51 protein-coding genes (2 of these 51 cut by a window edge) are annotated in these 57,133 nt (G+C 70.6%); 26 read left to right on the top strand and 25 right to left on the bottom strand.

Annotated elements, in window-relative coordinates:
• Both EER30_RS18995 and EER30_RS18990 read left to right on the top strand, forming a co-directional pair.
• Window positions 1-379, top strand: partial view of a bifunctional 4-hydroxy-2-oxoglutarate aldolase/2-dehydro-3-deoxy-phosphogluconate aldolase gene (locus tag EER30_RS18995; protein ID WP_127501817.1) — the 3' portion only. 269 nt of this gene lie to the left of the window's left edge; the window shows 379 of its 648 coding nt (coding positions 270-648); its start codon lies off the left edge, out of view; its stop codon occupies window positions 377-379.
• Window positions 376-1,302 carry a sugar kinase gene (locus EER30_RS18990; RefSeq protein ID WP_127501816.1) on the top strand — a complete coding sequence of 309 codons (927 nt, stop codon included), beginning with the start codon at window positions 376-378 and terminating at the stop codon, window positions 1,300-1,302. Before EER30_RS18995 ends, EER30_RS18990 begins: the two co-directional genes overlap by 4 nt.
• Window positions 1,303-1,315: 13 nt before the next feature.
• Here EER30_RS18990 and EER30_RS18985 read toward each other — a convergent pair whose 3' ends face one another.
• The 3 genes from EER30_RS18985 to EER30_RS18975 all read right to left on the bottom strand — a co-directional run bounded on the left by EER30_RS18985 (window position 1,316) and on the right by EER30_RS18975 (window position 4,091).
• The gene (locus EER30_RS18985) at window positions 1,316-1,534 is read right to left on the bottom strand and encodes a hypothetical protein (RefSeq protein ID WP_127501815.1); all 219 of its coding nucleotides are present in this window, start codon (window positions 1,532-1,534) and stop codon (window positions 1,316-1,318) included.
• Window positions 1,535-1,614: 80 nt separating this feature from the next.
• The gene (locus EER30_RS18980) at window positions 1,615-3,027 is read right to left on the bottom strand and encodes a tetratricopeptide repeat protein (protein WP_164842376.1); all 1,413 of its coding nucleotides are present in this window, start codon (window positions 3,025-3,027) and stop codon (window positions 1,615-1,617) included.
• A gap of 20 nt (window positions 3,028-3,047) precedes the next feature.
• On the bottom strand, window positions 3,048-4,091 hold the full coding sequence (locus EER30_RS18975) for a class I SAM-dependent methyltransferase (RefSeq protein ID WP_127501813.1): 1,044 nt from the start codon (window positions 4,089-4,091) through the stop codon (window positions 3,048-3,050).
• 82 nt (window positions 4,092-4,173) lie between these two features.
• Here EER30_RS18975 and EER30_RS18970 point away from each other — a divergent pair, with 82 nt between their 5' ends.
• Entirely contained in the window at window positions 4,174-5,070 is an 897-nt protein-coding gene (locus EER30_RS18970) for an NADP-dependent oxidoreductase (protein WP_127501812.1), read from the top strand.
• Here the strand turns inward: EER30_RS18970 and EER30_RS47115 are convergent.
• Window positions 5,054-5,206 (bottom strand): hypothetical protein, encoded by a 153-nt coding sequence (locus EER30_RS47115; protein ID WP_164842363.1) that lies wholly within the window; start codon window positions 5,204-5,206, stop codon window positions 5,054-5,056. The two genes, EER30_RS18970 and EER30_RS47115, sit on opposite strands and share 17 nt — an antisense overlap.
• A gap of 48 nt (window positions 5,207-5,254) precedes the next feature.
• Here EER30_RS47115 and EER30_RS47955 point away from each other — a divergent pair, with 48 nt between their 5' ends.
• The 3 genes from EER30_RS47955 to EER30_RS18955 all read left to right on the top strand — a co-directional run bounded on the left by EER30_RS47955 (window position 5,255) and on the right by EER30_RS18955 (window position 8,309).
• A complete protein-coding gene (locus EER30_RS47955; protein ID WP_205650309.1) occupies window positions 5,255-5,680 on the top strand; it encodes a Rossmann-fold NAD(P)-binding domain-containing protein in 426 nt (141 codons plus the stop codon).
• Window positions 5,681-5,746: 66 nt separating this feature from the next.
• Complete coding sequence (locus EER30_RS18960; RefSeq protein ID WP_240670129.1) at window positions 5,747-7,903, top strand: N-acetylmuramoyl-L-alanine amidase; 2,157 nt, start codon at window positions 5,747-5,749, stop codon at window positions 7,901-7,903.
• 40 nt (window positions 7,904-7,943) lie between these two features.
• The gene (locus EER30_RS18955) at window positions 7,944-8,309 is read left to right on the top strand and encodes a VOC family protein (protein WP_127501811.1); all 366 of its coding nucleotides are present in this window, start codon (window positions 7,944-7,946) and stop codon (window positions 8,307-8,309) included.
• Here EER30_RS18955 and EER30_RS18950 read toward each other — a convergent pair.
• The gene (locus EER30_RS18950) at window positions 8,306-8,938 is read right to left on the bottom strand and encodes a TetR/AcrR family transcriptional regulator (RefSeq protein ID WP_127501810.1); all 633 of its coding nucleotides are present in this window, start codon (window positions 8,936-8,938) and stop codon (window positions 8,306-8,308) included. The two genes, EER30_RS18955 and EER30_RS18950, sit on opposite strands and share 4 nt — an antisense overlap.
• Before the next feature lie 55 nt (window positions 8,939-8,993).
• On the opposite strand from EER30_RS18950, the gene EER30_RS18945 reads away from it, so the two are divergent.
• The 3 genes from EER30_RS18945 to EER30_RS18935 all read left to right on the top strand — a co-directional run bounded on the left by EER30_RS18945 (window position 8,994) and on the right by EER30_RS18935 (window position 12,709).
• Window positions 8,994-10,568, top strand: a complete 1,575-nt coding sequence (locus EER30_RS18945; protein WP_127501809.1) for a CocE/NonD family hydrolase — start codon at window positions 8,994-8,996, stop codon at window positions 10,566-10,568.
• 82 nt (window positions 10,569-10,650) lie between these two features.
• Entirely contained in the window at window positions 10,651-10,842 is a 192-nt protein-coding gene (locus EER30_RS18940; protein ID WP_127501808.1) for a hypothetical protein, read from the top strand.
• 88 nt (window positions 10,843-10,930) lie between these two features.
• Window positions 10,931-12,709, top strand: coding sequence for a sigma-70 family RNA polymerase sigma factor (locus EER30_RS18935; RefSeq protein WP_127501807.1), 1,779 nt, complete (start codon window positions 10,931-10,933; stop codon window positions 12,707-12,709).
• On the opposite strand, the gene EER30_RS18930 is transcribed toward EER30_RS18935, so the two are convergent.
• On the bottom strand, window positions 12,706-14,391 hold the full coding sequence (locus EER30_RS18930) for a glycoside hydrolase family 13 protein (protein WP_127501806.1): 1,686 nt from the start codon (window positions 14,389-14,391) through the stop codon (window positions 12,706-12,708). The genes EER30_RS18935 and EER30_RS18930 overlap by 4 nt on opposite strands.
• 82 nt (window positions 14,392-14,473) lie before the next feature.
• Here EER30_RS18930 and EER30_RS18925 point away from each other — a divergent pair, with 82 nt between their 5' ends.
• The 4 genes from EER30_RS18925 (at window position 14,474) to EER30_RS18910 (ending at window position 19,360) form a co-directional block, all read left to right on the top strand.
• Window positions 14,474-15,475, top strand: coding sequence for a glycosyltransferase family 4 protein (locus tag EER30_RS18925; RefSeq protein WP_127501805.1), 1,002 nt, complete (start codon window positions 14,474-14,476; stop codon window positions 15,473-15,475).
• Between the two features lie 158 nt (window positions 15,476-15,633).
• The gene (locus EER30_RS18920; protein ID WP_127501804.1) at window positions 15,634-16,779 is read left to right on the top strand and encodes a glycosyltransferase; all 1,146 of its coding nucleotides are present in this window, start codon (window positions 15,634-15,636) and stop codon (window positions 16,777-16,779) included.
• Window positions 16,776-17,858, top strand: a complete 1,083-nt coding sequence (locus tag EER30_RS18915; protein WP_127501803.1) for a glycosyltransferase — start codon at window positions 16,776-16,778, stop codon at window positions 17,856-17,858. Before EER30_RS18920 ends, EER30_RS18915 begins: the two co-directional genes overlap by 4 nt.
• On the top strand, window positions 17,855-19,360 hold the full coding sequence (locus EER30_RS18910; RefSeq protein WP_240670128.1) for a glycoside hydrolase family 130 protein: 1,506 nt from the start codon (window positions 17,855-17,857) through the stop codon (window positions 19,358-19,360). Before EER30_RS18915 ends, EER30_RS18910 begins: the two co-directional genes overlap by 4 nt.
• Before the next feature lie 3 nt (window positions 19,361-19,363).
• Here the strand turns inward: EER30_RS18910 and EER30_RS18905 are convergent, their stop codons facing one another.
• Window positions 19,364-20,047 (bottom strand): response regulator transcription factor, encoded by a 684-nt coding sequence (locus EER30_RS18905; RefSeq protein WP_255436711.1) that lies wholly within the window; start codon window positions 20,045-20,047, stop codon window positions 19,364-19,366.
• Between the two features lie 68 nt (window positions 20,048-20,115).
• Window positions 20,116-21,219 (bottom strand): sensor histidine kinase, encoded by a 1,104-nt coding sequence (locus EER30_RS18900; RefSeq protein WP_127501802.1) that lies wholly within the window; start codon window positions 21,217-21,219, stop codon window positions 20,116-20,118.
• A 109-nt stretch (window positions 21,220-21,328) separates the two neighbouring features.
• On the opposite strand from EER30_RS18900, the gene EER30_RS18895 reads away from it, so the two are divergent.
• Complete coding sequence (locus EER30_RS18895) at window positions 21,329-21,991, top strand: YqeB family protein (protein ID WP_127501801.1); 663 nt, start codon at window positions 21,329-21,331, stop codon at window positions 21,989-21,991.
• On the opposite strand, the gene EER30_RS18890 is transcribed toward EER30_RS18895, so the two are convergent.
• Together EER30_RS18890 and EER30_RS18885 are read right to left on the bottom strand one after the other, a co-directional pair.
• Window positions 21,988-22,812, bottom strand: coding sequence for a methyltransferase domain-containing protein (locus tag EER30_RS18890; protein WP_127501800.1), 825 nt, complete (start codon window positions 22,810-22,812; stop codon window positions 21,988-21,990). The genes EER30_RS18895 and EER30_RS18890 overlap by 4 nt on opposite strands.
• Window positions 22,813-23,121: 309 nt before the next feature.
• On the bottom strand, window positions 23,122-23,805 hold the full coding sequence (locus EER30_RS18885; RefSeq protein ID WP_127501799.1) for an Abi family protein: 684 nt from the start codon (window positions 23,803-23,805) through the stop codon (window positions 23,122-23,124).
• A 341-nt stretch (window positions 23,806-24,146) separates the two neighbouring features.
• Here EER30_RS18885 and EER30_RS18880 point away from each other — a divergent pair, with 341 nt between their 5' ends.
• A complete protein-coding gene (locus EER30_RS18880; protein WP_127501798.1) occupies window positions 24,147-25,169 on the top strand; it encodes a Gfo/Idh/MocA family protein in 1,023 nt (340 codons plus the stop codon).
• A gap of 36 nt (window positions 25,170-25,205) precedes the next feature.
• Here EER30_RS18880 and EER30_RS18875 read toward each other — a convergent pair whose 3' ends face one another.
• Window positions 25,206-25,754: a TetR/AcrR family transcriptional regulator gene (locus tag EER30_RS18875; RefSeq protein WP_349290877.1), complete on the bottom strand. Its 549-nt coding sequence runs from the start codon at window positions 25,752-25,754 to the stop codon at window positions 25,206-25,208.
• A gap of 63 nt (window positions 25,755-25,817) precedes the next feature.
• Here EER30_RS18875 and EER30_RS18870 point away from each other — a divergent pair, with 63 nt between their 5' ends.
• Window positions 25,818-27,251, top strand: a complete 1,434-nt coding sequence (locus tag EER30_RS18870; RefSeq protein ID WP_127501796.1) for an MFS transporter — start codon at window positions 25,818-25,820, stop codon at window positions 27,249-27,251.
• 362 nt (window positions 27,252-27,613) lie between these two features.
• Here EER30_RS18870 and EER30_RS18865 read toward each other — a convergent pair whose 3' ends face one another.
• From EER30_RS18865 to EER30_RS18835, 7 genes are all read right to left on the bottom strand, one after another.
• Complete coding sequence (locus tag EER30_RS18865) at window positions 27,614-28,486, bottom strand: alpha/beta fold hydrolase (protein ID WP_127501795.1); 873 nt, start codon at window positions 28,484-28,486, stop codon at window positions 27,614-27,616.
• Between the two features lie 105 nt (window positions 28,487-28,591).
• On the bottom strand, window positions 28,592-32,143 hold the full coding sequence (locus EER30_RS18860) for a galactose-binding domain-containing protein (protein WP_127501794.1): 3,552 nt from the start codon (window positions 32,141-32,143) through the stop codon (window positions 28,592-28,594).
• Window positions 32,144-32,246: 103 nt separating this feature from the next.
• Window positions 32,247-33,839, bottom strand: coding sequence for a glycoside hydrolase family 13 protein (locus EER30_RS18855; RefSeq protein WP_127501793.1), 1,593 nt, complete (start codon window positions 33,837-33,839; stop codon window positions 32,247-32,249).
• A gap of 90 nt (window positions 33,840-33,929) precedes the next feature.
• Window positions 33,930-34,802 (bottom strand): carbohydrate ABC transporter permease, encoded by an 873-nt coding sequence (locus tag EER30_RS18850; protein WP_127501792.1) that lies wholly within the window; start codon window positions 34,800-34,802, stop codon window positions 33,930-33,932.
• A gap of 4 nt (window positions 34,803-34,806) precedes the next feature.
• Window positions 34,807-35,748 (bottom strand): carbohydrate ABC transporter permease, encoded by a 942-nt coding sequence (locus tag EER30_RS18845; RefSeq protein ID WP_432417556.1) that lies wholly within the window; start codon window positions 35,746-35,748, stop codon window positions 34,807-34,809.
• A gap of 62 nt (window positions 35,749-35,810) precedes the next feature.
• Window positions 35,811-37,193 carry an ABC transporter substrate-binding protein gene (locus tag EER30_RS18840; protein ID WP_127501791.1) on the bottom strand — a complete coding sequence of 461 codons (1,383 nt, stop codon included), beginning with the start codon at window positions 37,191-37,193 and terminating at the stop codon, window positions 35,811-35,813.
• Between the two features lie 238 nt (window positions 37,194-37,431).
• The gene (locus tag EER30_RS18835) at window positions 37,432-38,418 is read right to left on the bottom strand and encodes a LacI family DNA-binding transcriptional regulator (RefSeq protein WP_127501790.1); all 987 of its coding nucleotides are present in this window, start codon (window positions 38,416-38,418) and stop codon (window positions 37,432-37,434) included.
• A 241-nt stretch (window positions 38,419-38,659) separates the two neighbouring features.
• Between EER30_RS18835 and EER30_RS18830 the strand changes: the two genes are divergently transcribed.
• From EER30_RS18830 to EER30_RS18810, 5 genes are all read left to right on the top strand, one after another.
• Window positions 38,660-39,055 carry a YchJ family protein gene (locus EER30_RS18830; protein ID WP_127501789.1) on the top strand — a complete coding sequence of 132 codons (396 nt, stop codon included), beginning with the start codon at window positions 38,660-38,662 and terminating at the stop codon, window positions 39,053-39,055.
• A gap of 44 nt (window positions 39,056-39,099) precedes the next feature.
• Entirely contained in the window at window positions 39,100-39,954 is an 855-nt protein-coding gene (locus EER30_RS18825) for a tryptophan 2,3-dioxygenase (RefSeq protein ID WP_127501788.1), read from the top strand.
• Window positions 39,951-41,144 carry a kynureninase gene (gene kynU / locus EER30_RS18820; RefSeq protein WP_127501787.1) on the top strand — a complete coding sequence of 398 codons (1,194 nt, stop codon included), beginning with the start codon at window positions 39,951-39,953 and terminating at the stop codon, window positions 41,142-41,144. Before EER30_RS18825 ends, kynU begins: the two co-directional genes overlap by 4 nt.
• Window positions 41,141-42,175 (top strand): amidohydrolase family protein, encoded by a 1,035-nt coding sequence (locus tag EER30_RS18815; RefSeq protein WP_127501786.1) that lies wholly within the window; start codon window positions 41,141-41,143, stop codon window positions 42,173-42,175. Before kynU ends, EER30_RS18815 begins: the two co-directional genes overlap by 4 nt.
• A gap of 202 nt (window positions 42,176-42,377) precedes the next feature.
• Window positions 42,378-43,205, top strand: a complete 828-nt coding sequence (locus EER30_RS18810) for an SDR family oxidoreductase (protein WP_127501785.1) — start codon at window positions 42,378-42,380, stop codon at window positions 43,203-43,205.
• A gap of 17 nt (window positions 43,206-43,222) precedes the next feature.
• Here EER30_RS18810 and EER30_RS18805 read toward each other — a convergent pair whose 3' ends face one another.
• Window positions 43,223-45,346 (bottom strand): SulP family inorganic anion transporter, encoded by a 2,124-nt coding sequence (locus EER30_RS18805; protein WP_127501784.1) that lies wholly within the window; start codon window positions 45,344-45,346, stop codon window positions 43,223-43,225.
• Between the two features lie 273 nt (window positions 45,347-45,619).
• Complete coding sequence (locus EER30_RS18800; RefSeq protein ID WP_127501783.1) at window positions 45,620-46,690, bottom strand: NAD-dependent epimerase/dehydratase family protein; 1,071 nt, start codon at window positions 46,688-46,690, stop codon at window positions 45,620-45,622.
• A gap of 316 nt (window positions 46,691-47,006) precedes the next feature.
• Here EER30_RS18800 and EER30_RS18795 point away from each other — a divergent pair, with 316 nt between their 5' ends.
• The 3 genes from EER30_RS18795 to EER30_RS18785 are packed head-to-tail and all read left to right on the top strand — an operon-like array spanning window position 47,007 to window position 53,201.
• A complete protein-coding gene (locus tag EER30_RS18795; RefSeq protein WP_127501782.1) occupies window positions 47,007-49,583 on the top strand; it encodes a carboxylate--amine ligase/circularly permuted type 2 ATP-grasp protein in 2,577 nt (858 codons plus the stop codon).
• Between the two features lie 57 nt (window positions 49,584-49,640).
• Window positions 49,641-51,410, top strand: a complete 1,770-nt coding sequence (locus EER30_RS18790; RefSeq protein WP_127501781.1) for an N-acetylglutaminylglutamine amidotransferase — start codon at window positions 49,641-49,643, stop codon at window positions 51,408-51,410.
• Between the two features lie 18 nt (window positions 51,411-51,428).
• Window positions 51,429-53,201: a S9 family peptidase gene (locus EER30_RS18785; RefSeq protein WP_205650288.1), complete on the top strand. Its 1,773-nt coding sequence runs from the start codon at window positions 51,429-51,431 to the stop codon at window positions 53,199-53,201.
• Here the strand turns inward: EER30_RS18785 and EER30_RS18780 are convergent.
• The 5 genes from EER30_RS18780 to EER30_RS18760 form a co-directional block, all read right to left on the bottom strand.
• Window positions 53,147-53,869, bottom strand: coding sequence for a hypothetical protein (locus EER30_RS18780; protein ID WP_127501780.1), 723 nt, complete (start codon window positions 53,867-53,869; stop codon window positions 53,147-53,149). The two genes, EER30_RS18785 and EER30_RS18780, sit on opposite strands and share 55 nt — an antisense overlap.
• Before the next feature lie 62 nt (window positions 53,870-53,931).
• Entirely contained in the window at window positions 53,932-54,537 is a 606-nt protein-coding gene (locus EER30_RS18775; RefSeq protein WP_127501779.1) for a M48 family metalloprotease, read from the bottom strand.
• Entirely contained in the window at window positions 54,527-55,030 is a 504-nt protein-coding gene (locus tag EER30_RS18770) for a hypothetical protein (protein ID WP_127501778.1), read from the bottom strand. Before EER30_RS18770 ends, EER30_RS18775 begins: the two co-directional genes overlap by 11 nt.
• Window positions 55,031-55,074: 44 nt before the next feature.
• Entirely contained in the window at window positions 55,075-55,563 is a 489-nt protein-coding gene (locus EER30_RS18765; RefSeq protein WP_127501777.1) for an SRPBCC family protein, read from the bottom strand.
• On the bottom strand, window positions 55,560-55,964 hold the full coding sequence (locus EER30_RS18760) for an ArsR/SmtB family transcription factor (RefSeq protein WP_127501776.1): 405 nt from the start codon (window positions 55,962-55,964) through the stop codon (window positions 55,560-55,562). The genes EER30_RS18765 and EER30_RS18760 overlap by 4 nt, the downstream gene beginning before the upstream one ends.
• A 49-nt stretch (window positions 55,965-56,013) precedes the next feature.
• Between EER30_RS18760 and EER30_RS18755 the strand changes: the two genes are divergently transcribed.
• Both EER30_RS18755 and EER30_RS18750 read left to right on the top strand, forming a co-directional pair.
• Window positions 56,014-56,793 (top strand): isocitrate lyase/PEP mutase family protein, encoded by a 780-nt coding sequence (locus EER30_RS18755; protein WP_127501775.1) that lies wholly within the window; start codon window positions 56,014-56,016, stop codon window positions 56,791-56,793.
• On the top strand, window positions 56,790-57,133 hold the start of the coding sequence (locus tag EER30_RS18750) for a tetratricopeptide repeat protein (RefSeq protein WP_127501774.1). It continues 880 nt past the right edge of the window; the window shows 344 of its 1,224 coding nt (coding positions 1-344); it begins with the start codon at window positions 56,790-56,792; its stop codon lies beyond the right edge, outside the window. The genes EER30_RS18755 and EER30_RS18750 overlap by 4 nt, the downstream gene beginning before the upstream one ends.

Below are 57,133 nucleotides of genomic sequence, written 5' to 3'. Positions count from 1 at the left end.
CGGGGCCGAGTTCCTCGTCTCCCCGGTGCTCGACCTCGACCTGGTCGCCGCCTCCGACGTGCCGTTCATCCCCGGCACGAGCACGCCGACCGAGATGTACGCCGCCCATCAGGCCGGCGCTGCGCTGGTCAAGCTGTTCCCGGCGTCCAGCCTCGGCCCCGACTTCCTGCGCAACGTGCGCGCCCCACTCCCCCAGATCAACGTCATGACCACCGGCGGCATCAAGATCGAAGACATCGCCGACTGGCTGTTCGCCGGGGCCAAGGCGGTCGGGCTGGGCGGCCCGCTGGTCGGCGACGCCGTCGTCGGGGGCAGCCTCACATCCCTCGCGGCCCGCGCCCGGCACGCGGTCAGCGCGGTCTCGTTCGCCCGCTCATGACCGGGCTACTCACCTTCGGTGAGACGTTGGGGCTGATCGCCGGGGACGGCATCGGCCCGCTGGCCCACACGAAAAACTTCACGTTGAGCATCGGCGGGGCCGAGAGCAACGTGGCGATGGGCGTGGCCCGTCTCGGCGGTGCGGCCTCGTGGCGCGGACGGGTCGGGCCCGACGCGACCGGCGCCCTGATCGCGGCCCGCGTGGCGGCGGCCGGGGTGCATACGGTGGCGATCCCCGACGAATCGTTCACCGGCCTGATGGTGCGCCATCGGCGGTCCGGCGAGTTCACCCAGGTCGACTATCACCGGGCCGGAAGCGCGGGTTCTCGCCTGTCCCCGGCCGACATCCCGGCGGCCTCCATCGCCGAGGCGGCGATCCTGCACGTCACGGGCATCACGCCGGCCTTGAGCGAGTCGGCCCGGTCGGCGGTCTTCCAGTCGATCGAGACGGCCCGCGCGGCCGGGGTCCCGGTCTCGATCGACGTGAACTACCGCTCCAAGCTGTGGAGCCGGTACGACGCCGCGCCCGTTCTCCGCGACCTGGTGTCCCGGGCCGACGTGGTGTTCGCGTCCCCCGAGGAGGCCGAGCTCTTCGTCGACCCGGGCGACGTGGCCGCGTCCCTGGCCAAGCTCGGGCCCACCGAGGTGATCGTGAAGGACGGCGGACGGGGCTGCACCGCCCTGATCGCCGGGGTGCGCCACAGCGTGCCGGCCCTCGCGGTCACGGTGGTCGACCCGGTGGGCGCCGGGGACGCTTTCGTGGCGGGTTACCTGGCCGACCGGCTGGCCGGAGCCTCCGCGGCCGCCCGCCTGGGCACGGCGATCGCGGCCGGGGCTTTCGCGGTGACCGTGCCCGGTGACTGCGAGGGCGCCCCGACCCGAGCCGAACTGGCCGCCCTGACCGGCGACGACGTACGCCGCTGAGCCGCCGTCCGGCTCAGCGCTCGCGGGCCAGGCGTTTGCGTTCGCGCTGTTCGCGGGTGTATCGCTTGCGGTTCTCGAGGTCGCGTTTCCACTGCTCGCGGGCGCCCTCGTCGCAGCCCTGCACAGCGCCCTTGGTCTGCGCCGGCCCGATCATCGACCGGAACGCCCAGTCGTCGAACGTCTCGTGGAACCACTGCCCGAACCGACCGCGCCCCTGAGCGTCCTTAGCCATGTTCAAGCCCTCCCCGCCATCCGTTGTCACACCAACCATTTGTACCCCAACTATCGGCCGTACACCAACCGCCCTGAGGGTTAGTTCAAGATCCGGCTACGGAACTCGTCCTGGGCGGTTGTGAGGACGTCGTTGAGGTAAGCCAGCTCCTCCTGGGTCGGTTCACGGCGCAACGCCACCTCGATCTGGAAGTCGCCGTCAACGAGGGCCACGTCGAGCCGGTCGAGCAGGTCGGCGGGGAGCCGGCCGACGACGAAGTCGCGGAAAGCGCCGGCCATCGTGTCGCCCATGTAGTCGGCGCAGCCGCAGGTGCGACCGTCCCGGGCCGCACTCAGGTGGCTGCGACCGACCAACGCGTCCCGGTGCACCGGGTCCAGCACCGCCAGGGCGTCCTCCAGGACCGGGCCGGCCTCGTCGAGCCGCCCCTCGTGCTGCAGCAGGAGCCCGAGCGCGACCCCGGCCGACCCGACCAGGCCGGGGTCGGCGCCACGGCGGGCCTCGGCGAGCGCCTCGGTCAGGCGTTTCTCGGCCGCCTCCACGTCGCCGGCCTCCTTGAGAAGCAGTCCCCAGTTGCGCAGCGCCTGGCTGCGCAGTCCGGGCCGGTCCAAGCCGGCCACCCGCTCGTGGGCCGAGGCATACGTACGCAGTGCCGCCTCGCGATCGCCGGCGTCGTCCTGGGCCAGCGCCAGGCCCAGCATCGCCATGACCGCGTCCTCGTCGCGGCCCCGCCGGTCGTGGGAGGCGAGCACCCGCTCGATCGCCCGGATGCGGCCGGCGTGGTCACCGGTGGCCCGGCCCAGGTTGGCCAGGCCCGACAGTCCGATGATCACGGCCTCGTGGTCGGGGCCGAGCCGCTCCTCGAGCGCGGCGACGACGGCGACCAGCAGCTCCGGTTCTCCGCCCTCGGCCAGACCCACGACAGCCGGCGAAATCTGCGCGATGACGTCGTCGGGCAGGTCGCCCAGGTCGGCGAAGAGCGGCTCGACCGCCTCGGCCGCGTGCACGATCGCCGCCCGCAGTGCCAGCGCGGAGGCAACACGCTCGTGCCCGTTGGCGCGCAGGTTGGTGACCGCCTCGTCAGCGAGTCGCCGCGCCTCTTCGAGCTGCCCGCGCCGTCGCAGCAGGTCGGCCAGGGGTTCGAGGCCGAACGCGTATCCGGCGTGCTCGCGGCCGTAGAAGTCCAGCCGCTCGGCCAGGCCCAGGCGCAGCTCCCGCTCGGCCTCGTCGAGCCGCCCGGCCATCCGCAGCGCCAGGCCCAGGTTGAGCCGATAGGTCAACTGGTCCTTGCGGGTCTCGTGGTCGCGCGGTGGCACGGAGGCGGCCTGGCGGAAGCACTCGATCGCCCGGTCGACGCGACCGGCTTCGAGGTGCTCGTTGCCCCGGTCGCACTGGGCCGAGGCCCATTGGGGGCTGCGCTTCACGGTGTTCCGGCCGAGACGGCCCCCGCGCAGCCGCGCGAAGGCCGTACGGAAGGGATTGGGTTCTGTCGTCACGAGCGGGAGGATAGCGATGTCTATCGAAGACGGTAGAAGCGCCAGAAGTCGTTCGGGATCGCCAGGACCTCGGGGGTGTCGTAGCCGGCCGAGCGGGCCCAGGCGACCAGGGTCGGCGCGCGCAAAATCGTGCCGTTCGCGAGCACCGGCTGCTCGGCTCGGGTGGCCGGAAGGCAGTGGAGCACGCTGAAGGCGTACTGGAGTCTCTCGATCTCGCCGGCCGGGGCGGTGAACTCGTCGGAGACCCGCTCGTCGCCGATGAAGACGCTGCCTCCGGGGGCGAGGCGGGGGCGCACCGCGCGCAGCACGCCGACCGGGTCGCCCATGTCGTGCAGGGCCTCGAAGATCGTCACCAGGTCGTAGGAGCCGTCCAGGTCGGCCGCGTCGCCCAGGGTGAAGCTGACCCGGTCGGCGACGCCCGCGGTGGCCGCGGCCGCACGCGCCTCCTCGATGGAGGCCGGGTCGAGGTCGATGCCGCGTACGGTGATCGCGGGGTAGGCCAGCGCCAGCGTGATCGACGAGCGGCCGGAACCGCAGCCCAGATCGAGCACGTTCGCGCCGGGGGTCGCCCGCAGCCGCGACTCGATCTCGGGGACGCCGGGCAGCCACTCCGCGGTGAGCAGGTGGTCGAACATGGGCCGGTTGAACGCCGCGATGCCGTGCCGGATGTGCCGTCCGTACTCGGCGTACGGGATGCCCTCGCCGGTGCGGAACGCGTCGACCACGCGGGGTGTGAGCAGCCCGAGGCCGACGGCGAACTCGCCCGCCGTACCCAGGAAGTACGGGCCGCCCTCGTCGAGCAGCACGTCGGCCGTGCCGCCGGCCAGCGCGAAGGTGTCGCCGTCGGCCGTGAGGAATCCGGCGGCGGCCTGCTGTTCCAGCCACTCCTGGGCATATCGTTCGTCGATGCCGGCGGTCTTGGCCAGCTCGGCGGCGCCCAGCGGACGGTCCCGCAGCGCCGCGTAGAGGCCCAGCTCGCGGCCCAGCTCGACGGTGAAGAGTTCGGCCGCGCCGATCAGCGCGCCCAGCAGTCGCTCGCTCAGATTCTGTGCGTCAGTCGTCATGGTCCTACCGTGCGCCCGGCCGCGTGCAGCGCGCGTGCAGAACCCTTGACCTCAACCGTGGTTCAGCTTGCAGAATTCGCCCATGAGAGCAGTGTTGTTCGATGAGTTCGGCCCGCCCGAGGTGCTGCACGTCGTTCCGTGGCGTGATCCCGAGCCCGGGCCGGGCGAGGTGCGGGTACGGGTGCTGGCGGCGGGCGTGCAGCCCTTCGACGTCGGCGTCCGGCAGGGGAACATGCCGTGGGCCAAGATCGAGTTCCCGTCCCAGATCGGCCAGGAGTACGCCGGGGTGATCGACACTCCCGGAGGCGGGTTCGAGGTCGGTGAGCCCGTGCTCGGCTCGACCATGCTCAACGGCGCGGCGGAACTGGTGTGCGTCGCCGCCGAGAACGTGGTGCGCAAGCCCGACAGCCTCGGCTTCGCGCAGGCGGCCGCGCTGGTCGCCGCGGCGCAGACGGCCAGCGGGGCACTGCTCGAGCTGGGCGTCGGCGAGGGCGACGTGCTGCTGGTGCACGCGGCGGCCGGCAGCGTCGGCACTGTCGCCACGCAGCTCGCCCGCATGGCCGGCGCGACGGTCATCGGCACGGCCAGCCCGGTCAACCACGATCGCGTCAGCCGCCAGGGCGCGATTCCGGTCGCCTACGGCAAAGACCTGGTTCGAGACGTACGGGCCCTCGGGCTGACCCCGACCGTCGCGCTGGACGCGGCCGGCGGCGAGGCGATCGCGCAGTCGGTCGAACTGGGCATCGACCCCGACCGCGTCGGCACGATCGTCGACGACAAGGCCGCCGCGGAACTCGGCACGCGGGTGGTGCGCGCGGGCCGCGACCCGAAGCGCCTGGCCCACGTGGTCGACCTGGCCGCCCGGGGCTTGATCGTGCTGCCGGTGCAGGCCTTCTCGATCGAGGACGTGGTCGCCGCCCATCGCGCGGTGGAGTCGCGCCACAGCGAGGGCAAAGTCGTGCTCACGCTCTATCCCTGACCTCCACGAACAGACTCAGCCCGTCGAGCACGCGGGCCAGGCCGAACTCGAACAGCTGATCCAGGTCGAAGTCGAAGCCCCGCTCCGTCAGCTCCCGGAAATGGACCAGGGGCCCTGCGTCGATCAGGCCCTCCATCGTGCCGGCCTGCGACTCGAGCCACTGCTCAGGTGGTCGAACGGCCGCGTGGTGCTGCTCGGCGACGCGGGCTACTGCGGCTCCCCGCTGGCCGGCCTGGGCACAAGCTTGAGCCTGGTCGGGGCGTACGTGCTGGCCGGTGAACTGGCCGAAGCCCCCTCCCCCGCCGAAGCGTTCGCCGGCTACCAGTCGGTCATGGCCTCTTACGTGGCCGAGGGCACGCAGCTCCCGCCGGGCGGGATGAACGCGTTCGCCCCCGACAGCCGTTTGATGATTCGCCTGCGAGCGCTCGGGATGCGCTCGATGACCCGCTGGCCGGCCAAGCAGATGATGGCCCGCCATTTCGCCAAGGCCGAAGCCGTGACCCTGCAGAACTATCCGTCACTCGCTGACAGACGCGAGCCGTTAGCGCACCAAGCGGGACACGCAAGATCTTCGGACAGTTCTCGACGTTTTTCGACGGAAGTGCCCTGATTTCCCAGACGGTGGGGTGCTTGGGCGGCAAGGTGGCACGTGGCCGATCAACCCACGGGGGGACACGTGCACCGGAATCGGACGAAAGCCTGCGTCGCCGCCGCCCTGCTGACGATGGTGGCCGGCGCGGGAAGCGGACCGGCGGCGAGTGCCGCCCAGCGGGAACCGGCCGGTCCGGCATTCCAAGCCGCGGGGCCGGCCGCTCACCAGCTCCGCGTCGCCGGGCCAGCCGCCCACCAGCTCCGCGCCGCCGGGCCAGCCGCCCACCAGCTCCGCGCCGCCGGGCCAGCCGCCCACCAGCTCCGCGCCGCAGGGCAACGGCCCGCCGCTCCCGCGCTCCAGACCGTCCGGCTCGGCGGTTCGAGTCGGGCGACACGACCGTTCAGCCTGCTCGGTGTGACCTGGGCCGAGCCCGGCGCCCGGGTGACTGGCGTCGTGCGGGTGCGCACCCGCACGATCGCCACCGGGCAGTGGTCAGCCTGGCGAGAGCTGGAGACCGACGGCCGCGCCCCGGCCGACATCCGTGGCTCGTCCGATCCGTTGTGGGTGGGCCCGTCCGACGGGGTCGAGACCCGCACGTCCGGAACCCTTCCGGCCGGCATGCGTGTCGACCTGATCAACCCCGACGCGCAGCACCCGGCCCCGCGCCGGGCCGGCGCGGCGAAAGCGCCCGCCACCACCGCGACGGAATCGCCGCGCCGGGCGGAGAAAGCGCGAGCCGTCGTGCCGTTACCGGCCCGGCCGATTCCCCGCACCGTCACCCGGACCGGCTGGCGAGCGAATGAGGCGATCGTTCGCGCGGCACCCGAATACACCGGACCCACCCAGGTCTTCTTCGTGCACCACACCGCCACCGGCAACGGCTACACCTGTTCGCAGTCGGCGAGCATCGTGCGGGGCATCCAGGCCTATCAGGTGCGCAGCCGCGGCTGGGACGACATCGGCTACAACTTCCTGGTCGACAAGTGCGGGACCGTGTTCGAGGGCCGTGTCGGCGGGATCGGCCGCACCGTGCTGGGCGCGCACACGCTCGGGTTCAACACCGACGCCAGCTCGATCGCCGTGATCGGCGACCACGGGGCGTACGGTGTCACGCCGCGGGTCAGGACCGTGATCGCCGCGATGGCCGCTTACAAGCTGGGGGCGTACGGGAACCCGCCGAACGGCCGCGTCGTGCTCACCTCGGGTGGGAGCGACCGGTTCCCGCTCGGCCAGAAGGTGCCGTTCTTCCGCATCTCGGGTCACCGCGACGCCGGACGCACCGCGTGCCCGGGCAACGCGCTCTACGCCCAGCTCCCGTCGATCCGCGCGATCGCCGGCGCCGCCCCGGCCGGGCTGCGGATCCTCAGCGTGCGCGGCGCGGGTCGCCTCGGCTCGCTCTACTTCACGAAGAACGCAGTCCAGCCGATCTGGTCGGTCACCACCCCGAGCGCCCTGATCAGCCGGTACGAGATCTGGGTCGACGGCGTGCTGCGGACGGCCACTCCCGCCGGGCGGCGCAGCGCGGCGGTGAGCCTGGCGCCGGGCATCCACAGCGTGACCGTGCGGGCGCTGCATCTCTCGGGCCGCTCGACGACCGTGAGCACCCGGGTCGTCGCCGACGCCACCCTGCCGGTCTTCACCCAGCGCCCCGAGCTGGCGCTGCGCCCCGGCACCGTACGCGCCTCGGAAGTTCCGATGCACCTCGACTGGAACGTCACCGACGGCGTCGCGCTCGGCTCGGTCGGCCTGGTACGCCCGTCCGCCGTCAACCTCGGTGTCGGCGTTCGCACCCGCAACCTGGCCGCGCCCGCGAACCGTCCGGCGGTGTTCACGGTGCGCGCGATCGACCGCTCAGGCAACGCCGCCGATGCCTCGGTGACCCGTACGCCCTGGGTTCTCTCGGATCTTGCGGCGCAGCGCCGGGGCTCGTGGCGCGTGCTGCGCAACCCGGGCTATCTCGGCGGGACCGCGCTGGTCAGCAGCGTGCGCGGGGCGAGCGCGTCGTGGCGGTTCACCGGCCGGTCGGTCGGGCTGGTGCTCAGCAAGGGACCGAAGGCGGGCCGGGTCGGGGTGTTCTTCGACGGCCGTCCGCAGGGCATGGTCGACCTGCGCGCGGCGACGGCCCAGCCGCGGCGGATCGTGTGGACGAAGTGGGTACCCCAGGGCGGGGCCCACACCGTACGGGTGGTGGCCGAAGGCGGGAAGGGCATCGCGCTGGATGCTCTGGTCCACCTGAAGTAACTGACAGAAGATGTCAGCTTCTAGGAGAAGGATCGGGTCCATGAGTGGATTCGCAACACTGGCAATGCTCAACCTGGACGCGTCCGACCCGGCCGGGCAGGCGCGGTTCTACAGCGAGGTGCTGGGCTGGGAGGTCCTGCACAGCGCGGACGAGTACGCGATGATCGGCGACGGCACGACCAGCATCGGCTTCGGCAAGGTGCCCGGCTATTCGGCGCCCGGCTGGCCCGAGGAGAGCGCCCCCAAGCGCTACCACCTCGACCTCTACGTCGACGAGCTCGACAAGGCCGAGCAGCAGGCTCTCGCCCTGGGCGCGACCAAGCCCGACGAGCAGCCCGAGCCTGCCCGCTGGCGGGTGCTGCTCGACCCCGAGGGCCACCCGTTCGACATCTGCGTCAAGAGCTAGTCAGCGCGGGCCTGCTCGATCAGGCCCGTGATCGTCCAGTCGGCGAGTCGGTCGAAGGACGGTTCCCGGCCCTGGCCACCCTCGGCCAGGGCCGCCGCGAGCTGCGGAAAATCGCCGCTGGCGACCGCCTCGCCGATCAGCGCGACCTGCTCCGAGGTGGGCGTCGTGCCGGCCAGCTCGCCGGTCACGAAGGTCGCCACGAAGGCGGTCACCAGCGCGACGACCTCGAGCTTGGTCGGGCCGTCGAGACCGGTCGGCTCGAGGGCGGCCAGGCCCCGTTCGAGGTAGGCCAGCATGTTGCGCCCGGTGAGGCGCCGGTTGGGCAGGGCCGCGGGCATCCACGGGTGCGCGATCATCAGGTCACGCTGACCGCGGGCGAGCGCGACCATGTCCGTACGCCAATCGCCGGTCAACTCGGGCGGGGTGATCGTGCCCCCGACCCGGTCGACCATCAGATCGATCAGGCGGTCCTTGTCGGGCACGTACGTATAGAGCGACATCGCGCCCGCCCCCATGTCCTGGGCGATCCGGCGCATCGTCACCGCCGCCAGTCCTTCCGTGTCGGCGATCCCGATCGCGGCGTCCACGACCTGGTCACGGCTGTACACGGGCGGGCGTCCGCGGGCCATCGAAACCTCCTGCTACTGTTTTCAGTACAACGTACGAAAATAGGGGGTGGGACCGATGAGAAGACTGCCACTGGCCCTCCGGCTGATGACCCGCCGGGGCTCTCCGGGCCGTTACGAGGTTCAGCGAGAGACCGCCGTACGGGTTCCCGCCGCCGACGGCAGCCCTCTGCTCACCGACCACTACGCCCCCGTCACCAGCGAGCCCTGCCCGACCGTGCTCGTGCGGGCGCCGTACCTCCGCAGTGGTTTCCCCTGGAACCTGCTCTACGGCGTGCGCATCGCCGAGCAGGGCTTCCACGTGCTGTTGCAGAGCAGCCGCGGCACCGGCGGGTCGGGCGGCGAGTTCCACTCCTGGCGCAACGAGACGGCCGATGGGCGGGCCACCGTCGAGTGGATCCGTAAGCAGAACTGGTTCTCCGGCGACCTGTTCACCCTCGGCGCCAGCTACATGTCGTACGCCCAGGCCGCCCTGGCCGTCGACCCGCCGCCCGAGTGGCGCGGCGCCGTCATGCAGGTCGGCCTCACCGACCCGCACGAGTTCTTCTGGGGCGGCGGCGCGTTCCGGCTCGAGCGCTCCCTGGTCGGCACGCTCGGCCTGGTGCAGGGCAACGTCACCTCGGGCGCCATGCTGCGCGGCGCGCTGCGCATGAGGTTCCGCCTGGCCAAAGCCACCCTGGGGCTGCCACTCCTCGACGCCTATCCGTCCGCGATCGGGGGCCGGCGGCCGGCGTTCGAGGAGTGGCTCGCCCACCCCGAGCCCGAGTTCTGGCACGACACCGACCTGACCACGGTCGCCGGGGCCATGGAGGTGCCGACCAGCCTGTGTACGGGGTGGTGGGACCTCGAACCGGCCCAGGTGATCGAGCAGTACCGCCGCATGCGGGCCGCCGGGCGCGACGTCGACCTGCTGATCGGCCCGTGGACCCACACGAACTCGCTCGAACGCGGCTGGACCGAGGTGTTCGCCCAGACGATGCGCCGGCTGCGGCGCGAGCCTCCGGCCTATCAGGTACGGGTACACGTGGGCGGCGTCGACGAGTGGCGCGATCTGCCGGAGTGGCCGCCGCCGGACGCCGAGTCGCGCACGCTCGCCCTGGGGCCCGAACTGCGGCCCGACCGCACGTGGACGTTCCGCTACGACCCGGCCGACCCGACCCCGTCGATCGGCGGACCGCTGCAGTCCCCGACCCAGGGCCAGGTCGACAACGCTCGCCTGGAGAGCCGGGCCGACGTGCTGCTGTTCACGGGCGAACCGCTCGCGGAACCGCTCACGGTGCTGGGCCCGGTGCGCGCCTCGCTGGCGGCCTCGACCACGGCGGCGAGCGGCGACCTGTTCGTCCGGCTGTGCGACGTCGACCCGGCCGGCCGCTCGATCAACATCTGCGACGGCCTGACCCGCATGACCGGCGACGGCCGCACGGAGGTCGACCTGGGCCACACGGCCCACGTCTTCCGGCCCGGCCACCGCGTGCGGCTGCAGGTCAGCGGCGGGGCGCACCCGCGCTACCTGCGCAACTACGGCACGGGCGAGCCGCCCGGCTACGCCACCCGCCTGGTGCCGACCGAGACCACGGTCGGCGAGGGCTCCACGGTGATCCTGACGGTGTCACCCGAACAGGTGAATCGGTAAGCGCACCGCGATATCTCGGACGGACCTCTCTCTGTGGTGAGTAACAGAGAAGGAGGCCACCGTGCCACGACACCACCGCAGAGTGCGGAACCGATCCGCGGGAGCCCGCCACCACCGCCGGGGCTCCCGCCGGCCGAGCCGGGGACGCGGTCAGTACCTCTGGCCGGCCGTTCCCGCACTGCTGCGGATCCTCACGCACCTCGCCGACGACCCGTCCGGCCTGCTCGACCTGGCTTCGGCGGCCGTGCGCCGGCTCGGCGGGTGGGTGCTGTGAGCGGCGGCCGGGTGACCCTCGCGTGTGTCTCGGACCGGTCGGGCGGCGGGCGGCCGCAGCATGGCCATATGCGTCGGAGGGCCGGGCGATGACCCAGGGTGTCGCGGAGATCCGCGCGGGCTGGCCCGAGCCGCAACTCGCCAAGGAAGACGTCGAGGAGCTGGTCGGCCGGCTGCGGGAGTGGTCGTCCGATCCCGACGCGCGGATCGCGCTGTGCAAGGAGGCCGCCGCCCTTCTGTTCCGCTGGTTCGTAGCCCGAGGGGTGCGGCCGGTGGACGCCGAGGACCTCAGCCACGACGTCGTGCTGGGGTTGCTGAAAGCCTGCTCGGCCACCGGTCTGAACCTGACCCACGGCGCCGATTCGTTCTACCGCTACCTCTACACCTCGGCCGAAAGGCGGCTGATCAGGCACCGGAGCGACAGCCGGCGCCGCCCCCTGCCGGTGGAGAGTCCGGGCGACTACGAGACCGGGCTGGGCCCACGCGACCTGCACTACACCCAGCCGGCCGAGCTGATCCGTTGGATCCGCGACACGACCCGCACCATCCCCGACGACCTGCAACTCCTGCTGCTGGTCGAATCCGGGGTCTCCCACGACCAGCTCTCCGGCATGCGGAACTGGACGAAAGCGCGAGTCGCCGACCGGTTGCACCGGGCCCGGCGCAAAGTGGCCGGGCGACTGGCCGCCCGGCACGTGGCGGAGACCCGCTGGCCCCACCCGGACCGCTCGCCGGAGGACGACATCTGCCTGCGCCTGCGGGCGGATCTCACCATCGACGGGCGCGAATGGGATCCGCGAGACCCGTACGGATTCACCGATCGGGTCTACCGCCGCATCCTCGACCACGCGGGCGGCGAAAAGCCCCGGTGCGCGCCCTGCGCCGTCGCGCTGGCCGAGGCCAAACGGGACGCTCTGATGCGACGCTGGCTCGCCACGGTGCTGGTGGTGGCTCCGGCCGGTCTGATCGAGCGGGTCCGCCTCACCGCGGCCCAGCACGGTGCCGACGGTCCACTGTCGTGGGCGCCGCCCGCGCCGGGGCCGCGTGGCCCGGCCGCGCTGGGCGCCACGATCGTGGGCATCGGGGCGGTGATCTGGGCACTGATGGGCGACCCGCCGTCGTCCGGCCTCCTCAGCCCCGAGGCGCTGGCACCGCCCCGGCCCGGCCCGTCGACCGGTTCGGCCCGGCTCGGCGCACCTCCGCCGGGAAGCCCGGCGGCGACGTCCAGCAGCGGGCTCACGACGCCGGCCCGGCAACCCGGCAGCCCGTCGAGCGCCCCGCCGGTGCCGGCATCCGCGACGCCCACCCCGACGATCCCGGTGCCACCTGTCCCGCCGACCAGCGTGCCGCCGCCGACGGACCCCACCAGCACACCCCCTACGGATCCCACCGACGGGCCGTCCACAGACCCGACCGACGGGCCGTCGGCCGATCCGACGGATGGCCCGTCGACGGATACCACCGACGGGCCGTCGACCGATCCCACCGACCGGCCGCCCACGCTCGAGGTCGGGCTGGCCGCGGCCGTCGGCGTCTGCGCTCCGGCCTACCGCTGCGACTCGACCCCAGGCGTCGCGCCGACCAGCTTCGAGGGCGACTGCTCCCAAGGGGTCGCGGTCAACTTCCGGGCCACGGTCACGGTGAGTTCGAGACCGGCGAAGGTCACGGTGCGGTGGATCGTGGATGGTTCGCCGCGCCGCAACGTGCACCTCGAATTCCCCGCGTCCGGGCCCGAGAGCCAGTTCGTGTCCCGGACGTTCGTCATCAGGGATCCCTCCAGCTCCGGGTCGCAGATCGCGAGCATCGAGGCGCGCGACCCCGTAACAGCCGGGCCGGCCAGGGCGGAGGCCACGGTCGTCTGCACCTAGACCGTTCGCTTGTAGATGACGGCCTGCCACGGCGCCAGGGTCTGGTCCTTCGGTGCCGTGGGCAGGTTGTTCAGCAGCAGCTCCGCGTCGGACCAGTCGAGGTCGGCGCGCACCTCGTCGCCCGAGAAGTTGCCGATCACGAGCAGTTCGGTGCGGCCCAGGCGGCGCGTGAAGGCGTACAGCTGCTCGTGGTTGGGCAGGACCATCGTGAAGTCACCTTCGACGACCGCGGGCTCGGTGTGCCGCAGCTCGATCAGTTTGCGGTAGTAGTGGAAGACCGAGTCGGGGTCCTCGCGGGCCGCGGCGGCGTTCACCGACGGGTAGTTCGGGTTGACCGCGAGCCACGGCGTCCCCGACGTGAAGCCCGCGTGGGCCGACGAGTCCCACTGCATGGGCGTACGGGCGTTGTCGCGTCCCCGGGCGCGCAGCACCGTCAGCACCTCCTCGGGGGTGCGGCCCTCCTTGTCGATGGCCTGCACGTATTGCCCGAGCGCCTCGATGTCGCGGAACTCGTCGATCGTACGGAAGGGGAAGTTCGTCATTCCGAGTTCTTCGCCCTGGTAGACGTAGGGCGTGCCCCGGTGCAGGTGCAGCACGGTGCCGAGCATCTTGGCCGACGCCACCCGATAGCCGGGGCTGTCGTCGCCGTAGCGGGAGACGGCGCGCGGCTGGTCGTGGTTGTTCCAGTAGAGACTGTTCCAGCCGGCCTCGGCCAGCCCGGCCTGCCACCGGTTGAAGATCGCCTTGAGGTTGGTGAGCTGCAACGGCATGAGCAGCCAGGGGTCGGCGCCGCGGTCGGCCCAGACGTGGTCGAACTGGAAGACCATGTCGACCTCGTGCCGCTGCGGGTCGGTGAACAGGATCGCCTCGTCGACCGTGACACCGGGCATCTCGCCGACGGTCAGCAGCGCCTCGCGACCGGCGAACACCTTGGCGTACATCTCCTGAAGGAACTCGTGGATGCGCGGGCCGTTGATGAAGCCGGCCGAGCCGTCACCGTACGCGGAGCCGGCGGTCAGGCGGCCGTCGGGCAGCGGCAGCACCTTGGAGATCATGTTGATGACGTCCATGCGGAAGCCGTCGATGCCCCGGTCGAGCCACCAGTTCATCATCGCGTACACGGCCTCGCGGACCTCGGGGTTCTCCCAGTTGAGGTCGGGCTGCTTCGTCGAGAAGAGGTGCAGGTAGTACTCGCCGGTCTTCTCGTCGAGCTCCCAGGCCGAACCGCCGAAGACGGAACCCCAGTTGGTCGGCTCGGCGCCGGGGGTGCCCGCCTCCAGGCCCTCGCGAGGGGGCGCCCACCAGTACCAGTCGCGTTTCGGGTTGTCGCGGCTCGACCGGCTCTCGGCGAACCAGGCGTGCTCGTCGGAGGAGTGGTTCACGACCAGGTCCATGATCAGCTTCATGCCGCGGGCGTGGATGCCGGCGAGCAGCTCGTCGAAGATCTCCAGCGTGCCGAAGACCGGTTCGATGTCCTGGTAGTCGCTGATGTCGTAGCCGTTGTCGTCCTGCGGCGACGGATAGATCGGCGACAGCCAGATCACGTCGACGCCGAGTTCGGCCAGGTGGTCGAGGTGGTCGATGATGCCGCGCAGGTCGCCCATGCCGTCGCCGTCGGCGTCGGCGAAGCTGCGCGGGTAGATCTGGTAAACGACCGCGTTCTTCCACCACAAATCCGTCATGGGTCTTCTCTAACACGTAAACGCACCGTTGACCGGCTAGGCATACTAAGCACGTGCTAACTACCGGAAAGCGGCTTTTGTCATGAAGGTCGCCATGCTGGGCCCGATCGCATGGCGCACTCCGCCGTTGCATTACGGGCCGTGGGAACTGGTCACGAGCCTGATCACCGAGGGGCTGGTGGAGCGGGGCATCGACGTCACGCTGTTCGCCACGCTCGACTCGATCACCAAGGCCACCCTCGACGGGGTCGCGCCGAGCGGGTACGAGGAGAACGACGCGCTCGACGGCCGGGTCTGGGAGGCGCTGCACATCGGGCACGCGCTGGCCCGCTCGGGCGAGTTCGACCTCGTGCACAACCAGCTCGACTGGCTGCCGCTGGCGTTCTCGCAGTCGTGCGCCGCGCCGATGGTGACGACGATCCACGGCTTCTCCGGGCCCAGCATCCTGCCCGCCTACCGCCGCGGCCGGTCGGCGTACGTCTCGATCTCGGACAGCGACCGCTCCCCCGACCTCGACTACCTCGGCACGGTGCACCACGGCATCGACCTGGACGGGCTGCCGGCCGACGCAACCGGCGGGGACGACCTGATCCTGTTCGGGCGCATCCACCCCGACAAGGGCACCGACCTGGCCATCGAGATCGCGCGGCGGGCCGGCCGGCGCCTGATCATGTGCGGGATCGTGCAGGACCAGGCCTACTTCGAGGAGCTCATCGAACCGCGGATCGACGGGGACCGGGTGGTCTACCGGGGCTCGGTCGGGCCGGACGAGCGCGGCGCGATCCTCGGGTCGGGGCTCACGCTGCTGCACCCCATCCGGTTCGCCGAGCCGTTCGGTTTGTCGGTGGTCGAGTCGATGGCGTGCGGGACGCCGGTGGTGGCGTACCGGAAAGGGTCCATGCCGGAAGTGGTCGACGAGGGCGTCACCGGATTTCTCGTCGAGGACGTGGACGAAGCGGTCGATGCCGTCGACCGGGTCGGAGACCTCGACCGGGCGGCCTGCGCACGCCGCGCCCGGGAACGGTTCTCCCGCGACCGCATGGTTGAGGACTACCTGGAGATTTACCGGAAAATCGTCGGGTGAATCGTTCTTCTTGTTAACGTCGCAATGTGAATTGCGCGTTAATCCGGGCAATTTCCCGGTTCTCCGCAATGGCGTTTGCGCGCGCCCGGCACAGCCCTGTCCGGGTGCGTTGAGCAGTGCCGCGGGGAAGGCAGACGCTGAGCGAGAAAGGCCATGTCATGCCCGCCACGTACGGTTTTCTGAGCACCTACCCACCGACGCAATGCGGTTTGGCAACGTTCAATGCGGCACTAGCGACGCATCTGAACACGGAAGGCGGCTCGGGGGTCGTCCGGTTGCTCTCCCACGACAACATCAGCGGGGGCATCGAGCTGGATCCCGCCGCCCCGCGGACGGTGCACACCTGGCACACCGACACCCCGGGCGGCTGGCCGGCGGCGGCCAACGCGCTCAACCGCTTCGACGTGGCGATCCTGCAGCACGAATACGGCATCTACCCCGGTGACGCCGGCAACGAGGTGCTCCCGCTGCTGCGCGCCCTGCGCGTGCCCTCGATCGTCGTGCTGCACACCGTGCTCAGCTCGCCCGACCCGCTGCAGCGCCAGGTGCTCGAGCGCATCGCCGCGACCGCCGACGCCGTCGTGACCATGACCGACACCGCCCGGCAGCGTCTGCTGGCCGGCTACGCGATCGACCCGCGCAAGATCTCGGTGATCCCGCACGGCGCGGCCAGCCGCGGCACCGGCGCCCGCGAGGAGCACGAGCGGCCCAACCTGCTGACCTGGGGACTGCTCGGCCCCGGCAAGGGCATCGAGTGGGCGCTGCGCGCGCTCGCACTGCTCGACGACGTACGCCCGGCCCCGGTCTACACGGTCGCGGGCCGTACGCATCCGAAGGTGCTGGAGCAGTTCGGCGACACCTACCGCGACTCGCTCGAGGCCCTGGCCCGCTCGCTCGGAGTGGCCGACTCCGTGGTCTGGAACGACGCCTACCTCGAGGAGGACGAGCTGTCCCGGCTGATCCGCTCGGCCGACGCGGTGGTGCTCCCGTACGACTCCACCGAGCAGGTCACCTCGGGCGTGCTCATCGAGGCGGTCGGCGCCGGCATCCCGGTCGTGGCGACCGAGTTCCCGCACGCGGTGGAACTGCTCGCCGACGGCCCCGGCCTGCTCGTCCCCCACCAGGACCCCGAGGGGATGGCGTCGGCGATCCGGCACGTGCTGGCCGATCCCACGCGCCTGTCGAACCGGCTCACCGCCCTGACCGGTGGCCCGACCCTACGCTGGCCCGCGGTGGCCGCCCGCTACCAGGCCCTCGCCTGGCGGCTGGTGAGCGCGCCCCTCGGCACTCCGGTCCCCGCATGAGCATCGGTCTGCGGCTCGTACCGCCGCCGATCCAGCTCGCCGACGCCCCTCCCCCCGACTGGAGTCACGTCGCGCGCCTGTCCGACGACACCGGCCTGCTCGAGCACGCCCGCAACGCGATCGTGCGGCGCGAGCACGGCTACTGCGTCGACGACGTGTCCCGCGGGTTGCTGCTGATCTGCCGCGAGCCGCGCCCGACCGCTCAGCTCGTCGGGCTGGCCGAGCGGTACCTGGCCTTCCTCACCTACGCGCAGGAACCCGACGGCAGCTTCCGCAACCGGTTCTCGTACGAGCGGCGGTGGGAGGACGAGCCGTCGCTGGGTGACTGGTGGGGGCGCGCGCTCTGGGGGCTGGGCACCGCCGCCGCCCGCTCGACCGTGCCGTGGATCCGCCGCGAGGCGCTGAACGCGTTCCTCATCGGGGCGCGAACCCGCTCGCCGTGGCCCCGCGCGATGGCGTTCGCCGGGCTGGGCGCGGCCGAGGTGCTGCGGGTCGACCCACGGGCCCGCGACGCCGCCGACCTGCTCGCCGACGCGGCCACGGTGATCGGCCTCCCGCCGGCCACGCCCGAATGGCTCTGGCCCGAGGCCGAACTCACCTACGCCAACCCGGCACTGCCCGAGGTGCTGATCTCGGCCGGGGACCTGCTCGGCGACGAGGCGATGCTGCGCGCCGGACTCAAGATGCTGGCCTGGCTCTGCCGCGAACAGGACCACGACGGGCACCTGTCGGTCGTGCCGGTCGGCGGCTGGCGCTCCGGCGTGCCCAAGCACCGCTTCGACCAGCAGCCGATCGAGGCGGCCGCGACCGCCGACGCCTGCGCCACCGCGGGGGCGATCACCGGGGACGAACGCTGGGACCAGCAGCTCTTTCGGGCAATCGCCTGGTTCTTAGGCGACAATGACGGCCAGCAGACGATGTATGACCCCCTAACCGGCGGATGTTATGACGGATTGACGGCGGAAGGTCCTAATGTAAACCAAGGAGCCGAATCCACCCTCGCGCTCGTCTCCACGCTGCAGCACGCCCGCACGCTGGCGACCAGGAGCGCGACCCGACCGTCAGGCGGCTTAGCGTGACCGCAACGCTCAACAAGAAAGCCAAACCCGCCCCGAGCGAGGTCGTCCGGCACGACGTCGTCATGCAGCCGGACGGCCGGCGCGTGGTGATCAAGCTGTTCGTGCCCGGCGAGGACTCACAAACCGTCCAGAACAGGGCCGGCCGGCTGATCGAGCGCATCCTGCAGCTCGACGAGGACGAGATCGGCCGGCTGCTCGACGACGTGCTGACCCGCTTCAGCGGCCGGCACCACGACCTGCTCGGCACCTTTCAGCACCACTACGAGCTGGTGCAACACCGGGTGCCGCCCGAGATCACGCTGTCACCGGCCACGCGCTCGCTGATCGGCGCCTACTTCAGCCACGAGTTCGCCGTCGAGGCGGCCGCGCTGTGCAACCCGTCGATGGTCGAGCACCCCGACCAGACCGGCATGGAGCCGGGCGAGCTGCGGGTCGCGATCAGCCTGCGGCAGATCGGCGAGGGCCACATCTCGTCCATCGGGTTCTGCACGGCCGTGCTCGGCCCCGGCGAGAAGCTGCACATGGAGACCCGTGAGGGCCCCCTCACGATCGGCCAGCGGGTCGACGCCACGCACTGGAAGAACCAGCTCTCCGCGGCCCTGATCGACGCCGAGATCGACAACGAGGCCTCCGCCTACGTCGTCTCGGTCCTGCCGGAACGATTCACCGACGTCGAGTTCGAGGACGTCATCGCGCACATCCCGGGCGAACTGCTGTCCCGGCCCCTCGCGCAGGAGACGATCGACAAGATCCGGCACGTCGTGTCGGAGGACTACGCGCTCACGTTCCCCTGCGCGACGCCGCTGCACCAGCGGGTCATGTGGCCGGCCACCGCGGCCGAGAGCAACGGCATGGAGGACGCGCGGTTCGTGCGGGTCACCGACCCCGACGGGCGGCACGCCTACCAGGCGACCTACACCGCGTACGACGGCCGGCAGATCTCCGGGCGGGTCATCTTCACGCGCGACCTGCGGCACTTCGAGGTGACCCGGCTCAGCGGACCGGCGGCCCGCAACAAGGGTGTGGCGCTGTTCCCGCGCTACGTGAACGGCGTGAAGATGGCGCTCTGCCGCTCCGACGGCGAAACGCTCGGGCTGGCCGTCCGCGACTCGCAGCACCGGTGGCAGCCGTCTGTGCCGCTGCTGGCCCCGCACCGCGGCTGGGACCTCATCCAGGTCGGCAACTGCGGCTCGCCGATCGAGACCGAGGCCGGGTGGCTGGTGCTCACCCACGGCGTCGGGCCGATGCGGCGCTACGCGATCGGCGCGATGCTGCTCGACCTGGACGACCCGTCGAAGGTCATCGCCGACCTGCCCGAGGGCCTGATCGAGCCGGACGACATCGAACGCGAGGGGTACGTGCCGAACGTGCTCTACTCGTGCGGCGGGGTCGTGCACGAGGGCCGTTTCTGGCTGCCCTACGGCGCGAGCGACGTGCGGGTCGGCTTCGCCAGCGTGCCGCTCGACGCCCTGATCCAGCGCATGCTCCCGGCCCCCGCCTGATCGTCAGCGGGCGTCGTGCACGAGCAGGGCGATCTGCACGCGGTTGGTCAGCGTCAGCTTCGTGAAGATCCGTGAGACGTACGCCTTGACGGTCGCCGTGCTCATCAGCAACGCGGTGGCGATCTCCTGGTTCGTGCGGCCCTCGGCGATCAGCCGGGCGACCTCGTTCTCGCCCGGGCTCAGCCGTTCGAGGGCCGCCCGTGCCCGCTCCCGCCCGGGGTCGGGGCCCGACACCATGCCGATCATCTTGCGCAGCACCTCGGGCGACATCATCGGCTCGCCCGCGGCCACCCGCCGTACGGCCTCGGCGATCTCGCGCGGCGGGGTGTGCTTGAGCAGGAAGCCACCCGCCCCGGCGCGCATCGCCCGCAGCACGTGCTCGTCGGTGTCGAAGGTCGTCAGCACGATGACCTCGGGGGCGTCCTTGCGGGACCGCACCGACTCGGTCGCGCTGAGCCCGTCGAGGCCCGGCATGCGGATGTCCATCAGCACGACGTCGGGCTTGTGCGTGTTGACGGCCGAGGCCACCTCGGTGCCGTCGGTGACCGCGCCGACCACCTCGAGATCGTCGAACGCCGAAAGCATCATGGTGAGTCCCGCCCGGACGAGCGCGTCGTCGTCGGCGAGAAGCACTCTGACCGGGGCCGCCCGGTCGGCGCCCGAAGGCACGGCGCCTGCGCTCCCCACGCCGGCCGTCCCGGCACCAGCGCTGACCGCCCCGGTGCCGGCCGCCTCGGTGCCCGCCGCCCCGGTGCTCACGTCGCCCACGGCAGCCAGGCTTTCAGATGGAACTCGCCGGCCGCCGTCGGGCCGTGCTCGAGGCGGCCGCCGACGAGCTGCACCCGCTCGCGCAGCCCGGCCAGGCCCGACCCCGCCCCCGGCAGCACGCCGCCGCCCGGGGCCAAAGCGTTCTCCACGGCCACGGCGAGGCCCTGCTCGGCGCAGCCGCTGATCGCGACCCGCACCGGCGCCCCCGGCGCGTGCTTGCGGGCGTTGGTCAGCGCCTCCTGCACGATGCGGTAGGCGTGGCGCCCGACCGTCGCGGGCACGCCGTCGCCGCCGTCGAGCCGCAGCCCCACCTCGGCCCCGGCCGCCCGGGACTGCTCGACCAGCGCGGGCACGTCGCCCAGCGTGGGCTGGGGCTGGTCTTCGGCGGGGGCGCGCAGCATGCCGATCACCGAGCGCAGATCTTCCAGGGCGTCGTGGGCGCACTCGCGGATCACCCCGGCCGCGGCCTGCTCCTCGGCGGACGCCTCACGGCGGACCTCCAAGGCGCCCGCGTGAACGGCGAGCAGCGAGATGCGGTGGGCCAGCACGTCGTGCATCTCGCGGGCGATGCGTTCGCGCTCGGCCAGGCGGGCCTGCTCGACCCGCAGCCGCTGACCCTCCTCGGCCTGGCGGGCGCGTTCGGCCCACGAGGCGACGAGCTGGCGCTGCGAGCGGATCAGCAGGGCGATCGCGACGAGGCTGACGTTGAGCAGCACGAGGAAGATGACGCTCTCGTAATAGACCCGGGTCGGGCCGAGCGCCACCAGATAGACGCTCGCGACCAGCACGGCGTGCAGCGCGGCCAGGCCGGCGGCGATGCGGCCGCGACGGTGCAGGCCGACCGCGAACAGGGCGATCGGGGTGGCGCCCATCGGCATCGCGAACAGGATGCCGAGCGGGATGAGCACCAGCGTCAGCGTGACCGGGCGGGTGCGACGGAACAGCACCAGACCGGCCGCGGCCAGCACACCCGTGGCCACCTCGGCCGCCACCGGCGCGCCGTCGCCCTCGCCCAGCGAATTGAGCAGGAAGAAGACGCCGAGCGCCGTGGCGAGGGCCGCCAGCAGGAGCTCCAACGTCCATTTCCTCATGGCTCAGACGCTACCGGGAGGGTACGACAGCGGGCAGTCGACTTTGGTCTACGCCGTGTCGACCGGAGTCGGTATCGTTTCCGCACCCGCGCCGGGAAGACTCGGATCCGTGCTGCAACAGGAGACGACCGTGCCCACCCCGTGGTGGTCCCGCGTACTGGTGTGGATCTTTCTGCCGGTCGCCGGCGCCGCGCTGCTGCTCGGCCTGCTGTGGGTGATCGACAAAGTGCCCTTCGGCGGGCCGTTCAACCTGATCAGGGAACTGCCCGAGCCGTGGGACCGGGTCATCGCGCTCGCCCTCGGCGCGATCATCGGCCTGATCTTCGCCGCCCTGGTCGACGCCGAGTCGCTGACCGTGCGGATCACCCCGGTCGAGGTGGTGCTCACCCGCCCCGGGCACCGGCGCAACGTGCCCAAGGGTGAGATCGCGGTGGCCTTCCCCGACCGCGACCAGCTCGTGCTGCTCGGCCGCACCGGGCGCGAGCTGGCCCGAGAGCCGTCCCACCTGTCGAGGCAACGGCTGAGCGCGGCCTTCGGCGATCGTGGGGTGCCCTGGGCCGAGAAAGATCCCTACCTGGAGGCGTACCGTCGCTGGGTTCCCGGACTGCCGGAGGTGCCCGCCGCCGCCGAGGCCGTCTTCACCGCCCGGCAGAAGGCGCTGACCGCCGGCGACGACGACGACGTGCGCGAGCTGCGCGAAGAGCTGGGACGGCTGGGCTTCGTGGTGCGCGACGAGCGCAAGAAGCAGTATTGGCGACGCGCGGAGGGTTAGACGACGTTCCCGGTGACAGCCCAGATGGTCAGGACGGCCAGGAAGTCACTGCGGGCGCCGGCCTCGTCGACGTGCGAGAGCCACTTCTCCCGTACGCCCGGGGCCGTGGTCCACACGTGCTCGGGCACCATCGGATTGACCATCGGCAACACCACAGCGGCCGACGCCGGGGTGCCGAAGACACAGGTGACCGGGGTCGCGTACACGTCCTTGAGCCCCTTGCCGACGAGCCGGCGCCGCAGCGTGCGACCCATGTCGACCTGGCGCGGGGTGAGGCGGCCGTGCATGTCGGCGACCACCGTGCGGGCCAGGCCGGGCGGTACGCCGTCGAAGGCGAGCGAACTCCAGTCGGTGTCGATCAGGCACAACCGCCCGCCGGGACGGGTCACCCGCACCATCTCGGCGATCGCGAGGTCGGCGTCGTCGACGTGTTGCAGGACCCGCTCGCACCAGACCCCGTCCACACTGCCGGCGGGCAGGTCGATCGCCGAGACGTCGCCCGCGGTGTAGCGCACGTTGCTGCCGTCGTGGCGCTCCAACGCGGCGGCGACCGTGGCGGCCGAGTAGTCGAGCGCGATCACACCCCCCGACGGACCCACCGCCGCGGCCAGCGACCGGGCGACCTCGCCGGTGCCGGAGCCCGCGTCGAGCACCTGCCAGCCCGGCCGCGGCCGGAACGACTCGAGCGCCGTGCGGCGCACCCGCCGGATCTCGGGATGGCGCCCCATCTCGTCGAGGGCGGCGAGCAGCATCGCGGTCATCTCACGAGGCTGCCCGTCGAGGTCGGCGAACGGGGTGCGTTCCATCTGCGCGGGCTCCATGCGCTGAATGCTGTCCCATCAGACGCGCCCCGGCCCGCCGCCGGTCACTCATCCGACATTAAGGATCACCGACCGCAGCCGGTAGACGCACCGCGCCGACACCACCTGAGGAGGACACGGCGATCATGTTCGCGCCGTCACCGGCAGGGCTTGCATCGGGCGGGATCTGCGCCGGCCTTCTCGACGTACACCCCGGGACTCGCCTCTGCTCGCATGCGACCCGGGGTATAGCTTTTCTGGCGATGTTCCCGCCTCGCAGGCCTCTGAGCGCCCAAGCCCGAACGGTCGCGACTTGGCCCACACCAACGTCTACAACGAGTCGGGATCGTTGGCCAGCCTCCCGTTTCGCTGTCGTCCGAGGAACGGAACGGGCCGTCGGGCCAGAACATCCGCGAGCCTGTCGACACGCCTGAGCATGTTCGTGGCGCCGGGTGCAAGGTATTCGCTGAGCTCGTAGATGCGGCGATGATCCGCCCCGAGGTAACGCTTGTGAACGGGCTCGTGGTGCATGATGCGGTTTCGGAACATCCGGAGATGCTCAAGGTGAGAGTGCATCTCCCGGCGCGACCCGCGGTAGCCCGGGCGGAAAGCCCGATAGAGGGCGGGCCGCCACATCGCCACCTCGTTGTTGCGGCTGAGCAACGCGACCCAGAAGCCGAACGGCATCGCGGCGACAATGTCGTCTGAACTTGGCGTGTAACCACAAGTCCGGTTGAGTCTCCGCCGAGCTTCGGCGAGCAGATTTCCTCCATCACCACTCGGCGGTGCGGTCGTCCACCAGTCGGGCCGTCCGTGGTGGCGGCTCAACTCCTGGTGCAGAGCGTTCCGCAGGAGGACCTCGAGGAAGTTCAGTGCCGGATAGAAGGCGGCAGAGACTTCGACGTTCCACCAGTAAAGACTGAGGGCGATCGCTTCGTCGCCCTCGCAGTCCAGCACATACGGCTCGAACCGCGGCGTCGAGAGGAACCTTCTGATCCACTCGATATCGGACACAGGCGCTGACAAGGGGTTCCTCCGGTAGGTTCGAGCGGGCCAAGGCTGTGCTACGCTTTCCACGTACGCCCCGGGACTCGCCTCTGCTTGCATGCGACCCGGGGTAAAGTCTTTTCTGGTCGAAGTTTCGCCACATCGACCCGTCCGAGAGCGATCTCAACCACCTCGGACTAGTCGCCTGCACTCTAGTCGCTCGCCAACTACTTGGCACCTGCGCCTGGCCCCGGCCGGCGTCCGGTCAGGCGGCGAACCTATGCCTCTCGGTGAACCGCCGACGCGGTTATCCACAACCCAAGGCCCGCTGCGCTGCGGCGGTGCGCGGATGTGGCAGGCTTTCGGGAATGAGTGACGCGGTGCGGATCGGGCTGGTCGGGTACGGCGCGGGTGGGCGGATCTTCCACGCCCCGCTGATCGCCTCGGCGTCGAATGTCGAGTTCCTCGGCGTCGTCACGACCAACGACGAGCGCCGCAAAGAGCTCGCCGAGCAGCGCCCCGGCGTCGAGCCGTTCGACTCGATCGCGGCCATCGCCGAGGCCGGCGCCGAAGCCGTCGCGATCTCGACGCCGGTCACCACGCACGCCGACCTCGCGCTCGAGGCGATCTCGCACGGGCTGCACGTCGTCGTCGACAAGCCGTTCACCCTGACCGCCGAGCGGGCGCGCGAGGTCGTGGCGGCCGCCAAGGCCAAGGGTGTGCTGCTCAGCGTCTATCAGAACCGGCGCTACGACTCCGACTTCCGCACGTTACGGCGGCTCATCGACGACGGCCAGTTCGGCACGGTGCGGCGGTTCGAGTCGCGGTTCGAGCGGTGGGCCCCCGAGCGCAAGCCCGGCGCGGCCGGCGGCGGCACGCTGCTCGACTTCGGCTCCCACCTGGTCGACCAGGCGCTGGTGCTCAACGGGCCGGCCGTCCGGGCGTACGCCGAGGTTCGCGGCAGCGGCGAGCTCGACGACGACTTCTTCCTCGCCCTGCACCACGTGAACGGCGTCGAGTCGCACCTGTGGGGAAGCTGGCGTCAGGGCGCCCCGGGGCCGCGCTACCGGGTCGCCGGCACCACGGGCACGTTCGTGATCGAGAACATCGACGGCCAGGAAGACGCGCTCAAGGCCGGCCAGTCCCCGGCCGAGCTGGGTGACGAGTGGGGCGCCGAGCCTGAGGAACGGTGGGGCCGCATCTATCGCGGCGACGCCGGCACCCGGGTGCGCAGCGAGCGCGGCCGCTGGGATCTCTACTACCCCGCCTTCGCGGCGGCGGTGCGCGGCGAGGGCCCGCTGCCCGTCGAGCCGGCCGACGTCGTGCGGAACATGACCGTGCTCGACGCCGCCCGCGAGAGCGCGCGCAGCGGCCAGGCCGTCAGGCTCTGACCCGCGCCGATCAGGGCACCCGCGGCGGCCGGGCCGTCAGGCTCTGACCCGCAGCCCGCTCAGGGCGAATCCCAGCACCCGGTCGCGCTGCTCGGTGTCGACGAACGCCGCCGAGGACAGGCCGGACACCATCCGTACGAGATCGTCGAAGCTGGCGTCGTCGCGCACTTCGCCGGCCTCTTGCGCACGCAGGAAGATGGGCGCGCCCGCGTCGTAGATCAGCACGCGGCAGGAGCGGAAGATCTCGGACTCGCGGTTGAGCGCCTCGACGACGGCGCGCTTCGTGGCGACGTACCCGACGAATCTGTCGAGCCAGGCGGCCAGCGCCTCCCACGGCGGTAGGTCGGCCACCGCCTTGGCGACCTCGCCGAGCTGACTGACCTCTTCGACGTAGACCGCCTCGACCAGATCTTGCCGGGTCGGGAAGTTGCGGTAGAGCGTGCCGATGCCCACCCCGGCGCGCCGGGCGATGTCTTCGAGCGAGGCGTCGGTGCCGTTCACGGCGAAGGACTCGCGCGCCGCGACCAGCAGGGCGTCGAAGTTGCGCCGCGCGTCGGCACGCTGCGGACGGCGTACGTCAGTCACCGAGACCCTCCTCACACCGGCCCCCATTGCCAACCGGAGGCAACCCTCCGCTAATGTGGAGGCATGCCTCGACTTTATCAGAGCTCGCCGCGAACGACCTTCGCGGTTCTGGCCGCGGCCGCGGCGGCCTTCTCGCTCATGCAGTCGCTGGTCACGCCGGTCCTCCCGACGATCCAGCAGGACCTGCACACCTCCGCCGGCACGGTCACCTGGGTGCTCACCGCCTGGTTGTTGAGCGCCTCGGTCGCCACGCCGTTGATGGGCCGCATCGCCGACATGACCGGCAAGGACCGCGCGCTGCTGGTCGCGCTGGCCGCCATCGCCGTCGGCTGCCTGCTCGCCGCCGTCGCCCCTAACGCCACCGTGCTGATCATCGCCCGCGTCATCCAGGGCCTGGGCGGCGCGATCTTCCCCGTCTCGTTCGGCATCGTCCGCGACGAATTCCCGCCCCAGAAGGTCACGTCCGCGATCGGCATGCTCGCCGCGGTCATCGCCACCGGTGGTGGCTTCGGCATCGTGCTGGCCGGCCCCATCGTCGGCGCGCTCAACTGGCGCTGGCTCTTCTGGCTGCCCCTGGTCGCGGTCGTGGCCGTCGGCGTGCTCGCCTGGCGCCTCGTCCCGGCGTCACCCGTCCGAACGCCCGGCAAGGTCAACTGGTTCTCCGCCGGGCTGCTCTCCGCCTGGCTGATCGCCCTGCTGCTGCCGCTGAGCAAGGCCACCGCGTGGGGCTGGGCCTCCGGCCGTACGCTCGGCCTGTTCGCCGCCGCCGTGGTGCTCTTCGCCGCCTGGTTCCTGACCGAGCTGCGCTCCGACGAGCCGCTGATCGACATGCGCATGATGCGCCTGCCCGCCGTCTGGACCGCCAACCTGGTCGCCCTGCTCTTCGGGGCCGCGATGTTCGGCGTCTTCGCCTTCCTGCCCCAGCTCATGCAGATCCCCACCGCGGCCGGCTTCGGCTTCGGCGCGACGGTCACCACCGCCGGTCTGCTGATGCTCCCGCTGCTGGCCACGATGGCGATCTTCGGCTCATTGAGCGGCCCGCTCACCCGCTGGTTCAGCGCGAAGGCCCAGCTCCTGTGGGGCGCCGGCCTGAGCACCCTCGCCACGCTGTCGCTGGCACTGGCCCACGACGAGCGCTGGGAGGTCGCGGTGGCCGGCGGCGTCTTCGGCATCGGGCTCGGCCTGGTCTACTCGTCGCTGATCAACCTGATCGTCCAGTCCGTTCCCCGCCACCAGACCGGCGCGGCCAGCGGCATGAACACCAACATCCGTACGATCGGCGCCTCCATCGGCACCGCGGTGGTCAGCTCCATCGTGACCAGCCACATCAGCCCCCAGGGCCTGCCCACCGAATCCGGTTACACCACGGCGTTCCTCGTCCTGACCGGCGCCGCCGCGGCCGCGTTCCTGGTCGCCCTGCTGGTGCCGGCCGCCCGCAAGGCCAAGCAGCAGGTCGAGCCCGAGGTGCTGCCCGAGCTCTCCCCCGTCGAGGTCTAGAACCCACCCCAGCCGTACGCCACGTCGGCTCCGACAACCGCACCGGCGCGAACTCCGCCTTCGGCGGCTGCCGCACGCGACGTCCGTGGGGCGCAAGGGCGCAGCGCGCGCACGGCCCGATCCTTGTGCGAGAACACAGGGACCGGGCCGTTCTCGCGCCCTAGGCATGTGCCGGGAAGCCCGCTGCAGACTTCCGGTTCGCGTGCCGGTTGCGGTGCCCGGATGGCCGCACCGGGTCTTTACGCCACCGATCCCCGGCCCGGACAGGATGTGGGATGGCGTGCCGGTTGTCGCCGGACGGGTTCGGACACCGGCGGCACACGTCGAGACAGCCGACGGCAGAGCACCACGCCGAAATCCGTCTAAACGGTGGTGTGGGCCAGCAGGTTGTCGATCACCTCGTCGATTCCCGTAATCAGGGAGAGGTGGCCCTCGGCCGGCAGCAGGTGGACCTCGGCGCCGGGGACGTGGGCGGCCAGCCAGTGGCCGTGGGCGGGCGGGACCATGCGGTCCTGTTCGCCCTGCCAGACGGCGACCGGGACGCGCACGTCGGTCAGGGGGAAGCCCCAGTCGGAGCTGAAGGCCAGGTCGTCCTCGCGCCAGCCGGCGATGCCCGCCGAGACGGAGTAGCGGGACGACTCGGCCAGGTAGCCGGCCAGGCCGTCGTCCAGGGCTTTCTTATCCACCTCGGACAGCAGGTCACCGAAGGCCGCGATCACGTCGTCGGCGCTGACGCGGGCCAGGCCGTCGGCCATCGCGGTCAGGAACGTGTCGAGGACCCGCACGCCCTGAGCGGCCGCCTGGAACTCGGCGATGTTCTCGTCGCCCATGCCGGCCAGCCAGTCGAGGCCGGCCGCGTCGTGCGGTGCCACCCCGGCGATGACCGAGGCGCCGACGCAGCGGCCGGGGAGCAGGGCGGCGCAGGCCAGCGCGTGGGGGCCGCCACCCGACCAGCCGACCGTGACGAAGTGGGACGCGCCCAGGCCGTCGAGCAACGCGGCGGTGTCGGCGGCCACGTCGGCGACGCGGCGGCCGGGGTGGGGTGAGGAGCCGCCGTAGCCGGGGCGGCTGGCCAGGATGATGCGCAGGCCGTGACGCACGGCGGAGTCGAAGACCGCGGGCACCCGGACGGCGCCGGAGGGGGTGCCGTGGTGCAGCACCAGGGGGAGGCCGCCGGGCGGGCCCTCCGCCAGGTATTCGAGCGTGCGGCCGTCGGGCAGGACGATGCGTTCCACGCCGCCGAATGTAGCAAGGCCCGCGGCCCGCACCGGCCGATCGGCCCCAGCATCCCCGGAAGGGGCCCGCGCGGACGACGCGGGCCCCTCCATCATGGGAGCGGATCAGTTGCGGACGATGGTGAACGTGGACGTCGGGTTCTCGATGTCGCGGTAGTTGTTGCTGAACTGCAGGTTGTTGAAGGTCGCCGAGCCCACCGCGGGACCCTGCCCCTGCTCGGGCATCGGGTTGGCCCAGATGCCGAAGCCCGACTTGGCGTCGTACGCGTCACCGCTCTTCTGAGCACCGCTGATCGTGATGTTCGTGAAGATCGTGTCCTTGACGATGTTCTGCGGCTGGCCGCCCACGTAGTTGGTCTGGAACATGATTCCGGAGTAGGTCGGGTCGATGATGTCGACGTTCGAGACCCGGATGCCCTGGAAGACCTTCGACGCGCTGAACACCCAGATCGCCCCGAAGGTCTGGCCGCCCCAGAAGTGGCCGCCGGACCGCACGATCGAGATGTTGTCGAACACCGTCGGCGGGTTGGCGCCGAAGCCGTTCATCGGATAGCCGAAGTCGAGCGAGCTGATCGTGATGCCCGAGTAGACCAGGGTGTCCGCGATGTAGATGTTCTTGAACGTGTTGGCGTAGCCGCCGTAGACCGCGATGCCCGCCGCCCGCCACGTCAGGATCGACGTGAGGTTGGAGTACACATTGTTGATCTCGTCGGCGCCACCCGCGTCGATCGCCGAGAACAGCGCGAAGCTGTCGTCGCCGGTCGCCCGGGCCTCGTTGTTGTCGACCAGGTTGCCGGTGCTGCCGTTGGTCATGTTCACACCGTCGGCGAACGTGTTCCGGATCCGGCTGTTCTTGATGACCATGTTGTCGGTGTTCGCGCCCCAGTAGAGGCACACCACGTGCTCGGTCCAGATGTTGTCGATCGTGATGCCGGCGGTGTTGGCGAAGTCGAAGACCTTGCCGGGGCCGTCGATGCGGATCGTGTAGTTGCCGAAGAACGCGAAGTCGGCGAACGTCGACCCGTTGGCGGTGCTGTCGGCCCGGAAGCCGGCGTCCGTCTCCGACTGCGTCGACGGCGTGTAGAAGCGGGTGTACCAGGGGCCCGCCCCGACGATGCGGATCGACTTGCCGTACACCTGGAACTTGTTGGACGTCGAGTAGTCACCGGCGGGCAGGTAGACGCCGAGCTTCGACGAGTCCTGACGGGCCGTGTCCAGAGCGTTCTGTACGGACTGGTGGTCGAACCCGGCCGGCACGACATAGCGGGCGGCGTCCGGGTTGGGCTTGGCCGCGACCTGCTCCAGGTTGATGAAGTCGATCGCGATGCTGCCCGAGTTGGCACCGTCCTTCTGCAGCTTGATCGTGCTGCCGGCCGGGAACGAGCCGGTCAGCAGGGCGTTCGCCTCGTCGTAGATGTGCCGCGGCCCGGTGCCCGAGTTCTGCGGCGACGCCTCGTTGCCGTAGAGCCAGGCGAACTTCGAGGTCAGTGGCACGGTCTTGTTCAGGGTGCCGTTGACGTAGACGTTGATCGAGCTGGTGGTGCCGTCCGGGATCGAGAACCGCGCGACGATGGTGTTCGTCGCCGCCCGCGAGGTCCACTGCACGTACGCCCCGGTCTGGTTGAGCGTCACCGCCTTGCGGCCCGACGCCTCGCCGGCCAGGTGGCCGATCTCGCGGTTGGGCCCGACGATGGCCGCGCCGCCGCCGATCTGGCCGTCCTCGGCCTCGTAGAAGTCGAACGGCATGTTCGCGCCGCGACCCACGAAGAACGGCTTCTCGCTGGTGTTGTTGGCCTGCTTGACCGGCAGTTCGTTGCCGTCGTTGGCGATGACCGTACGCACCGTGTAGCGGCCGTTCGCCGCGGTCCAGGTGCCCAGGTTGATCGCCGGCGAGGAGGCGCCGGCGGCCAGGGTGCCGCTCCACGAGCCGGTCAGCGTACGCACCACCGACGAGCCGTTGAGCACGGTCAGCGTGACGCCGTGCGCGCCACCGGCCGACGGGGCCGAGCCCTGGTTCTTCAGCGTCACCGAGAACGTGACCGTGTTGCCGGCCGCCGGGGTGCCGGGCGACCAGGAGACGTCCGAGGCGATGAGGTCGGAGCTGCTGACCGGGGTCACGACCAGGGCTGTGGGGTTGGTGTAGGAGTTGTTGGCCTCGTTGGACTCGATGACCGTGTTCGACTCATCGACCTTGGCCGTGACCTGGTAGGAGCCCGCGTCGCGAGGGCCGATGCCGGCCGTGACGGTCGCCTGGGCGCCGGCCGCGAGTGCGCCGACGTTGGCGGTGCCGACCTTGGTCGTACCCAGGTAGAAGTTGACGTTGGAAGCGGCACTGCCGACGCCACCCGCGTTGCGGACCGTGGCCGACAGCGTGACGGCGTCGGTCTCGACCGGGGAGACCGGCGAGGCGGACGTGCCGGTGATCGTGAGGTCGGGGTTGGGGGCCGCGACGCCGATCGTCTGGAGTTCGGCGACCTGACCGCTGGGCGCGCCGCTGTTCGCGGTGAACGACAGGCGTACGTCGGCGGCGGTCGCGCTGACCGGGATGGTCACCGTGTTGCCCGAGGCCGGGTTGAACGTGTACGACGCCGCGCCCACGATCGTCGTGAACGTGCTGGAGCTCTGCTCGCGGCCGAGGACCGCGAACGTCTGCTGCCGGGTGCCCCACGAGCTGTCCGGGTTGAGCTTGACGACGATCGACGACAGCGACGCGTTCGAGCCGAGCTTGACCGTCAGCGTCGCCGGATAGGCCGAGCCCTCCCAGTAGGTGGCGGTGTTGTTGTCGTTCGCGTTGGTCGCCACGAAGGTGTGGATGACCGACGACGCCTCGATCGGCTTGCCCTGGGCCAGGTTGGACCCCGGCCCGGAGGTGCCGTTGCGAGTGACCGTGTTCGAGAGCGCCGAGGTGTTGCCGGCCGCGTCCTTGGCCCGCACCTGATAGCTGACGGTCGCCGAAGCGGGCTGAGTGTCGGTGTAGGTCAGCACGTTACCGACGCTCGTACGAAGCACGCCGTTGGCGTAGACGTCGTATCCGGTGACGCCCACGTTGTCGGTCGAGGCCGACCAGGTGAGCCGGATCTGGTCCCCGCCCGGCTGGGTGAAGGCGAGGTTTCCCGGCGCGCTGGGCGCCTGCGTGTCGCCGCCCGAGACGGGACCGTAGACCTCGAGCTCGGAGAGCTGCCCGGCGGGCCAGCCCGTGTTGCCGGTGACGTTCACTCGCACGAAGCGCGCGCTGGCGGCCGTGAAATCGATGGTCACCGTGTTGGCCGAGGCGGGGTTGAAGACGTACCCGGCACTGGCCTTGAGGGCCGAGAACGAGCCGCCGTCGGTGCTGCCCTGCACGCTGAGGGTCTGCGTGCGGGTGGCCCAGGCGCTGGCCGGCGGCAGTTTGAGGACGACCTGGTTGACCTGCGTGGCCGTGCCGAGGTCGACCTGCAGCCACTGCGGGAACGCGTTGTTGTTGCTCTCCCAGTAGCTGTTGGCGTTGCCGTCGCCGGCGTTGCCCGCACCGTAGACGTCGTTGTAGCTGCTGGCGCTGAAGGTCTTGCCGGCGGCCAGGTTGGGGCCGGCGGCGTTGGCCGGGGAAGGGGCGATGAGGACGGTGGCTACTACTCCGGCCGCGGCGGCGGCCGCGAGGAGTCTCTTCAATCGGGGCATTGCGGGAGCGCACCTTTCTTACTGAAAGGCCCCCTGGGTGGTGCTTCCTCTGCTCTTGCGTGGCGCCCGCCGGCGGTGGACCCGGCGGACGCCACACAGGGGATCAGTGCAGGCGCAGCCAAACGGCGGTGTCCGGGGGGAGGCGGTCACCGTCGAGAGTGCCACTGGCGAGCAGAGTGGACTGGTGGTCGGGCAGGTCGATCGGGGCATCGGACATGTTGACGACGCAGGCGAAGCCGGAGCCGCGGGTGTACGCGACGACCGACGCGGAAACGTCGAGCCACGCCATGTCGTTCGCGTGCAGGCCGGGCTCCACGCGGCGTAGCGCGATCGCCGAGCGGTAGAGCTCGAGCATCGAGTTGGGGTCACCGGTCTGCGCCTGGGCCGTGCGGTCCTTCCACTCGGCCGGCTGGGGAAGCCAGGGAGTGGCGGTGGCGGTGGTGAACCCGAACGGCGCCTCGTCGCCGGTCCACGGCAGCGGCACCCGGCAGCCGTCGCGGCTGTGTCCTCGCCGCTCCCACATCGGGTCCTGATAAGAAGAGACCGGGATGTTCTCGTTCTCCCAGAGGCCGAGCTCCTCGCCCTGGTAGATGTAGGTGGCGCCGGGCAGCGACAGCGAGAGCAGGGCGGCGGCCCGGGCGCGGCGGGTGCCGAGTTCGAGGTCGACCGGGGTGCCGTCCAGGTTGTTGTCGAAACTGAAGGTCGTGTCGGAACGGCCGTAGCGGGTGACGTGCCGCGTGACGTCGTGGTTGGAGAGCACCCAGGTGGCCGGGGCGCCGATCGCGGCGTGTGCGGCCAGGGTGCGGTCGACGCACTCGCGCATCAGCCGCGGGTCCCAGGCGCAGCCGAGGAAGTCGAAGTTGAACGCGGCGTGCAGTTCGTCGGGGCGCAGGTAGTTGGCGAACCGGTCGACCTCGGGCATCCACACCTCGCCGATCAGGGCGCGGTCACCGCCGTACTCGTCGGCGACCCGCCGCCAGGAACGGTAGATCTCGTGCACGCCGTCGAGGTCGTGGAACGGGTGTGGCTCGCCCTCGACCACCTCGGGCAGCGCGGTGTCCTTGAGCAGCAGCGCGGCCGAGTCGATGCGGATGCCGTCGACCCCGCGGTCGAACCAGAACCGCAGGATGCTCTCGAACTCGGCCCGCACCACCGGGTGGTCCCAGTTCAGGTCGACCTGCTCGGGTGCGAACAGATGCAGATACCAGGAGCCGTCCGGCGTACGGGTCCAGGTCGTGCCGCCGAACTCCCCTCGCCAGTCCGTCGGCATCTCGTCGCCGTTCTCGCCCCGGCCGGGACGGAACCAGAAGTAGTCGCGCTCGGGCGCGTCCGGGGATGCCAGCGCCGCCTTGAACCACGGGTGCTCGCTGGAGAGGTGGTTCGGCACGATGTCGACGATCATCCGGATGCCGGCCGCGTGCGCCTCCTCGATCAGCGCCTCGGCCTCGGCGAGCGTGCCGAAGACCGGGTCGATGTCGCGGAAGTCGGACACGTCGTAGCCGGCGTCGGCCATCGGCGACGGGTACCACGGGCTCATCCAGATCGCGTCGACGCCGAGGGCGCTCAGGTGTCCCAGGTGGGCCCGGATGCCGGCGAGATCGCCCACACCGTCCCCGTCGGCGTCCGCGAAGCTGCGCGGGTAGACCTGGTAGATCACCGCGTCGCGCCACCACGGATGGGGGTCTGAGAGAGCCACTTTTAGCCTGCTTTCTGTCTGTTTCGTGGCCTGAAGGAGGGCGTACGCCACCTGGCGATCAACGCTGATCGCCCGGAGAGGAAGGCCCGGCTATCCCTTCAGGCTGCCCGTGGTGAGGCCGGACATGATGTTGCGCTGGAAGAGCAGGAAGATGATCACGGTCGGGATCGCGGCGATGACCGACGCGGCGATCACGACGTTCTGCGGGGTGCCGCCGGCGAAGGCGTAGATGCCGACGCTGAGCGTGCGGGTCTCGGGCGACGGCATCACCAGCTTGGGCCAGAGGAAGTCCTTCCAGACCGCGGTAACCGCGAAGATCGACACGACGCCGAGGATCGGGCGCGACATCGGCAGGATGATCGACCAGAGCGTGCGCAGCGGCGACGCGCCGTCCATCTGAGCGGCCGCGATCAGGTCTTCCGGGATCGAGTCGAAGAACCGCTTGAGCAGGAAGATGTTGAACGCGTTGGCGACCAGCGGCAGCCAGATCGCCCACGGCGAGTCGAGCAGGTTCACGTGGATGATCGGCAGGTCGATCGCGGTCACGTACTGCGGCACGATCAGCACCATCGCCGGGATCATCAGCGTGGCCAGCATCAGCCCCAGGATCACGTTGCCGAAGATCGGGCGCAGCTTCGAGAGGGCGTACGCCGCCGCGGTGTCGAACACGAGCTGGAAGAAGACCGCGCCGGCCGCGTAGTAGAACGTGTTGAACATGAGCTTCGCGAGCTCCAGGTTGTTCCACGCGTCGGCGTAGTTCTGAAGCTCGGGGTCGTGCGGCCAGAGCGTCGGCGGCGTCTGCGCGATCTCCTGACCCGATTTGAGCGCGCCGGTGACCATCCAGTAGAGCGGCCCGAGGAAGACCAGGGTGAAGCCGGCGACCACGACGGTGAGCAGGGTCCAGTAGACGAAACGGCCACGGCCGCGCCTCAGCTGGGCCTGCGAGATGAGGGTACGGGACATCGTCTCAATCCTTTTTCGTCGTCAGTCGCACGTAGACGGCGGAGAAGGCGGCCAGCACCAGCAGCATGATCACGCCGAGCGCGGCGGCGCCGTTGAGATCGTTCTGGAAGAACCCGTGCTGGTAGATGAGGTAGGCGACCGAGGTCGCGGAGTCCTGCGTGCCCGCGCCGTTGGCGAGAATGAGCGGCTCGATGAACAGCTGCATGGTGGCGACGATCTGGATCATGGCCAGCAGCGCGAGGATCAGCCGGGTCTGCGGGATCGTCACGTTCCAGATCCGCCGCCAGATGCCGGCGCCGTCGAGTTCGGCCGCCTCGTAGAGCTCGCCCGGGATGTTCTGCAGCGACGCGAGGTAGATGAGGACGGCGCTGCCCATGTTCATCCAGGTGGACGCGATCACCATCGCCGGGATCGTCATCGTGGGCGACTGCATCCACTCCGAGGTCGGCAGACCCACGCCCTTGAGGATCGCGTTGAACAGACCGGCGTCGCTGGGGTCGTACGCGTAGAACTTGAACAGGAAGAGCGCGGAGGCCGGGGGCAGCATCACCGGCAGGTAGACCAGGACCCGCAGGTAGCCCTTGGCGTGGCGGAACTCGTTGAGCAGGATCGCCACGAAGAACGGGAGCGCGTAGCCGAGGACCAGGGCGAGGATCGTGAAGACGAAGGTGTTCTTCCAGGCGACCCAGAAGCTCGGGTCGGCGACGATGCGAACGTAGTTGTCCCAGCCGACCCAGGTGGTCTCGCCACGCCGGGTGCGCTGGAAGCTCATCACGATGCCGCGGACCATCGGGAACCACATGAACAGGGCGAAGCAGAGGACCGCCCCGATCAGGAATGCGTGGCCGGTCAGGTTGTCCTTGACCTTGCGGCCGAGGCTGCCGCGGTTGTTTCGCGCGCTGGGAGCCGGCGCGGGCTGCTTCGTGATTTGTGGGGCGACGATCACCACAGGAGGGCTCCAGGGGTACGGGTGCGGGAGCCGACGGTCCGGCTCCCGCACACGGGTGGTCAGCTACCGGCGGCCTGGAGCTGGTTGACCTTGGTGTCGGCCGTCTTGAGCAGCGTGTCGATGTTCGCCTTGGGGTCGGTCAGCACCGCCGACATCGCCGAGTCGAGCACCGCGTAGATGGCCTGCGCGTTGCGCGGTTCGCCGACGATCGGGACCGGGTTCGACTCGAAGGCCGTGAAGTTGGCCGTGTCGACGTTCGCGTTGGCCTTGCGCAGTTCGAGCTCCTGCTTCTGCGCCTCGCTTCCGTTGGTGAACAGCAGCGGCTGGGGCAGGCCGACCGGGTAGTTCTGCGGCTTGGCCCGCACGTAGTCGAACTGGCCCTTGCCCGGGGTGAGCTTCTGGTAGGCGATCCACTTCAGGCCGGCCTGCACCTGCTCGGGGGTCAGGCCCTTCTTGAAGAAGTAGCCCTCGCCGCCGCCCAGGGTGCCCTTGGCCGGACCGTCCTGGCCGGGCAGCGGGCCCATCGCCCAGTCCTCGTACTTGCCCTGGAACTGGCTGACGATCGCCTGGGTGGCGTCGGGCGCGCCGATGAACATGCCGACCTTGCCGGCGCCGGCGTTGGTCAGCAGGTCGCCCCACTGCAGCAGTTGGCGGCTGCCCATGCTGTTGTCGCCGTAGCGCATGTCCTTGAGGTTCTGCAGGACCTGCTTGCCCTGGGCGTTGTTGAACTCGGCCTTCTTGCCGTCGTCGGAGAGGACCTTGCCGCCCTGCGAGTACATCAGCGCGGTGAAGTGCCAGCCGCCGGTGTTGCCGGCGCTGTACTCGGAGTAGCCCGCGACGCCGCCGCCGAGCGCCGAGATCTTCTTGGCCGCCGCACGCACCTCGGCCCACGTCTTGGGCGGGTTGGCCGCGTCGAGCCCGGCCTTCTTGAACAGCGCCTTGTTGTAGACCAGGCCCATCGAGTAGTTCTTGACCGGCACGGCGTAGAGCTTGCCGTCCTCGGTGAAGACCTTCGTGAGCGCCGGGTCGATGCTGTCCCAGGTCGGGACGTTCTCCTTGTTGGCGTACTGCGTGATGTCCATCGCCTGACCGGAGTCGAGCACCTGCGACAGGTCGGTCATGTAGCCGTAGAAGACGTCGGTCATCGTGCCGCCGGCCAGCCGGGCGGTGAAGTCCGGCGGGTTGTTGCACTGCTCGCCGACGCTGACGCTCTTGATCGTGATGTTGGGGTTGTCCTTCTCGAACGCCGCGACATCAGCGTTCCAGTTGGCCAGCAGCTCCTTCTGCGCACCGACGGGCTGGCAGTCGACCGTGATGGTGACCTTGCCGGCGGCGTCCTTCCCACCGTCGTCGCTGCTCTTCGTGGAGCACGCCGTGAGGCTGAGCCCCAGGCCGGCCACGAGTGCTATCGCCGCCGCCTTCCGGTACTGCGGTACGGACATCTGTCCATCCCTTCTCCGAACAGGTGTATTCATGGCCATCGCTGATCTGCGTGCTAGTCATGCCGCCGCCCGTGTGACGTGGGTCTCGCCGCATGTTTCGTGGAGGTGACATTACAAAGTCACTCGTGTTCACGCAAGAAGCCGACTGGTCTCAGAAAAAACACGACGGGGCGGCTGAAGGGTGCAGACGACGAAGGGCGGGCCGATCGGCCCGCCCTTCGCGATGAATAGTGCCTGGTCAGTCCCGCTTGCGTGCGGGCGCGGTCGAGCCGCGCACCACCAGCTCGGGCTCGAAAAGAAGCTCGTCGGGTTCGACGCCGCTGCCCTCGATCTGGTTGACGAGCAGGTCGACGGCAGCCTGGCCCATCATCTCGATGGGCTGGCGTACGGTCGTCAGCGGCGGATCGGTGCAGGTCATCAACACCGAGTCATCGAAGCCGACCACTGAGATGTCGGTCGGCACGTCGAGGCCGAGCCGGCGCGCGGCCCGGATCGAGCCGAGCGCGAGCACGTCGGACGCGCAGATCATGCCGGTCACGCCGCGCTCGATCAGCTTGGCCGCGGCCAGCCGCGCGCTCTCCATCGAGAAGTTGGTGCGCTCGACCAGCACGTCCTTGTTCTCCAGGGCGGCCAGCTTGCGCCGCGACGGCACATGATCTTCAGGCCCCATGACCATGCCGATGCGCTCGTGGCCCAGCGACCTCAGATGCCCGTACGCCTGCTCGACCGCGACGGCGTCGTCGGTGGAGATGTGCGGGAAGCCCAGGTCGTCGACGCCGGCGTTGACCATGACGACCGGCATGCGACGGTCGGTCAGCGCTCGATAGTGCCCGTGCTCGGCCTCGGCCAGCGCGTAGGAGCCACCGGCGAAGACGACCCCGGAGACCTGGTGGTCGAGGAGCATCTCTATGTAGTCGCGCTCGGGGACACCGCCGATCGTGCGGGCGCACAGCGCGGGGGTGAAGCCGCGCTGCGCGAGGGAGGCGGTCACCACCTCGGCCAGCGCCGGGAAGATCGGGTTCTGCAGTTCGGGGAGCACCAGGCCGACCAGCCGGCCCCGCTCGCCGCGCAGCTTGGTGGGCCGCTCGTAGCCCAGGACATCGAGGGCGGTGAGCACCGACGCGCGGGTCGCCTCGCTCACGCCGCTGCGCCCGTTGAGCACGCGGCTGACGGTCGCCTCGCTGACGCCCGCCTTCTTGGCCACCTCGGCCAGACGTTTGGTCACGGTCCGCAGCCTACGTCAGATCTCTGCAAAATTCGAACGGTGGCTTTCAGATTTTCCGAACCATCGCGTCGATTTTTGCAGGATCAGCGTCGCTGCGTCGTGGCGATGTCGCACGGTGTATCGGCCGTCCCCGGTTAAGCGATTAAGTCGTCGCTCTCCGTTCCGCCCGTACGGGAAGCCCGGCCCCGCGTTCCGGTGTTCGGCTGAAAGCGGCGGCACACGGGCTGAGAGAATGGGGTCCATGAAGCGTTGTCCCTGCGGTCGCGGGCTGCCCTACGACGAATGCTGCGGCCCGGCCCACCACGGCGAGCCGCCCGCCACCGCCGAGGCGCTGATGCGCTCGCGCTACTCGGCCTTCGCGCTCGACGACGATGCGTACGTGCTCAACTCCTGGCACCCCAAGACCCGGCCCGCCGCGATCGAACCCGACTCGCGCCTGCGCTGGGTGGGCCTGGAGGTTATCGAGGCCAGCGGCGGGGGCATGTTCGACAGCGAGGGAGTCGTGGAGTTCCGGGCGCATTACCGCGATCACGGCAAGTCCGGCGACATGGTCGAGCGCAGCCGCTTCGTGCGCCACGACGGTCAGTGGACGTACTGGGGACCGATCCTTACCGATGGGTCGCTCGCCAACATCTGACCTGGTGTGATTCCCTTCTGGTGAGAACCGAGGAGGGAATTCCCGTGCATCCAGGCGTTCGGCCGATCGAGGACTCCGTCGTCCGCGATTTCAAGGTCAACCTCTCGTACGGCCGCTATCTGCACCTCGACGAGCTGCTGAACGCGCAGCACCCCGTCAGCGTGCCCGAGCACCACGACGAGCTGCTCTTCATCCTGCAGCACCAGACCTCGGAGCTGTGGCTCAAGCTGGTGCTGCACGAGCTGCGCGAAGTGACCCGCCGGCTCGCCAAGGACGACCTGCGGCCCGCGCTCAAGGGTCTGGCCCGCGTCAAGCACATTCAGCGCACGCTGACCGAGCAGTGGTCGGTGCTGGCGACGCTGACGCCCAGCGAATACGCGGAGTTCCGCAGCTTCCTCGGCACCTCGTCGGGCTTCCAGTCATACCAGTACCGCGCGGTCGAATTCATGCTCGGCAACAAGGACCGGCGCATGCTGGCGCTGTTCAACGACGACGAGGCGGCCCGCGAGATGCTGGTCGAGGCGCTCGAGACGCCCAGCGTCTACGACGAGTTCCTGCGCTACCTGCACCGCCACGGCCACGACGTGCCGGTCGAGCTGCTGCACCGCGACGTGACGCTGCCCTACCGGTTCAACGACGACCTCGTGCCGGTGTTCGTGAACATCTACAGCGACACCGAGAAGCACTGGGAGGCGTACGAAGCCTGTGAAGAGCTCGTCGACATCGAGGAGAACTTCCAGCTCTGGCGCTTCCGCCATCTCAAGACGGTCGAGCGGACGATCGGCTTCAAACGCGGCACGGGCGGCTCCAGCGGGGTCGACTTCCTTCGTAAAGCTCTCGATCTGACGTTCTTCCCTGAGCTGTACGCCGTACGCACCGAAATCGGAGTCCCCCGTTGACGTCTCCCCTCGCTCTGGACGCGGCCGACCCGCTGGCCTCATACCGCGATCTGTTCCTGCCCACCGACGCCGTGTCCTATCTGGACGGCAATTCGCTGGGGCGGCCGTTGAAAGCCACCGCCGACCTGATGAGCGACTTCGTCGAGCAGCAGTGGGCGGGGCGGCTGATCCGCGGGTGGACCGACGGGTGGCTCGAATGGCCGCTGACGCTGGGCGACCGGCTCGGGTCGATCGCGCTGGGCGCGGCGCCGGGGCAGACCGTGATCGGCGACTCGACGACGGTGCTGATCTACAAGCTGGCGCGGGCGGCGGTCGACGCGCGGCCGGGGCGGCGCAAGATTCTGCTCGACACGGACAACTTCCCCACGGATCGGTATGTGTTGGAAGGCATCGCTGCTGAGCGGGGCCTTTCCCTGGTGTGGATCGACACGGACCCGGGCTCGGGGATCCATCCGTCCCAGGTGGCCGAGGCGGTGGATGACGACACGGCGCTCGTGTTGTTCAGTCACGTGGCGTACCGGTCGGGATGGCTGGCCGACATCGCCGAGATCAACCGGATCGCGCACGAGGCCGGGGCCCTGACGATGTGGGACCTCTGCCACTCGGTGGGGTCGGTGCCCATCTCGCTGGATGCGTGGGGCGTCGACCTGGCGGTGGGGTGCACGTACAAATACCTGAACGGTGGGCCGGGGGCGCCGGCGTTCGCCTATCTGAGGTCGGAGCTGCAGGACACGCTGCGGCAGCCGATCCACGGGTGGATGGGGCACCGGGCGTCGTTCGAGATGGGCCCCGGTTATGAGCCGGCGTCCGGGATCCGGGCCCTGCTGAGCGGCACACCGGCGATCCTGGCGATGGTGCCGTTGCACGCCAACCTCGACGTGCTCGCCGCGGCGGGAATCGAGGCGGTGCGCGAGAAGTCGGTGGCCCTGACCACGTACGCCCTGGAATTGGCCGACGAATGGCTCGTTCCGCGGGGGGTGTCGGTGGTGTCGCCGCGCTCGGCCTCCCAGCGCGGTGGGCACATCACGTTACGCAAGCCCGGCTTCGAGTCGCTGCTCGACAAGCTGTGGGACGCCGGCGTCATCCCCGACTACCGCCGCCCCGACGGCCTGCGCATCGGTCCGGCCCCGCTGAGCACGAGCTTCGCCGAGGTTCACACAGGCCTGTCCACCCTGCGCGACCTCCTGTGACCTCATATCTGACCGCGGACTCCCTCTGGTGGAACGGCCGCCTCCACGCGGCCGCCCCCTCCGCCCCGCCCTCCTCAGCCGGCGTGGCACTGCGCATCGCCGACGACGGCAACACCAGTCTCGTCCACATTTCAGATATTCCGGATTCGTCGGCGATGCGCCGCCTCCCGGGGACGCTGTTGCCGGGTCTGGTCGACGCGCACGTCCATTCCGGACTCGTCGATCTCGCCACCGTGCGCGCCGGGGGCATCGCGGGCGTGTGGGACCTCGGTTCCACGCCGGCGACGGTCGCGGCGCTGACGGCCGTCCCCGGGATGCCGCGGATCCGTTACGCCGGGCCGTTCCTCATCCCGCCCGGCGGCTACCCGAGCGACCGCTCCTGGGCGCCCCGCGGAAGCTGGCGCGAGATCTACTCCCCCGACGACGCGACCGCGGCCGTAGGGGAGGTGGTCGACTGCGGCGCGACCCTCGTCAAGGTAACCGCGCACGCCGGCGGCCCTCTGCTGCCGAAAGCAACCCTGGCCGCCGTCGTCTCCGCCGCCCACACGGCCGGGCTGCCCGTGGTCGTCCACGCCGAAGGCCCCGGCACGGTCGCCGCCGCCGTCGAGTCAGGCGCCGACTGGCTGGCCCACACCCCGTGGACGTCGCGTCTCGATCCCGGCCTGATCCGCGCCTGCGCCGACCGGGTGGGCTGGATCAGCACGCTCGACATCCACGGTTGGGGCGAGCCGACCCCCGAGCTGACCACCGCCCTGGGCAACCTGCGCGATTTCCTCGCCGCCGGAGGCCGCGTCCGCTACGGCACCGACCTGGGCAACGGCCCCCTGCCCCCGGCCGTCAACCGCCGCGAGATCCGGAACCTGCAGGCCGCCGGCCTGACCCCCGACGACATCCTGCTGGCCATGACCGGCGACGACGTCACCTGGGTCCCCGGCGGCCTCGACCTCGACCCGGCCCGCTTCGCCGGCTCCCTGGCAACCGCCCGCGTCCTCGACGACCGGGTGCGTCCCCGAGGGACCGGCGCGGCCTGAGCCGGCCCCGGTAAGAAACGAATTCTGATTGTGCCCCACCGCGCTATTCGCGAGCCTCGATGCATGGCCGAGATCATTCGCAGCCCCACGGAGACCGCGTCGTCGCGGCACAGTCTGCGGGAGAGTTCGGAACGCGACCCCGCCGGCTGACGGTGATCGGGCGTGCCGCGCTCAACGCTTCGTGGAGGCGTACAACTGGGGTATGGGTTTGATCGTGGTGACGGGGGCCGGCGGGCGGCTCGGTGGGCGGGTCGCGCGGAAGCTCGGCGGCCCGATGCGGCTGCTGGTGCGGGATGCGGCTCGGGCGCCGGACGTGGCGGGCGCCGAGACGGCCGTGGCGGACTATCGCGACGGGGTGGCGGTTGAGCGGGCGCTGGCGGGGGCCGAGACGGTCTTCATGGTGTCGGCGGCCGAGACGCCCGACCGGGTCGACGAGCATCGCAGCTTCGTCGACGCGGCGGCGCGGGCCGGGGTGCGGCGGCTCGTCTACACGTCGTTCATGGGGGCCGCGCCCGACGCCACCTTCACGCTCGCCCGCGACCACTGGGCCACCGAGGAGCACATACGTCGCAGCGGGATGGCGTTCACGTTCCTGCGGGACAACCTCTACGCCGACTTCCTGCCGTTCCTCGTCGGCGAGGACGGGATCATCCGCGGGCCGGCGGGCAACGGGCGCGCCGCCGTCGTGGCCCAGGACGACATCGCCGACGCGGCCGTCGCCGTGCTGCGCGATCCGGGGGCGCACGCCGGCCGCACCTACGACCTGACCGGGCCGCAAGCGCTGAGCCTGGCCGAGGTCGCTTCGACGATCAGCGTGACAACCGGGCGGGAGGTGCGCTACCAGGCCGAGACTCTGCCGGAGGCGTACGCGTCGAGGGCCTCTTTCGGCGCCCCGGCCTGGCAGGTCGACGCGTGGGTGAGCACCTACACGGCAATCGCGGCCGGCGACCTCGCCCCGATCACCGACGACATCGAACGCCTCTCGGGCCACCCCGCCACGACGCTCATGGAGTTACTGAAGCGAACATGAGCGCCGGGCGGCCCGGCTTACCCCGACGGGTGCGTGACAGCCACCGGTTCACTCCGCAACGGGTCCACCGTGTACATCCGAGCTTCGGACAGGTCGAAGTAGAGACCCGTCAGCGTCAACCGGCCGGCATCCTCGGCGGCCCGTACGACCGGATAGGTGCGCAGGTTGACCAGCTGGCGCGCCACGTTCGCGGTGACGCAGCGCTCCTCGTCGTCGCAGCCGGTCAGGTCGACGCCGGAATGGCCCAGCCAGCTACCCAGCGCCCCGTCGGCCGCGAACCCCCCGGTCATCAGGGCCCGCACCGCGCCGCAGCCCGAATGCCCGCAGACCGTGATCGTGTGCACCTCGAGCACCTCCACGGCATACTCGATGGCCGCCCCGACCGAGGCGTCGCCCGCCCCGTGCGGCGGGACGATGTTGCCCACGTTGCGCACGCAGAACAGGTCGCCCGGTCCGCTCGTCGTGATCAGGTTGGGGACGAGGCGGGAGTCGGCGCAGGTGATGAAGAGCTGTTCGGGCTGCTGGCCGTCGCGGGCCAGGCCGGCCAGTTGGGGGCGCACCAGCGGGGCGACGCTGCGCTCGAACTCGCGGATCCCGGCCTCCATCGCGTCGCGGCGTTGACGATCCCGGTTCTGCCACTGCGACCAGCTGCCGAAGCGGCGCGGCGGGGCGGTCTTGCCCGCGCCGAGCCGTCCGCTGGTGGCCCGCTGGAACCACCCGTCGTGAGTCTCCCGCACCGTGACGGTCCCGCCGGCTTTCGCGTACGCCTCCCGCCAGTCCTCGATCACCTGGAACGCACCGTGATCGAGGTAGTCGAGGTGCAGCTCGACCTCGACCCGTTCGCCGGCCGGGATCGCCGCCAGCGCGCGCCCGACCCGCCCCGATCCGAGGAACGCGAGCGTGCCGCTCATCGTCACCGCCCACGTGCCCGGCTCCGGCTCGACCACGCGCGTCTCACACCGTACGAGCCGCCACAGCATGATCAGAACCGCCGACACGAGCCCGAGCGCGACCCCGGTGAGCAGGTCGGTCGCCACCACCCCGACGGCGGTCACCACGTACGTCGGAAGCTCGCGATGCCGCACGTAGGTGCGGATCTGCGCCAGGCTGATCAGCCGCAACCCGACCACGACCAGCACCGCCGCGAGCACCGCCAACGGGATCGTCTCGAGCAGCGGCGCGCACAACAGCACGAAAACCGCGACCCACAACCCATGCAGAACCGCAGAGGCCCGCGTACGGGCTCCCGCGGCGACATTCGTCGAACTGCGCACGATCACACCCGTGATCGGCAGTCCTCCGAGCAGGCCCGAGACGGTGTTGCCGGCGCCCTGGGCGACCAGTTCGCGGTTGAGGTCGGCGCGCGGCCCGTCGTGCATGCGGTCGACGGCCACGGCTGACAGCAGCGACTCGACGCTGGCCACGAGGGCGATCGTCAGCACCGCGACGGCGATCGGCCCGAGGCCGGCGTCGGGCCAGCGCGGGAAGATCAGCTCGTCGAGGGGCTGGTCGGGCAGGTCGACCCGCTTGACGTCGGCCCCGATCGCCGCGGCCAGGGCCGTGCTGAGCACGACGGCGGCGAGCGCGGCGGGCAGCAGCGAGGTCTTGACGAGGCGGGGCCAGAACAGTAGTACGGCGATGGTGAGCACGCCGAGCAGCGTGGCGATGTGGTGGCCGCCGGCGATCTGGGCGGGCAGTTCGCGCAGGTTCTTCCAGGCCTCGCTCTGCGCGTCACCGCCGAGCACGACGTGAATCTGGCTCAGCGCGATGACGAGCCCGATGCCGGCGAGCATGCCGTGCACGACGGCGGGCGACAGGGCGAGCGCCGCCCGCCCCAGACGAGCCACCCCGAGCAATATCTGTACGCCACCCGCCAGCGCGACGATGGCAGCGGTGGCAGCGAACCCGTGCGTGGCGATTGTCCCCGCGACGATCACGGTCAAGCCGGCGGCCGGACCGCTGACCTGCAGCGGAGCACCCCCGAGAAGCCCCACGACGACACCACCGACGACGGCGGCGATGAGCCCCGACAGCAGCGGCGCTCCCGACGCGGCCGCGATGCCGAGCGAGAGTGGGATGGCGATCAGAAAAACCACGACCGAAGCCGGTACGTCATGCCGGAATACCTTCAAGACGGACATTCCGGCAATGTACTGATTCCGGGTTAACCGTTCGTTACGACCCGGCCACCCCCAGGCAAGCCACAGCCAATTGCCCGCCCCCTTTCAGCCAGCAAAAGACGGCTCGACCCACAACGCCCGCGGCAACACGATCGCCCCGCGCCGGGCGCACAAGCAGCAGTAATACGGATTTGTCGGTAATGGGAAGGGAGAGCGAAAGGGCGACGGGTGAGCTCGGCGGGCGGTGCGGAGAAGCGGGCCCCGCGCCGCCATAGGCGACGCGGGGTGGGTGGGTCAGGGCTTCCAGACGTCCTGGTTGGCCTCGTACATCTCGCGCAGGATCGCCGGCACGTCGTAGGTCAGCTTCCACTCGGGGTAGTGCTGCTCGAAGCGGGCCGTGCTGCTGATCCACCACTGGTGGTCGCCGGTGCGGGCCTGGTCGACGTAGTCGGTGCGGGCCTCGAGGCCGGTGATGTCCGACGCGATCTTGAAGGCTTCGATGTGGCTGCAGTTGGAGAAGCGACCGCCGCCCATGTTGTAGACCTCGGCGACTCGCGGGGCCCGATAGAACGCCTCGAACGCCGACACCAGGTCGTGGGAGTGAATGGCGTCCCGCACCATTTTCCCCTTGTACCCGTAGATGTGGTAGAGCCGCTGCTCCATCACGCAGCGCATCACGTACGCCAGGAAGCCGTGCAGCTCGGCCGCCGAGTGACCCGGCCCGGTCAGCGTCCCGCCGCGGAACACGGCCGTCGGCATGTCGAAGTAGCGCCCGTACTCCTGCACCAGCACGTCGGCCGCGACCTTGGACGCGCCGAACACCGAGTGCAGCGTCTGGTCGATCGACATCTCCTCATCGATACCGCCGTACCACTGGTGGTCGACCGGCAGCTCGAAGCGGGTCTCGTGCTCGACCAGCGGGAGCCGGTTCGGCGTGTCGCCGTACACCTTGTTGGTCGAGGTGAAGATGAACGGGGCCGTCGGCGCGTGCTGCCGGGCCGCCTCGAGCATGTTCAGCGTGCCGACCGCGTTCACGTCGAAGTCGGTGAACGGCTCCTTGGCCGCCCAGTCGTGCGAGGGCTGGGCCGCGGCGTGGATGACCAGGCCGATGTTGCTGCCGTACTTGGCGAACAGGGCGGCCAGCCCGTCCCGGTCGCGGATGTCGAGCTCGTGGTGGGTATAACGGGCGCCGACCTCGTCGGTCAGGCGCGAGAGGTTCCACTTGGTGGAGCCGTCCTTGCCGAAGAAGTAGCTGCGCATGTCGTTGTCGACCCCGACCACGTCCATGCCGAGGCCGGCGAAGTGCCGCACCGACTCGGAGCCGATCAGGCCCGCGGAACCGGTGACCACGACCACACTGCTCATCTGAAAAACCCTCCGGAATGACCGACCGTAGGAACGGCCCGAGGCTACAGGAGGCTCAGCCTTCAGTCCGGTCAAGGGCGGCGGCCGGGGCGGTTGGAGGGGCGAGACCGGAGCTGACCGCCCGACCTGTCATCACGGCGAGGATTATTCGCGACGGTGGAGAGCACGCGGGCTACCTACGCAGGGCTTGGGTCACGGTAGGTCGCGAATAACCCTCGGTCATGCATGCCGCAAGCGCGAAACGGGCACGGAACAGGTTCGGTACATGGGGTGGCAAGGCTCCGAGCAGAGTCGGGCGAGGAAATAGGCGGTCTACATGACGGAGTCTCTGAGTGTCACGTCGGACGAGACCACGGCGGGGCACGGCCTCACCCTGGGTGTGGAGGAGGAGCTGCACGTCGTCGACCTGGTCACCCGGGAGCTGGTGCCGCGCGCCCAGGAGATTCTCGACGAGCTAGACCCGAGCGCGTTCTCGGCCGAGCTGCACCGCTCGGTGGTCGAGACGAACACCCCCGTCGCCGACGATCTGGACGGCTTGCGCGACGGCATCGTCGACCGCCGACGAGCAGCGATCACCGTCGCGGAAAGCAAGGGCCTCGGACTCGTCGCCGCGGGGACCGTACCGCTGGTCGATCTGGAGTCACTCCCCGTGACGCCGACGAGCCGTTACCGGCGGATGCTCGACGACTATCAGCTACTGGCCCGCGAGCAGCTCATCTGCGGCGCCCAGGTGCATGTCGGCGTCCCCGACCGCGACGAGGCCGTCGCCGTGACCCAGCGGATCACCTCCGCCCTTCCCACCCTGCTCGCGCTGAGCACGAGCTCCCCGTTCTGGATGGGTGAGGACTCGGGTTATGCCAGCGTGCGGTCGCTGGTCTGGCTGCGCTGGCCGACCGCCGGCGACCCTGGGATGCTGAACAGCGCGGCCGAGCACGACGAGCTGGTCGCCGACCTGATCGCCTCGGGCACGATCACCGACCCCAAGATGGTCTATTTCGACGTACGCCCGTCCGCGCACGTCCCCACCGTCGAGCTGCGCGTCACCGACTCCAGCCCCGACGTCGACACGGTCGTGCTGCTGGCCGGCCTGTTCCGGGGTCTGGTGCTGCGCGCCCGGCAGGACTACCGCGCCGGTCGCCCCTTCACGCCGGCCCGCCCTCCCCTGCACCGCGCCGCGATGTGGCGCGCCGCCCGCTCGGGTCTCGAGGGCGAGCTGCTCGACCTGCCGCACTCGCCCCGGCCGGTGCCCGCCGCGGTCGCCGTCGAGCGGCTCGTCGGCGACCTGCGCCCGCAGCTCGAGGAGCTGGGCGACTGGGAGCAGGTGTTCGACCTGTCCGTGCGGGCGCTGAGCCGGGGCAGTTCGGCCGCCCGTCAGCGCCGGGCCTTGGCGCGCCGGGGCCGCATCTCCGACGTGGTCGACCTGGTCGTGGCCGACACCCGGGGCGGCGCGACCGGCATCGGCCCCGAGGGGCAGACCGTTCCGGCGGGCCTGTTCCCGTACAAGCGACCCGGCGACGAGGCTTTCCCCGATGGTGAGGTCGCTCCGGCGTACGCGGGGATCTTGAATGTTCTGTCGGCGCTCGGATCGGCCGGTCTGCGCCGCCGCGAGGACACGCGCGACGACGAGCAGCGCGCCCGGGGCATCACGTTCAGCGTGGCCGGGGAGGCCGCCACCCGCCTGTTCCCGTTCGACCTGGTGCCGCGGCTCGTGCCGGCCGATGACTGGGCGGCGCTGCGGGTCGGGCTGGTGCAGCGGGTGCGCGCGCTCGACCGGTTCATCCAGGACGTCTACGGCGACCGCAACGCCGTGCGCGACGGCATCGTGCCCGAGTGGGTGCTCGACGGTTCCCCCGAGCTGCGCCCCAGCGGCGCTCTGGTCAACCACGAGGGCGTACGGGCCCAGGTCGCGGGCGTCGATCTGGTGCGCGACGTGGACGGCCGCTGGTGCGTGCTGGAGGACAACCTGCGCGTGCCGTCGGGCATCGCGTACGCCATGCAGAACCGCCGCCTGACCCAGAACGTGCTGCCCGAGCTGCCCGAGCCGGACGGCCTGGTCTCCGTGGAGCGCACGCCCGAGCTGCTGAAACGCGCGCTGATCGAGGCGGCGCGCCCGGCTGCGGGGGACGACCCGAAGATCGTCGTGCTGAGCCAGGGGCCGGACGACTCGGCCTGGTTCGAGCACCGCATGCTGGCCGAGGAGATGGGCGTGCCGGTGGTACGCAGCGTCGAGCTCTTCGCCGACGAGGGACGGGTGTTCCGGCTGCGCGACGGCAAGCGCCACCCGGTCGACGTGATCTACCTGCGGATGGGCGAGGACAGCCTGATCCACTCCCCCGGCGCCGACGGCATGCCGCTGGGCCCGAGCCTGATCACCGCGCTGCACGCCGACACCGTCGTGCTGGCCAACGCGCTGGGCAACGGGATCGGCGACGACAAGGCCGTCTACGCCTACGTGCCGAAGCTGATCGAGTACTACCTGGGCGAGAAGCCGCTGCTGGCCGACGTGCCGACCTATCTGTGCGGCATCCCCGAGCAGCGGGCCGAGGTCCTCGACCGCCTGCACGAGCTGGTCTGCAAGCCGGTCGACGGTTACGGCGGCGACCGCATCGTGATCGGCCCTCACGCCTCCGAGGAGGACCTTTCGGCTGTCCGCCGGCAGATCCGCACCGCCCCGCACCGGTGGGTCGCGCAAGAGGTCGTACGCCTCTCGACCCACCCGGTCTTCGACGGCCACCAGCTCGCGCCCCGGCACGTCGACCTGCGGGCCTTCATCTTCAGCGGAACCGAGTCGGTGGTGGCGCCGGCCGCCCTCACCCGGGTGGCCCCGGCCGGCTCGATGATCGTCAACTCGTCGCGCGGCGGCGGCTCGAAGGACACCTGGTTGCTGGGTTGACCAGCGCTTCACGACGGTGACACCTGATCGAAACGCAGGACAGGGAGGTTCGAAATCATGTGCGGAATCGCGGGCGAACTGCGGTACGACGGGACGGCGGACGCGGAGGCGGTCCGCCGGATGTTGCCGTGCCTCGAGTCGCGCGGTCCCGACGGTGAGGGGCTGTGGGCGCGCGGACCGGTCGCGTTCGGTCACCGCCGCCTGAAGATCATCGACCTGTCCGAGGCCGGCGCCCAGCCGATGATCGATGAGGAGCTGGGCCTGTCGCTGGTCTTCAACGGCTGCATCTACAACTACCGGCAGCTACGCGAAGAGCTGAAAGCGTACGGCTACAAGTTCTTCTCCACCTCGGACACCGAAGTGATCATCAAGGCGTACCACCGCTGGGGTTCCGACTGTGTGCAGCACTTCCTGGGCATGTTCGCCTTCGCGATCGTCGAGCACGGCACCGGGACGGTCATGCTGGCCCGCGACCGCCTCGGCATCAAGCCGCTCTACCTGGCCGAGACGCGCGGCCGGCTGCGCTTCGCGTCGACGCTGCCCGCGCTGCTCGCGGCCGGCGACGTCGACACGTCAATCGACAAGGTCGCGCTGCAGCACTACATGACGTTCCACTCGGTGGTGCCGGCGCCGCGCACGATCATCAACGGCGTACGGAAGCTGCCGCCGGCGACCGTGCGGATCATCCGGACCGACGGCTCGACGACCGAGCACACCTACTGGGAGGCCTCGTTCACCCGGCGGCCCGACGTCACGGACGCCGAGTGGCCCGAGCTGATCCACGAGAAGCTCAAGCAGGCGGTCGAGCGGCGCATGGTGGCCGACGTGCCGGTCGGGGTGCTGCTCTCGGGCGGCATCGACTCCAGCTACATCGTGGCGCTGCTGGCCGAACAGGGGCAGCGCGGCCTGACCACGTTCAGCATCGGCTTCGAGGCGGCCGGGGGCGAGTCGGGCGACGAGTTCGCCTACTCCGACATCGTCGCCAAGCAGTTCGACACCGTGCACCACCAGATCCGCATCGGCAAGGACCGCTTCCTGCCGGCCGTCGACCGCACGGTGGCGGCGATGAGCGAGCCGATGGTCTCGCACGACTGCATCGCGTTCAACCTGCTCAGCGAGGACGTGTCAAAGTCGGTCAAGGTCGTACAATCGGGTCAGGGCGCGGACGAGATCCTGGCCGGCTACAGCTGGTACCCGCCACTCGCCGACGTCCCCTACGAGCAGGCCGTCGACGCCTACGCGAAGGAGTTCTTCGACCGCCCGCACAGTCGCCTGGCCCGCCAGCTCAGCCCCGAGTGGCTGGTCGAGCGCGACGTCAGCCGCGAGTTCGTGGCCGCGAGCTTCGGCCGCCCCGGTGCAGGCACCGCCGTCGACGCGGCGTTGCGCCTGGACTCGCAGGTGATGCTCGTCGACGATCCGGTGAAACGGGTCGACAACATGACTATGGCGTGGGGCCTGGAGGCTCGCGTACCGTTCCTCGATCACGAGCTGGTCGAGCTGGCCGCGGCCTGTCCGCCCGCTCTCAAACTGGCCCACGGCGGCAAGGGGGTGCTCAAGGACGCGGCCCGCGGGGTCGTGCCCGACGAGGTGATCGACCGCACGAAGGGATACTTCCCGGTTCCGGGCATCCGGCACCTCGAAGGAGCCATGCTCGAGAAGGTACGCGACGCGCTCTCCGCACAGGCCGCGCGCGACCGGGGGCTCTTCCGGCAGGACTACGTGGACCTCCTGCTGGCCGACCCCAACACGCCGCGCACCACGCTCGGCGCCAACCAGTTGTGGCAGCTCGCCCTGCTGGAGATGTGGTTGCAGGACAAGGGCATCTAGATATCGAGGGAGGACCTTTTGACCGGTCAGCTCAACCGTGTCGACGTCACCGTTCTGCCGATGGGCTGGACGAATCTCGAAACGGGCTCCTTCCCCTCGGAAGTCTCGGGCAGCTGGTCGCCGGCGCTCTCGCCGGACGGCCGGCACGCCGCCTATGTCTCCGACCGCGGCGGCCGCCCCCAGGTCTGGGTGCAGCCGGTCGGCAGCGACCTGACGTTCCTCGTCGACACCGGCGAGGCCCCGGTCGCGGCCGTGCTGTGGTCGACCGGCGGCGGCTGGCTGGCCTGTCAGCTCGCGCCCGGCGGCGCGCCCCGCCACGAGCTGTGGCTGGTGCGTCCCGACGGCTCCGAGCTGCACCAGGTCGCCGGGTTCGGCGGCGACACGGCCGACAACCCGCGCTGGCTGCCCGGCCGGTCACTGCTCGCGTTCACCGAGAACCTGACCACCGCCCTGCTGATCGACCCGGTCAGCGGCGAGCGCGTGGTGGTGGCCGAGGGCGAACTGATCTCGCTGCTCGACGTCTCCCCGGCCCGCGATCACGCGCTGCTGCGGATCGGGCCGCGCGGCGACCGGCGCATCGTGGTCCGCGACCTGCGCACCGGCGCCGACGAGGTCGTCACCCGGGGCGAGCAGGCGGTCTTCGGGCCCGACGGGGTGACGGTGTTCGCCCGCTCGGAAGAGGGCGAGCTGCCGACGCTGACCCGGGACTCGGACGTGCTCGCGTCGTCGGGCAGCGACGAGGTCGAGTCGTTCGCGGTGACGGCGGACGGGCGTACGGTCGCGGTGCTCTGGAATGTCAGGGGTGGCCTGTCCGAGGTCACGCTGATCGACCTGGAGACGGGCGAGACGCGGCCGGTCGGCCCGCTGCCCGGTTCGGTGATCAGCGGCCCGACGTGGTCGTCCGACGGCTCGACGCTGGGCTTCACGGCCGAGGGGCCGGGCCAGCCGCACGGGGTCTGGGTTTCATCCTCGGACGGCATCGTGGCGGTATCGGCCGACCCGGCGGCGCCCGGCGCGGTGCGGCCCACGCTCGAGACGTTCGCCGCCCACGACGGGCTGACGCTGACCGGCTGGCTGTTCCGCCCGGCCGGCGACGGGCCGCACCCCACGGTGCTCTGGTTCCACGGCGGACCCGAAGCGCAGGAGCGGCCGGGTCACGGGCCGCTGTTCCAGTCGCTGACCGACCGTGGCATCGCCGTCTTCGCGCCGAACGTCCGCGGCTCGTCAGGCTTCGGGCGCAGCTTCGTCAACGCCGACAACCTGGCGCTGCGCTACGCCGCGATCGAGGACGTGCGTACGTGTGCCTCGTTCCTGACCACGACGGGCGTCGCCGACCCGGCCCGGCTGGGCATCATGGGCCGCTCCTACGGCGGCTACCTCACGCTCGCCGCGCTCACGACCTTCCCCGGCCTGTTCGCGGTCGGCATCGACGTCTGCGGCATGTCGAACTTCGCCACCTTCTACGAGCACACCGAGCCGTGGATCGCGTCGGCGGCGGTCTCCAAGTACGGCGACCCGGTCGCCGACCGCGAGCTGCTCGCCGACCTGTCGCCGATCACCCGCATCGACCGGCTGCGTACGCCGCTGATGGTCGTGCACGGCGAGAACGACAGCAACGTGCCGGTGATCGAGGCCGAGCAGGTCGTGAAGGCGCTGGCCGAACGCGGGGTGCCGCACCGCTACCTGCTCTTCCCCGATGAGGGGCACGAACTGCTGCACCGCTCGTCGCGAGCCGACTATTTGCGCGAGACCGTCGACTGGCTGACGACGTATTTGTCGAGCAGCCGATAGAGCTGCCCGTCCGAGACGGTGGTGGCGATCGTGTCGCCGGTGCCCAGCGGAACCGCGTTCGGGCACCGGACCACGTCGCCCGTGACCTGGCGCTGCACCAGTTTGCGCCCGGTCGCGACCTCGATGACGGTCAGCGCGTAGGTCCCGCGCTTCAACGTGAGCTTCGGCGGGCAGGTCTTCACCGCGCTGCCCACGCCGCTGAGCGTCACACACGCCATGAGCTGCGACTTGGCCGGGTTCGAGGGCATCCACGCCGCTCGGGTCTTCTCCTTCAGCGTGTACGGCACGTCGAGCGCGGCCTTCACCCGGTGCGCGGGTTCCTGGGCCTGGTCGCGCACCCCGATGCTGATCTGGTGAGGAGCCTTGCCGGCATAGCGCGGCGCCCCCGGGAAGTACCAGCCCGCGCAGACCTTGCCGAGATCATCCCCATTGCGTACGGGGGTCGTGCTCGGCTTGGGCGCGGCGTTGACGCTCGTCCCGGACGGCGTGGGCGACGCGAACGCCCCGACCGACCGGTTCGCCGACGCCTGCTGCTCGCCGCCGAACACCTGCAGCGCCGCCGTCCCGACACTGGCCACCACGAGCACCGCCAGCCCGCCGAACAGCGCCCATCTCGGGGCCTGTTCGAGCCCGGCCTCCCACCGCTTGATCAGCTCCGTCACCGGCATCCGCGGACTGTACCGTGTTTTGTTACCCGCGAGTACCGTCGCTTTCCCGCGGCCGGGCCGGGTCAGCGCAGGCTCAGCAGGGTGCGCTCGGTGCCGGTCGCGACCTGGCGCAGCAGTTCCTCGTCGAGCGGCTCGCCGATCGCGCTCATGTATACGGTGACCACGGTTTGACATCCTCTCCGCCCTAAAGGACGGAGATTCCCTCCACGCTCGCGCAGCCGCAACAGCGCGGCCGCGAGCAGCGCGATCACCACGGCCAGCAGCATGACCCCGGCCGCGGCGGTGATCACCCTCGGCGAGAACCCGACCCGGCCGACCAGCGGCACGATCGCCAGCACGAACGCGGGCGGGAGCAGCCACACCGGACCGCGCAGGGCGGAGACCCAGGTGACGTCGCGGGCCAGCACGTGCGCGAGCTCGTGGGTGACCACGGCGTCGAAGCGCTCCTCCGGCCCCAGCGCCAGGCGCGCGGGGACGACGACGGTGGTGGCGCCGCCCGGCAGCGCGGTCGTGAAGGCGTACCGGACCGCGGGCCCGGCCACCCACAGGCGCGGCTCGCGTTCGAGCCCGTGCTCACGGCACAGGCCGGCGAACCGCGCGGCCGCCTCCGGCACGTCGAGCCGCCCGTAGAGCCACCGCAGCGAGCGTGGTCGCCCCTCAGGACCCATCGGCGGGATTCTCGGGCACGTGGACGGCGCCCACGAGCGCGTCGGCGAGCAGGTCGGCGGCCGCCTCGTCGAGGCCCAGCGTGGTCGCGTGCTTGCGGGCCACCTCACGCAGCCGGGCCGCCTGCGGTGCGGTCAGGACGATCCGGCCCTCGACGGCGGGCAGCGTGGCCTCGACCAGCTCGCGTCCGGCCTGCTTGCGGGCACGCCATCGCTGCCAGCGCGAACGAGCGGCGCCGGTGCCGGCCGCCACGACCTGACCGACCGATGTGGACACCACTTCGAGAACGACGGCGCTCAGCAACGCTTCCTCGATGCCGAAGCCGACGCCGCCGCCCGGCCCTCGGCGGTGCAGCGTGCCGTCGCGCCACGCGGCGGCCACCTCGTCGAAGACGTCAGCTTCCTCCGGAGCGAGCCGCAGACTCACGTCGCGAGCGAGCGGGACGACGAAATCGGGGCCGCTGACGGCCGTGGGTGGAACGCTCGACTCGCTCACCAAAGCCGGCCCCCTCAAGGCGCACCGAACGCTTCGATGCAAGCCTATCCACGAGGGGCAAGGCCTTCGAAGTACGGCTTCATGGCCGGGTAGTAGTCGGCGAAGTCGGGCAGGGCCGCGCCGTCGCGGGCGGCGACGAGGTTGTCGAGGTAATACTCCCAGCCGGGCCCGATGTCGCCGATGCCCTCGGTGGTCGCCAGGTGGTGCACGAGCCGCAGCTCGGTCTGCTCTCCCACGCGCGTCAGCAGCAGCTCGAGATGCCAGGCGCCGCCCTCGTCCGAAGTGGACACAAACAGCCGGCGCGGTGGTTCGCAGGCGTCGATGTGCGCGTCCATCCAGGGCGTCCCCTCCTCGAAGGCCAGCTGCACCTTGATCGCGCCCCCCGGTTTGGCCTCGCCCGTCCAGGCCCCGAACCACCGGGCCGTACGGTCGGACTCGGTGACGCTGGCCCAGACGTCCTCGATGCCGGCCTTGAACATGCGGGTCACGGACAGGTCGGTGCCGTTCAGCTGTCCCGTCGGTTCGGTGCTCATGCGGTGTTCTCCCGTCGTTCGATGTCGATGTCGATGTCGGTATCGGTGCCGGTGCCGGTGCCGGTGCGCCGCCGGTCGCGGCGGGCGCGGTAGACCTCGGTCGTCAGCGCGTCGAGGCGCCGCTCCCACCCGGCCAGGCGGTCGCCCGCGTCCCGCAGGTCGGCGATCCAGGTGGTGAGCGTGATCAAGGGGCCCGGGTCGAGGTGGTAGAGACGTTCGCGGCCGGTGGGCACGTCGCGGACCAGGCCGCTCTCGCGCAGCACGCGTAGATGGCGGCTGACCGCGGGCCGGCTGACCGCGAACTGCTCGGCGATGCGGCGAGCGGGCAGGGGCCCTTCGCGCAGCATGTCGAGGATCTGGCGGCGCACCGGGTCGGCGATGGCCGCGACGACGTCGTCCACCGCAAAAGCGTAACCCACAGGTTACGCTTTCGTGTGCCAGGATCGGAGGGTGACGGCTCCCCACGATCGTTTCCGCGCACTGCACGAGCGCGGCCTCTTCCTGCTCCCCAACCCGTGGGACGTCGGCTCGGCCCGGCTGCTCGAGTCGCTCGGGTTCGAGGCGCTGGCCACCACCTCGTCCGGCCTCGCCGCCGCCCTGGGCAAACTCGACCAGCAGGTGACCCGCGACGAGCTGGTCGCCCACGTCGCCGCGGTCACCGCGGCCGTGACCATCCCGCTCAACGTCGACGCCGAGCGCTGCTTCGACGACATCGCGCCCACGGTCGGCCGGCTGGCCGAGGCCGGCGCGGCCGGCCTCTCCATCGAGGACTACGACCCCACCACCGAGCGGGTCGACTCCCTGGCCACGGGCGCCGCGCGGGTGGCCGAGGCGGCCGAGGCCTGCGCCCGGCACGGCCTCGTGCTGACCGCTCGCGCCGAGAACCACCTCTACGGCCACGACGACCTCGACGACACGATCGAGCGGCTGCGCGCCTACCGGGCGGCCGGCGCCGACGTGGTCTACGCTCCCGGCCTGCGCGCCCCGGCCGACATCGCCCGGCTGGTCGACAGCGTCGACGCCCCGGTCAACGTGCTCGCCGTGACCGGCGCGCCGCCGGTCGCCGAGCTCGAGAAGCTGGGCGTGCGCCGGGTCTCCACCGGGGGTTCGCTGGCCTGGGCCGCCTACGGCGCTCTGCGCGACGCCGCCCGCGAGCTCCAGCGGTCCGGCACGACGACCTTCCGCGACCACGCCCTCACCGCCGACGAGATCGATCGAGCCCTCTCATGAACTCCTTGCTGGCCGGCCTCTCCGAAACCGGGCGTGCCCTGCTCCTGCAGGCCGCGGTCTCGCAGCTCCCGATGACCTCCGACGATCTGCTCACCGCGACCGGCCAGGGCGACGCGGCCCAGGTGGAACGCCTGGTCGACGCCGGCCTGCTCAGGCTCGACGACGAGGGTGAGCTGGCCGCGCCCGCCCCCGTCATCGAAGAGCTGCTCCCCTACCAGGGCGAAGAGGTTTCGGCGCGGCACCACCGGGCGATCGACATGCGCTTCTCCCGCTTCGAGAAGGCCCGGGGCACCCTGGAAGACCTGGTCGAGATCGCCCGGCACCACGTCGTGCTCAACCT

It is taken from the genome of Actinoplanes solisilvae (assembly GCF_003999975.1).
GTDB lineage: Bacteria > Actinomycetota > Actinomycetes > Mycobacteriales > Micromonosporaceae > Actinoplanes > Actinoplanes solisilvae.
This window is presented reverse-complemented; position numbering and strand designations above follow the sequence as displayed.

Bases quoted from the DNA above. Each gene is read 5' to 3' on its own strand.
- EER30_RS18990 (WP_127501816.1), top strand. From the start codon at position 376: ATGACCGGGCTACTCACCTTCGGTGAGACGTTGGGGCTGATCGCCGGG.
- EER30_RS18985 (WP_127501815.1), bottom strand. From the start codon at position 1,534: ATGGCTAAGGACGCTCAGGGGCGCGGTCGGTTCGGGCAGTGGTTCCAC.
- EER30_RS18975 (WP_127501813.1), bottom strand. From the start codon at position 4,091: ATGACGACTGACGCACAGAATCTGAGCGAGCGACTGCTGGGCGCGCTG.
- EER30_RS18970 (WP_127501812.1), top strand. From the start codon at position 4,174: ATGAGAGCAGTGTTGTTCGATGAGTTCGGCCCGCCCGAGGTGCTGCAC.
- EER30_RS47115 (WP_164842363.1), bottom strand. From the start codon at position 5,206: ATGGAGGGCCTGATCGACGCAGGGCCCCTGGTCCATTTCCGGGAGCTG.
- EER30_RS18955 (WP_127501811.1), top strand. From the start codon at position 7,944: ATGAGTGGATTCGCAACACTGGCAATGCTCAACCTGGACGCGTCCGAC.
- EER30_RS18950 (WP_127501810.1), bottom strand. From the start codon at position 8,938: ATGGCCCGCGGACGCCCGCCCGTGTACAGCCGTGACCAGGTCGTGGAC.
- EER30_RS18945 (WP_127501809.1), top strand. From the start codon at position 8,994: ATGAGAAGACTGCCACTGGCCCTCCGGCTGATGACCCGCCGGGGCTCT.
- EER30_RS18935 (WP_127501807.1), top strand. From the start codon at position 10,931: ATGACCCAGGGTGTCGCGGAGATCCGCGCGGGCTGGCCCGAGCCGCAA.
- EER30_RS18930 (WP_127501806.1), bottom strand. From the start codon at position 14,391: ATGACGGATTTGTGGTGGAAGAACGCGGTCGTTTACCAGATCTACCCG.
- EER30_RS18925 (WP_127501805.1), top strand. From the start codon at position 14,474: ATGAAGGTCGCCATGCTGGGCCCGATCGCATGGCGCACTCCGCCGTTG.
- EER30_RS18920 (WP_127501804.1), top strand. From the start codon at position 15,634: ATGCCCGCCACGTACGGTTTTCTGAGCACCTACCCACCGACGCAATGC.
- EER30_RS18915 (WP_127501803.1), top strand. From the start codon at position 16,776: ATGAGCATCGGTCTGCGGCTCGTACCGCCGCCGATCCAGCTCGCCGAC.
- EER30_RS18900 (WP_127501802.1), bottom strand. From the start codon at position 21,219: ATGAGGAAATGGACGTTGGAGCTCCTGCTGGCGGCCCTCGCCACGGCG.
- EER30_RS18890 (WP_127501800.1), bottom strand. From the start codon at position 22,812: ATGGAGCCCGCGCAGATGGAACGCACCCCGTTCGCCGACCTCGACGGG.
- EER30_RS18880 (WP_127501798.1), top strand. From the start codon at position 24,147: ATGAGTGACGCGGTGCGGATCGGGCTGGTCGGGTACGGCGCGGGTGGG.
- EER30_RS18870 (WP_127501796.1), top strand. From the start codon at position 25,818: ATGCCTCGACTTTATCAGAGCTCGCCGCGAACGACCTTCGCGGTTCTG.
- EER30_RS18860 (WP_127501794.1), bottom strand. From the start codon at position 32,143: ATGCCCCGATTGAAGAGACTCCTCGCGGCCGCCGCCGCGGCCGGAGTA.
- EER30_RS18850 (WP_127501792.1), bottom strand. From the start codon at position 34,802: ATGTCCCGTACCCTCATCTCGCAGGCCCAGCTGAGGCGCGGCCGTGGC.
- EER30_RS18840 (WP_127501791.1), bottom strand. From the start codon at position 37,193: ATGTCCGTACCGCAGTACCGGAAGGCGGCGGCGATAGCACTCGTGGCC.
- EER30_RS18830 (WP_127501789.1), top strand. From the start codon at position 38,660: ATGAAGCGTTGTCCCTGCGGTCGCGGGCTGCCCTACGACGAATGCTGC.
- EER30_RS18810 (WP_127501785.1), top strand. From the start codon at position 42,378: ATGGGTTTGATCGTGGTGACGGGGGCCGGCGGGCGGCTCGGTGGGCGG.
- EER30_RS18805 (WP_127501784.1), bottom strand. From the start codon at position 45,346: ATGTCCGTCTTGAAGGTATTCCGGCATGACGTACCGGCTTCGGTCGTG.
- EER30_RS18800 (WP_127501783.1), bottom strand. From the start codon at position 46,690: ATGAGCAGTGTGGTCGTGGTCACCGGTTCCGCGGGCCTGATCGGCTCC.
- EER30_RS18795 (WP_127501782.1), top strand. From the start codon at position 47,007: ATGACGGAGTCTCTGAGTGTCACGTCGGACGAGACCACGGCGGGGCAC.
- EER30_RS18790 (WP_127501781.1), top strand. From the start codon at position 49,641: ATGTGCGGAATCGCGGGCGAACTGCGGTACGACGGGACGGCGGACGCG.
- EER30_RS18780 (WP_127501780.1), bottom strand. From the start codon at position 53,869: ATGCCGGTGACGGAGCTGATCAAGCGGTGGGAGGCCGGGCTCGAACAG.
- EER30_RS18775 (WP_127501779.1), bottom strand. From the start codon at position 54,537: ATGGGTCCTGAGGGGCGACCACGCTCGCTGCGGTGGCTCTACGGGCGG.
- EER30_RS18765 (WP_127501777.1), bottom strand. From the start codon at position 55,563: ATGAGCACCGAACCGACGGGACAGCTGAACGGCACCGACCTGTCCGTG.